This window comes from Halolamina sp. C58 (genome assembly GCF_051195095.1).
GTDB lineage: Archaea > Halobacteriota > Halobacteria > Halobacteriales > Haloferacaceae > Halolamina.
In genome coordinates, this window is record NZ_JBNTJY010000002.1 from 489,011 (window position 1) to 541,954 (window position 52,944).

The 52,944-nt window shown below is 69.6% G+C and carries 64 protein-coding genes and 1 tRNA gene (1 of these 65 running past the window's edge); 33 read left to right on the forward strand and 32 right to left on the reverse strand.

Translation table 11 applies throughout. The annotated features are described in order from the left end of the window. The first annotated feature begins 51 nt into the window (after positions 1-51). Positions 52-1,026, forward strand: a complete 975-nt coding sequence (locus ACQUSM_RS13105; RefSeq protein WP_435119250.1) for a phosphotransferase family protein — start codon at positions 52-54, stop codon at positions 1,024-1,026. Positions 1,027-1,063: 37 nt separating this feature from the next. Next, entirely contained in the window at positions 1,064-1,402 is a 339-nt protein-coding gene (locus ACQUSM_RS13110; RefSeq protein ID WP_435119252.1) for a hypothetical protein, read from the forward strand. Here the strand turns inward: ACQUSM_RS13110 and ACQUSM_RS13115 are convergent. Beyond that, positions 1,397-1,753: a thiol-disulfide oxidoreductase DCC family protein gene (locus ACQUSM_RS13115; protein WP_435119255.1), complete on the reverse strand. Its 357-nt coding sequence runs from the start codon at positions 1,751-1,753 to the stop codon at positions 1,397-1,399. The genes ACQUSM_RS13110 and ACQUSM_RS13115 overlap by 6 nt on opposite strands. 108 nt (positions 1,754-1,861) lie before the next feature. Between ACQUSM_RS13115 and ACQUSM_RS13120 the strand changes: the two genes are divergently transcribed. Continuing rightward, positions 1,862-2,020 (forward strand): DUF7559 family protein, encoded by a 159-nt coding sequence (locus ACQUSM_RS13120; RefSeq protein ID WP_379732838.1) that lies wholly within the window; start codon positions 1,862-1,864, stop codon positions 2,018-2,020. After that, positions 2,017-2,490, forward strand: coding sequence for an Hsp20/alpha crystallin family protein (locus ACQUSM_RS13125; RefSeq protein WP_435119257.1), 474 nt, complete (start codon positions 2,017-2,019; stop codon positions 2,488-2,490). Before ACQUSM_RS13120 ends, ACQUSM_RS13125 begins: the two co-directional genes overlap by 4 nt. A 1-nt stretch (position 2,491) precedes the next feature. Here the strand turns inward: ACQUSM_RS13125 and ACQUSM_RS13130 are convergent, their stop codons facing one another. The 3 genes from ACQUSM_RS13130 to ACQUSM_RS13140 all read right to left on the reverse strand — a co-directional run bounded on the left by ACQUSM_RS13130 (position 2,492) and on the right by ACQUSM_RS13140 (position 5,287). After that, entirely contained in the window at positions 2,492-3,631 is a 1,140-nt protein-coding gene (locus ACQUSM_RS13130) for an NAD(P)/FAD-dependent oxidoreductase (RefSeq protein ID WP_435119259.1), read from the reverse strand. A 123-nt stretch (positions 3,632-3,754) separates the two neighbouring features. Further along, on the reverse strand, positions 3,755-4,357 hold the full coding sequence (locus ACQUSM_RS13135) for an RPA family protein (protein WP_435119261.1): 603 nt from the start codon (positions 4,355-4,357) through the stop codon (positions 3,755-3,757). After that, complete coding sequence (locus tag ACQUSM_RS13140; RefSeq protein ID WP_435119263.1) at positions 4,358-5,287, reverse strand: replication factor A; 930 nt, start codon at positions 5,285-5,287, stop codon at positions 4,358-4,360. A gap of 202 nt (positions 5,288-5,489) precedes the next feature. Here ACQUSM_RS13140 and ACQUSM_RS13145 point away from each other — a divergent pair, with 202 nt between their 5' ends. Continuing rightward, positions 5,490-5,768 (forward strand): DUF7091 family protein, encoded by a 279-nt coding sequence (locus tag ACQUSM_RS13145; protein WP_435119265.1) that lies wholly within the window; start codon positions 5,490-5,492, stop codon positions 5,766-5,768. 1 nt (position 5,769) lies between these two features. Here the strand turns inward: ACQUSM_RS13145 and ACQUSM_RS13150 are convergent, their stop codons facing one another. Then, positions 5,770-7,104, reverse strand: a complete 1,335-nt coding sequence (locus ACQUSM_RS13150; protein WP_435119267.1) for an APC family permease — start codon at positions 7,102-7,104, stop codon at positions 5,770-5,772. Positions 7,105-7,192: 88 nt separating this feature from the next. Here ACQUSM_RS13150 and ACQUSM_RS13155 point away from each other — a divergent pair, with 88 nt between their 5' ends. Next, positions 7,193-8,218 (forward strand): mannose-1-phosphate guanylyltransferase, encoded by a 1,026-nt coding sequence (locus tag ACQUSM_RS13155; RefSeq protein ID WP_435119270.1) that lies wholly within the window; start codon positions 7,193-7,195, stop codon positions 8,216-8,218. Positions 8,219-8,221: 3 nt separating this feature from the next. On the opposite strand, the gene ACQUSM_RS13160 is transcribed toward ACQUSM_RS13155, so the two are convergent. From ACQUSM_RS13160 to ACQUSM_RS13180, 5 genes are read right to left on the reverse strand one after another with little or no spacing between them, the layout of a single operon-like run. Continuing rightward, positions 8,222-8,362, reverse strand: a complete 141-nt coding sequence (locus ACQUSM_RS13160) for a hypothetical protein (RefSeq protein ID WP_435119271.1) — start codon at positions 8,360-8,362, stop codon at positions 8,222-8,224. A gap of 31 nt (positions 8,363-8,393) precedes the next feature. Then, positions 8,394-8,897 (reverse strand): Tfx family DNA-binding protein, encoded by a 504-nt coding sequence (locus ACQUSM_RS13165; protein WP_435119273.1) that lies wholly within the window; start codon positions 8,895-8,897, stop codon positions 8,394-8,396. A gap of 48 nt (positions 8,898-8,945) precedes the next feature. After that, positions 8,946-9,188, reverse strand: a complete 243-nt coding sequence (locus tag ACQUSM_RS13170) for an amphi-Trp domain-containing protein (RefSeq protein ID WP_435119275.1) — start codon at positions 9,186-9,188, stop codon at positions 8,946-8,948. 55 nt (positions 9,189-9,243) lie between these two features. Next, a complete protein-coding gene (locus tag ACQUSM_RS13175) occupies positions 9,244-9,720 on the reverse strand; it encodes a TRAM domain-containing protein (RefSeq protein ID WP_435119277.1) in 477 nt (158 codons plus the stop codon). A gap of 43 nt (positions 9,721-9,763) precedes the next feature. After that, a complete protein-coding gene (locus ACQUSM_RS13180; protein WP_435119279.1) occupies positions 9,764-10,105 on the reverse strand; it encodes a hypothetical protein in 342 nt (113 codons plus the stop codon). 90 nt (positions 10,106-10,195) lie between these two features. Here ACQUSM_RS13180 and ACQUSM_RS13185 point away from each other — a divergent pair, with 90 nt between their 5' ends. Further along, on the forward strand, positions 10,196-11,593 hold the full coding sequence (locus tag ACQUSM_RS13185) for an MATE family efflux transporter (protein WP_435119281.1): 1,398 nt from the start codon (positions 10,196-10,198) through the stop codon (positions 11,591-11,593). Between the two features lie 51 nt (positions 11,594-11,644). On the opposite strand, the gene ACQUSM_RS13190 is transcribed toward ACQUSM_RS13185, so the two are convergent. Next, on the reverse strand, positions 11,645-11,776 hold the full coding sequence (locus tag ACQUSM_RS13190) for a hypothetical protein (protein WP_272913568.1): 132 nt from the start codon (positions 11,774-11,776) through the stop codon (positions 11,645-11,647). A gap of 133 nt (positions 11,777-11,909) precedes the next feature. Here ACQUSM_RS13190 and ACQUSM_RS13195 point away from each other — a divergent pair, with 133 nt between their 5' ends. The 7 genes from ACQUSM_RS13195 to ACQUSM_RS13225 all read left to right on the forward strand — a co-directional run bounded on the left by ACQUSM_RS13195 (position 11,910) and on the right by ACQUSM_RS13225 (position 19,072). Then, a complete protein-coding gene (locus tag ACQUSM_RS13195) occupies positions 11,910-15,428 on the forward strand; it encodes an LAGLIDADG family homing endonuclease (protein ID WP_435119284.1) in 3,519 nt (1,172 codons plus the stop codon). Between the two features lie 61 nt (positions 15,429-15,489). Then, positions 15,490-15,765: a hypothetical protein gene (locus tag ACQUSM_RS13200; RefSeq protein ID WP_435119286.1), complete on the forward strand. Its 276-nt coding sequence runs from the start codon at positions 15,490-15,492 to the stop codon at positions 15,763-15,765. 71 nt (positions 15,766-15,836) lie between these two features. Continuing rightward, positions 15,837-16,487, forward strand: a complete 651-nt coding sequence (locus tag ACQUSM_RS13205; RefSeq protein ID WP_435119287.1) for a DUF7504 family protein — start codon at positions 15,837-15,839, stop codon at positions 16,485-16,487. Positions 16,488-16,513: 26 nt separating this feature from the next. Then, positions 16,514-16,852, forward strand: coding sequence for a hypothetical protein (locus ACQUSM_RS13210; RefSeq protein ID WP_435119289.1), 339 nt, complete (start codon positions 16,514-16,516; stop codon positions 16,850-16,852). Next, entirely contained in the window at positions 16,852-17,655 is an 804-nt protein-coding gene (locus tag ACQUSM_RS13215) for a hypothetical protein (protein WP_435119290.1), read from the forward strand. The genes ACQUSM_RS13210 and ACQUSM_RS13215 overlap by 1 nt, the downstream gene beginning before the upstream one ends. Before the next feature lie 38 nt (positions 17,656-17,693). Next, the gene (locus tag ACQUSM_RS13220) at positions 17,694-18,419 is read left to right on the forward strand and encodes a hypothetical protein (protein WP_435119292.1); all 726 of its coding nucleotides are present in this window, start codon (positions 17,694-17,696) and stop codon (positions 18,417-18,419) included. Further along, a complete protein-coding gene (locus tag ACQUSM_RS13225; RefSeq protein ID WP_435119294.1) occupies positions 18,416-19,072 on the forward strand; it encodes a P-loop NTPase in 657 nt (218 codons plus the stop codon). The genes ACQUSM_RS13220 and ACQUSM_RS13225 overlap by 4 nt, the downstream gene beginning before the upstream one ends. A gap of 14 nt (positions 19,073-19,086) precedes the next feature. Here ACQUSM_RS13225 and ACQUSM_RS13230 read toward each other — a convergent pair whose 3' ends face one another. Continuing rightward, a complete protein-coding gene (locus tag ACQUSM_RS13230) occupies positions 19,087-19,941 on the reverse strand; it encodes a transcription initiation factor IIB (protein WP_435119296.1) in 855 nt (284 codons plus the stop codon). A gap of 169 nt (positions 19,942-20,110) precedes the next feature. On the opposite strand from ACQUSM_RS13230, the gene ACQUSM_RS13235 reads away from it, so the two are divergent. After that, positions 20,111-20,608, forward strand: a complete 498-nt coding sequence (locus ACQUSM_RS13235) for a hypothetical protein (RefSeq protein WP_435119298.1) — start codon at positions 20,111-20,113, stop codon at positions 20,606-20,608. Here the strand turns inward: ACQUSM_RS13235 and ACQUSM_RS13240 are convergent. Beyond that, positions 20,605-21,384 (reverse strand): ParA family protein, encoded by a 780-nt coding sequence (locus tag ACQUSM_RS13240; RefSeq protein WP_435119300.1) that lies wholly within the window; start codon positions 21,382-21,384, stop codon positions 20,605-20,607. The two genes, ACQUSM_RS13235 and ACQUSM_RS13240, sit on opposite strands and share 4 nt — an antisense overlap. 128 nt (positions 21,385-21,512) lie before the next feature. On the opposite strand from ACQUSM_RS13240, the gene ACQUSM_RS13245 reads away from it, so the two are divergent. Both ACQUSM_RS13245 and ACQUSM_RS13250 read left to right on the forward strand, forming a co-directional pair. Next, positions 21,513-22,361 (forward strand): amidohydrolase family protein, encoded by an 849-nt coding sequence (locus tag ACQUSM_RS13245; RefSeq protein WP_435119302.1) that lies wholly within the window; start codon positions 21,513-21,515, stop codon positions 22,359-22,361. 69 nt (positions 22,362-22,430) lie between these two features. Beyond that, positions 22,431-22,922, forward strand: a complete 492-nt coding sequence (locus ACQUSM_RS13250; RefSeq protein WP_435119303.1) for a PaaI family thioesterase — start codon at positions 22,431-22,433, stop codon at positions 22,920-22,922. A 12-nt stretch (positions 22,923-22,934) separates the two neighbouring features. Here the strand turns inward: ACQUSM_RS13250 and ACQUSM_RS13255 are convergent, their stop codons facing one another. From ACQUSM_RS13255 to ACQUSM_RS13285, 7 genes are all read right to left on the reverse strand, one after another. Beyond that, entirely contained in the window at positions 22,935-24,080 is a 1,146-nt protein-coding gene (locus ACQUSM_RS13255; RefSeq protein WP_435119305.1) for a phenylacetate--CoA ligase family protein, read from the reverse strand. 160 nt (positions 24,081-24,240) lie between these two features. After that, entirely contained in the window at positions 24,241-25,284 is a 1,044-nt protein-coding gene (locus tag ACQUSM_RS13260; RefSeq protein ID WP_435119307.1) for a branched-chain amino acid ABC transporter permease, read from the reverse strand. Positions 25,285-25,377: 93 nt separating this feature from the next. Further along, positions 25,378-26,331 (reverse strand): branched-chain amino acid ABC transporter permease, encoded by a 954-nt coding sequence (locus tag ACQUSM_RS13265; RefSeq protein ID WP_435119309.1) that lies wholly within the window; start codon positions 26,329-26,331, stop codon positions 25,378-25,380. Then, a complete protein-coding gene (locus tag ACQUSM_RS13270; RefSeq protein WP_435119311.1) occupies positions 26,331-28,376 on the reverse strand; it encodes an AMP-binding protein in 2,046 nt (681 codons plus the stop codon). The genes ACQUSM_RS13265 and ACQUSM_RS13270 overlap by 1 nt, the downstream gene beginning before the upstream one ends. 1 nt (position 28,377) lies before the next feature. After that, positions 28,378-29,214: an ABC transporter ATP-binding protein gene (locus ACQUSM_RS13275; protein WP_435119313.1), complete on the reverse strand. Its 837-nt coding sequence runs from the start codon at positions 29,212-29,214 to the stop codon at positions 28,378-28,380. After that, on the reverse strand, positions 29,214-30,056 hold the full coding sequence (locus ACQUSM_RS13280; protein ID WP_435119314.1) for an ABC transporter ATP-binding protein: 843 nt from the start codon (positions 30,054-30,056) through the stop codon (positions 29,214-29,216). Before ACQUSM_RS13280 ends, ACQUSM_RS13275 begins: the two co-directional genes overlap by 1 nt. Then, positions 30,056-31,306: an ABC transporter substrate-binding protein gene (locus ACQUSM_RS13285; protein WP_435119316.1), complete on the reverse strand. Its 1,251-nt coding sequence runs from the start codon at positions 31,304-31,306 to the stop codon at positions 30,056-30,058. The genes ACQUSM_RS13280 and ACQUSM_RS13285 overlap by 1 nt, the downstream gene beginning before the upstream one ends. A 140-nt stretch (positions 31,307-31,446) precedes the next feature. Between ACQUSM_RS13285 and ACQUSM_RS13290 the strand changes: the two genes are divergently transcribed. Together ACQUSM_RS13290 and ACQUSM_RS13295 are read left to right on the forward strand one after the other, a co-directional pair. Beyond that, a complete protein-coding gene (locus ACQUSM_RS13290) occupies positions 31,447-31,845 on the forward strand; it encodes a universal stress protein (protein WP_435119318.1) in 399 nt (132 codons plus the stop codon). Positions 31,846-31,910: 65 nt separating this feature from the next. Further along, the gene (locus tag ACQUSM_RS13295) at positions 31,911-33,077 is read left to right on the forward strand and encodes an acyl-CoA dehydrogenase family protein (RefSeq protein ID WP_435119320.1); all 1,167 of its coding nucleotides are present in this window, start codon (positions 31,911-31,913) and stop codon (positions 33,075-33,077) included. A gap of 9 nt (positions 33,078-33,086) precedes the next feature. Here ACQUSM_RS13295 and ACQUSM_RS13300 read toward each other — a convergent pair whose 3' ends face one another. Beyond that, positions 33,087-33,509, reverse strand: a complete 423-nt coding sequence (locus ACQUSM_RS13300; protein WP_435119322.1) for an HIT family protein — start codon at positions 33,507-33,509, stop codon at positions 33,087-33,089. Between the two features lie 170 nt (positions 33,510-33,679). Here ACQUSM_RS13300 and ACQUSM_RS13305 point away from each other — a divergent pair, with 170 nt between their 5' ends. Beyond that, entirely contained in the window at positions 33,680-34,063 is a 384-nt protein-coding gene (locus ACQUSM_RS13305) for a hypothetical protein (protein ID WP_435119323.1), read from the forward strand. Positions 34,064-34,107: 44 nt separating this feature from the next. Here the strand turns inward: ACQUSM_RS13305 and prs are convergent, their stop codons facing one another. The 3 genes from prs to ACQUSM_RS13320 are packed head-to-tail and all read right to left on the reverse strand — an operon-like array spanning position 34,108 to position 36,630. Beyond that, entirely contained in the window at positions 34,108-34,974 is an 867-nt protein-coding gene (gene prs, locus ACQUSM_RS13310) for a ribose-phosphate diphosphokinase (protein ID WP_435119324.1), read from the reverse strand. A gap of 53 nt (positions 34,975-35,027) precedes the next feature. Beyond that, on the reverse strand, positions 35,028-35,888 hold the full coding sequence (locus ACQUSM_RS13315) for an HVO_0234 family beta-propeller protein (RefSeq protein WP_435119325.1): 861 nt from the start codon (positions 35,886-35,888) through the stop codon (positions 35,028-35,030). A gap of 49 nt (positions 35,889-35,937) precedes the next feature. After that, positions 35,938-36,630 (reverse strand): type I 3-dehydroquinate dehydratase, encoded by a 693-nt coding sequence (locus ACQUSM_RS13320; protein ID WP_435119720.1) that lies wholly within the window; start codon positions 36,628-36,630, stop codon positions 35,938-35,940. Positions 36,631-36,709: 79 nt separating this feature from the next. Between ACQUSM_RS13320 and ACQUSM_RS13325 the strand changes: the two genes are divergently transcribed. Next, positions 36,710-37,459 (forward strand): cobalamin-binding protein, encoded by a 750-nt coding sequence (locus tag ACQUSM_RS13325; protein WP_435119327.1) that lies wholly within the window; start codon positions 36,710-36,712, stop codon positions 37,457-37,459. A 45-nt stretch (positions 37,460-37,504) separates the two neighbouring features. Beyond that, the gene (gene yjjX, locus ACQUSM_RS13330; RefSeq protein WP_435119329.1) at positions 37,505-38,023 is read left to right on the forward strand and encodes an inosine/xanthosine triphosphatase; all 519 of its coding nucleotides are present in this window, start codon (positions 37,505-37,507) and stop codon (positions 38,021-38,023) included. A 743-nt stretch (positions 38,024-38,766) separates the two neighbouring features. Here yjjX and ACQUSM_RS13335 read toward each other — a convergent pair. After that, complete coding sequence (locus ACQUSM_RS13335) at positions 38,767-40,641, reverse strand: flippase-like domain-containing protein (protein WP_435119330.1); 1,875 nt, start codon at positions 40,639-40,641, stop codon at positions 38,767-38,769. Positions 40,642-40,848: 207 nt separating this feature from the next. Here ACQUSM_RS13335 and ACQUSM_RS13340 point away from each other — a divergent pair, with 207 nt between their 5' ends. Further along, on the forward strand, positions 40,849-41,097 hold the full coding sequence (locus ACQUSM_RS13340; protein ID WP_435119332.1) for a DUF7123 family protein: 249 nt from the start codon (positions 40,849-40,851) through the stop codon (positions 41,095-41,097). A 1-nt stretch (position 41,098) separates the two neighbouring features. On the opposite strand, the gene ACQUSM_RS13345 is transcribed toward ACQUSM_RS13340, so the two are convergent. After that, positions 41,099-41,395 (reverse strand): DUF7577 domain-containing protein, encoded by a 297-nt coding sequence (locus ACQUSM_RS13345; protein WP_435119334.1) that lies wholly within the window; start codon positions 41,393-41,395, stop codon positions 41,099-41,101. 67 nt (positions 41,396-41,462) lie between these two features. Continuing rightward, positions 41,463-42,062 (reverse strand): winged helix-turn-helix transcriptional regulator, encoded by a 600-nt coding sequence (locus ACQUSM_RS13350; protein ID WP_435119336.1) that lies wholly within the window; start codon positions 42,060-42,062, stop codon positions 41,463-41,465. 96 nt (positions 42,063-42,158) lie between these two features. On the opposite strand from ACQUSM_RS13350, the gene ACQUSM_RS13355 reads away from it, so the two are divergent. Together ACQUSM_RS13355 and ACQUSM_RS13360 are read left to right on the forward strand one after the other, a co-directional pair. Continuing rightward, positions 42,159-42,344, forward strand: a complete 186-nt coding sequence (locus ACQUSM_RS13355; protein ID WP_435119338.1) for a DUF7312 domain-containing protein — start codon at positions 42,159-42,161, stop codon at positions 42,342-42,344. Between the two features lie 88 nt (positions 42,345-42,432). Further along, the gene (locus ACQUSM_RS13360; RefSeq protein WP_435119340.1) at positions 42,433-43,344 is read left to right on the forward strand and encodes a PhzF family phenazine biosynthesis protein; all 912 of its coding nucleotides are present in this window, start codon (positions 42,433-42,435) and stop codon (positions 43,342-43,344) included. Between the two features lie 173 nt (positions 43,345-43,517). Here the strand turns inward: ACQUSM_RS13360 and ACQUSM_RS13365 are convergent, their stop codons facing one another. Next, complete coding sequence (locus tag ACQUSM_RS13365) at positions 43,518-43,688, reverse strand: HVO_0758 family zinc finger protein (protein ID WP_435119342.1); 171 nt, start codon at positions 43,686-43,688, stop codon at positions 43,518-43,520. Between the two features lie 258 nt (positions 43,689-43,946). On the opposite strand from ACQUSM_RS13365, the gene ACQUSM_RS13370 reads away from it, so the two are divergent. The 7 genes from ACQUSM_RS13370 (at position 43,947) to ACQUSM_RS13400 (ending at position 50,808) form a co-directional block, all read left to right on the forward strand. Then, positions 43,947-45,170: a 4Fe-4S ferredoxin N-terminal domain-containing protein gene (locus tag ACQUSM_RS13370; protein ID WP_435119344.1), complete on the forward strand. Its 1,224-nt coding sequence runs from the start codon at positions 43,947-43,949 to the stop codon at positions 45,168-45,170. Between the two features lie 73 nt (positions 45,171-45,243). Continuing rightward, on the forward strand, positions 45,244-46,572 hold the full coding sequence (gene nrfD, locus ACQUSM_RS13375) for an NrfD/PsrC family molybdoenzyme membrane anchor subunit (RefSeq protein ID WP_435119346.1): 1,329 nt from the start codon (positions 45,244-45,246) through the stop codon (positions 46,570-46,572). After that, positions 46,569-46,802 (forward strand): hypothetical protein, encoded by a 234-nt coding sequence (locus ACQUSM_RS13380; protein ID WP_435119347.1) that lies wholly within the window; start codon positions 46,569-46,571, stop codon positions 46,800-46,802. Before nrfD ends, ACQUSM_RS13380 begins: the two co-directional genes overlap by 4 nt. A 48-nt stretch (positions 46,803-46,850) precedes the next feature. Then, entirely contained in the window at positions 46,851-47,957 is a 1,107-nt protein-coding gene (locus tag ACQUSM_RS13385; protein WP_435119349.1) for a P-loop NTPase, read from the forward strand. Positions 47,958-48,041: 84 nt separating this feature from the next. Then, entirely contained in the window at positions 48,042-49,250 is a 1,209-nt protein-coding gene (locus ACQUSM_RS13390; protein ID WP_435119350.1) for an MFS transporter, read from the forward strand. 46 nt (positions 49,251-49,296) lie between these two features. Beyond that, positions 49,297-50,478: a 3-dehydroquinate synthase II gene (locus ACQUSM_RS13395; RefSeq protein ID WP_435119352.1), complete on the forward strand. Its 1,182-nt coding sequence runs from the start codon at positions 49,297-49,299 to the stop codon at positions 50,476-50,478. 84 nt (positions 50,479-50,562) lie between these two features. Further along, positions 50,563-50,808 (forward strand): hypothetical protein, encoded by a 246-nt coding sequence (locus tag ACQUSM_RS13400; protein ID WP_435119354.1) that lies wholly within the window; start codon positions 50,563-50,565, stop codon positions 50,806-50,808. Positions 50,809-50,974: 166 nt separating this feature from the next. Here the strand turns inward: ACQUSM_RS13400 and ACQUSM_RS13405 are convergent. The 3 genes from ACQUSM_RS13405 to ACQUSM_RS13415 all read right to left on the reverse strand — a co-directional run bounded on the left by ACQUSM_RS13405 (position 50,975) and on the right by ACQUSM_RS13415 (position 51,672). Then, positions 50,975-51,056: transfer RNA gene (locus ACQUSM_RS13405), tRNA-Ser, on the reverse strand. A 27-nt stretch (positions 51,057-51,083) separates the two neighbouring features. Beyond that, complete coding sequence (locus ACQUSM_RS13410) at positions 51,084-51,290, reverse strand: hypothetical protein (protein ID WP_435119356.1); 207 nt, start codon at positions 51,288-51,290, stop codon at positions 51,084-51,086. 1 nt (position 51,291) lies between these two features. Then, a complete protein-coding gene (locus tag ACQUSM_RS13415) occupies positions 51,292-51,672 on the reverse strand; it encodes a Rid family detoxifying hydrolase (RefSeq protein WP_435119357.1) in 381 nt (126 codons plus the stop codon). Between the two features lie 89 nt (positions 51,673-51,761). Here ACQUSM_RS13415 and ACQUSM_RS13420 point away from each other — a divergent pair, with 89 nt between their 5' ends. Continuing rightward, positions 51,762-52,640 carry a hypothetical protein gene (locus tag ACQUSM_RS13420; protein WP_435119359.1) on the forward strand — a complete coding sequence of 293 codons (879 nt, stop codon included), beginning with the start codon at positions 51,762-51,764 and terminating at the stop codon, positions 52,638-52,640. Here ACQUSM_RS13420 and ilvA read toward each other — a convergent pair. Next, positions 52,637-52,944: the final stretch of a threonine ammonia-lyase gene (ilvA, locus tag ACQUSM_RS13425; RefSeq protein ID WP_435119360.1), read on the reverse strand. Its footprint extends 904 nt past the window's final position; 308 of the gene's 1,212 nt are visible here — the last part of the coding sequence; the start codon falls outside the window, past its right edge; the stop codon is at positions 52,637-52,639. The genes ACQUSM_RS13420 and ilvA overlap by 4 nt on opposite strands.

A 52,944-nucleotide genomic window follows, 5' to 3' on the forward strand; every position in this document is an offset into this window, starting at 1 on the left:
CGGAGCCGCAGCACTATCCGGTCGGCCGTCGCCCGTCACGCGGCGCTCACCATGCAAGACGACGTTCACGACACACTCGCGACCTACACCGACCAGTACGAGATCGTTCGCGAACTCCACCGCGTCCGCCCGCACGTCACCTACGAGGTCCGGTTCCGCGGCGAGCGCGCCGTCTGCAAACTCGCGACCCACCCCGAGGCCGAACTCGGGCGCGAGGCGGCGGCGATGCGGTACGTCGCCGAAGCGACGAGCGTCCCCGTGCCCGAACTGCTCGCAGTCGGCGACGATCACGTCGTCGCGCGCTGGCTGGACGCCGTGCCGGACGAGTCGCCGGCCCGCGACGAAGCGCGGATCCGCGCGCTCGGTCGCGGGCTCGCGACGCTGCACGCCGAGACGAGCGAGATCGGGTGGACGGGGCTCGTGCGTCCGGCGAGCGCCGTCGACGACCCGACGGAACCGCCGATCGAGACCGAGCCGTGCTGGAGCGACACGCTGCTCGCGCTGCTCGACGACCGCCGGCGGTTCCTCGACGGCGTCGGCTACGGCGAGCTCGCACGGGAGGTGGTCGACTGGGTTCGGGCCAACCGCGAGCTGTTCGACGGCGCCGGCGACGCGGTGCTGTGTCACGGGAACTACTTCGGGGAGCACGTCGCGCTCGGCAGCGACGCCGAGCGCGTGCACGTCACCGCAGTCATCGACTTCGAGCACGCGATCGCGGCGCCGGCGGAGTGGGACTACCTCCGAACCGTTCTCCCGGTGTTCGGTCCCGGCGCCGACCACGACGTGCCGGAACGCGTCTTCCGGGAGGCGTACGAGTCGGTCCGGCCCCTGCCCACGGGGTTCGACCGTCGCCGCGAGGCGCTCGTGCTCTGTCTCACCCTCTGCTACCTCCGGTCGCTCCACCTCCAGCGCGGGGACCGGGATCCGGCCCACGCCGTCGCCCGGCGTAGCCGCCGTCTCGCCGCCTCGGTGCGGGAGCGACTCGCCGCGCTCCGAGACCAAAAACATCGTCGAACCGATGCGTAACTATACCCGTCTGGACGACAGAGCACCGACAAGGCCGATGGCCGATCCGAGACACGACGACGGTGCCCGCCTCGATCTCGGCGACGAGGAGCAGTGGGTCCTCCACGCCGCCCTCCTGGACTACCTCGACCGGCGCGCGGACGAGCCGACCGGCGACGCCGGCTCCTCGCCCGCGCCGCTCGACCGCGAGACGGACACGGACGACGAAGCCGCCCTCGAACTGCTCGACGCGCTGGAGGACGACGACCCCCTGCGGCTCGACCGCGAGGGGCTGTTGCTCGTCCGGGAGCTGCTCTCGGAGTACCTCGCCGGCGCGCCGCTGCGCGATCGAGCGACCTGCCGGAGCGTGCTGGCCGACGTGCGCGACGAGCTATAGCGAGTCCCGACTGACGATCTTCCCCCACCAGTCCCGGTGGTCGGCGCCCCAGCGGTAGAGTCGCTCCCGCAGGCGGTCGTACCCCGGAACGCGCTCGAAAAGCCCGAAAACCCCCGCGAGCGCGGGGAGCATCCTGATCAGTACCCCCTGGATGGCGGCGCCGCCGGAGTACACCGCGTCGTCGGTCAGCAGGTGGGCCGAGTTCCGCCAGCCCTCGGGGAGTCGGGCCTTCTGGTCGGGCGAGAGCGACGCGAACCCGACCGCCTCCACGTCGCCGAACCGCCGGCCCACGGCCGCACACCAGGTACAGAACCCGCAGTCGTCGTCGTACACCAGCCGCGGTTTGGCCATACGCGACCTTCGGCGGGCAGCGGCTTCGGCTTTGTGGCGCGAGCGCCACGGTCCGGACGGCCGGTGCCCGCCCCGTTTAAGCCCGCGGCGCCCCAATCGTGGGGTACGATGCCCGCCACGAAGGAGGTCAAGTGCACGAGCGACGACTGCGAGCTGGACATGTTCGAGAACCACTACACGTACGACATCGCCGACGACCACTCCGTCGCGGATCTCTCCTGTCCGCTCTGCGGCGGGACCGACTGTCTGGAGGAGATAGAGCTATGACGAAACTCGGTGAGATCGGCGGCTCCGCGGTCGACGCGGTGCTGGAGCGGGTCGGACGCGGCGTGAGCCGCGTGCAGGAGCGCAAGCCGCTGCCCTACGACCTGCTGGAGAGCGAGGACGCCTACCTCGTCGTGTTCGACGCGCCGGGCGTGGAGCCGACCGACGTGCAGGTGCGCTTCGTCGACGGCGAGGTACAGGTGCGGGCGGACCGCTTCCGCGCGTTCCACGAGGGGTTCGAGACGCGGTTCCCCGGCCGCGGGCTGGCGCTGTCCGGGCGCGCGAGCCTCCCGCCGGACGCCGTCGTCGACGCCGGGGGCGCCGACGCGACGCTGACGGAGAACGGAACGCTCGAAGTCCGCATCCCCAAGGAGAGCGACGCGACGGACGTGCCGCTCGCCGAGGACGAGGAAGCGAGCGACGACGAGCAAGAAATCGAGGACGGCTCCGACTCGGACGAGAGCGACGAGTAGCCTACAGCGACATCCCTTCTTCGACGGCGAACTCGGGGACTCCGTCGAACCGCCCGGGGTCGTACGCCGGGATCGCGTCGCGCTCCCCGAGCACCTGTTCGGCCAGCGCCTCGCCCGTCGCCGGCGCACGGAGGAACCCGTGGCCGTGCCACCCCGTCGCGACGTAGAGGTCCGACTCCACTTCCCCCAGCAGCGGCTCGCTGTCCGGGGTCGCCGTCGCGAGCCCCGCCCACGCCGCGTCAGCACCGGCGTCGAACCCGGTCCGGTTCGCGACGGCGTCGAGCGCGCCGTCGACGAACCAGTCGTCGCCCGCGGGCCCCCAGCCGTCCGGATCGCACTCCTCGGGAACGGTGCCGTCGCCTGCGAGCAGCCCCGCGGGGTGCGGGCGGAAGTACACCCCCGCGTCGGCGTCGTGGACCATCGGGCCATCGTAGTCGGCACCGGAGACGAGCGCCTGCACGCGGTAGGGTTTGAGCGGGAGCTGGATCCCCGTCGGCGCGAGCACGCGCTTGGTCCAGCCGCCGGCGGCGACGACCACCGCGTCGAAGCGCTCGCCGTCGACTCTGGGCCCGTCGCCGCGGTGGGAGACGTCCGCGTCCACGCCGGTCCAGCAGTCGACCCCGGCCTCGCGCGCGCGGTCGGCCATGGCCGCGACGTACGCACCCGGGCCGGGCGTCGCGTACGCCGCGCGCTCGGTCACGGCCGCGAGCCCGACGCCCGCGAGGTCGAGTTCGGGGAAGCGGTCCGCGATCGACTCGGGATCGTGGCACGCCACGTCGACGCCGTGCTCGCGGGCGGCCGCAACTGAATCTCGCAACGCCGACTGCTTCGCCGCGGCGTCCTCGCCGACGACGGTGACCTGCGGCGTCGGCTCGACCGAGAAGCGGTGGTCGCGGTCGGCCAGCCACTCGAAGCGGTCCATCGCCCGTTCGGCGATCTCGGCGCCGATCGCGTCCGTTGGGCGGGGGGCGAGCACGCCCGCCGCGCGGTGGGAGCTCCCCTCGATCCGGTCCCGTGGGGACGTTCGGTCGTCGCCCAGCTCCGCGTCGCGTTCGTAGAGGCGCACGTCGGCGCCGTGGTCTGCGAGGTCGTGGGCGGCAGTGACGCCGACGGCGCCGCCGCCGACGACGGCTACGCGCATCGGCCCTCGCGTCGCTGGTCGGCGAGCGGTCGAACGTGTGGTTCGCGCATACTCGTCGTCTCCCGCGCGCTGCTACTTAGCGCCTCGGTCGGGCGGCGAAAAATCGGTCCGGATCGGCCGGAACTACGGCGTCGGTTCGGCCTGCTCGTCGGCCTCGCCCTCGTCCATTCCGCGGAGCGCCTCGACGGCGGCTTCGCGGTAGCGGTCGGGGTCGGCGTCGTAGCGGTCCGCGGCCATCCGGGCGTACTCGTTCCCTTCGTCCTCGAAGGCGGCGACGCGCTCGACCGTGCGTTCGGCGGTCTCGACGACCCAGCGGTCCCGGGTCGCGGCGTCGACGACGGTGATCGACTCGGGGCGGACCGAGACGTTCACCGACCCGTCGTCGGTCTCGTACGTACGAGGCTTGCCGACGACGGCGACGTAGGCGGGCGGTTCGAGGTCACGCAGCGTGGAGGCGGCTTCGGGCTGGTACTGGCCGGCGTACACGAAGAACGTGCCCGTCGGGTCGACGATGCGACCCCGCCAGTACTCGTTGTCCTCGCCGATGTCCTCCTTCTCGGTCAGGGTGCCGACGAAGAACACGCGGTTGGCCTTCTCCCCCGTGGGGAGGAGCTGGTAGGCCGGGGCGCGCTCGTCGTCGGACTCCTTGAACGTGTGGCTGGCGTCGTTGAACTCGGTGGCGAAGGCGCGGCGGGCGACTTCGCGCATGGGGGCGTTTCCGGACATTTAGATCGACCTCGCTTTGATCAGCGCGCTCTCGGGATCGACCGACCCGTCCAGACGCTCGAACTCGTCGACGAGCACGTAGCGCCCGAACACGGGGCCGGACACCTCGAAGTAGTGGCCCAGCAGGTCGCCCTGCATCTCCTCGACGACCACGGTGGTGTCGAGGGCGTCGGTGGCCATCTGTTTCGCTTCTTCGAGGTCGATCCCGGTCAGTTCCTCGGTCGTCTCCTTGTCGAAGATGACCTCGTGGACCTCCTGCCCGTCGTCGAGGACGGCCTTGATCCGGAGGTCGAACTCGCCGTCGACCTGCCCGTGCTCCGAGCAGCGACCGTTCTGGAGCACGCGCGTGCAGTCGTCCTCGGGGCAGCGCTTGATCAGCCCCGAGCCGGACTGCACGTCGACCAGCGCGCCCTCGACGGTGACGGCGTCGTCGCCGACCTCGATCTCCTCGTCGAGTTCGGTGATCGTGGTGGTCTTGTTCAGCTTGACCGAGAAGTTGCCCTCGTACTCGTCGGTGACGACGTTCGAGAGCGCGTAGCTCTTGCCCTCCTCCAGTTCGGGGAGGTCCGAGGTGTCGAACGCGACGAACTTCTTCGTCCCGCTCTCGTCGCCCAGCAGGCCCACCTGCGCGATGGACTCGTGGCCGGGCTCCCAGAGGTCGGCGACCTTCACGCGAAGGTCGATCCACTGCTCGTCCTCGTCGATCTCGCCGAGCAGCGTGAGTTCGCTGTCGGCGCTGCCGAGCTCGTCCCGCTCGAGGTCGGCCTCGTCGAGGTACTGGCTCTCGACGCTGCGACGCGCCTCGTCGAGGGGGACGCGGTACTCGTTCACGAGGGTCTCGAGGCGCTCCTCGACGTCCTCCTGTTCGATATCCAAGTGGTCCGAGAACTGTTCGGCGATCTCCGCTGCGTGACTCTCTAACTCGCTCATGGTTGCCTGCCTCCGCCTTGTGTTTCGTCGGGAGGCGTACCGGGCTTGGTGCCTAATGGTATTTAAACTTCCGCCGCCGAGGTGGAAGTAGAATCGGGCGATTAGACTGCCCGAACGCCAGTTTTCGGCGCATCCATCGGCGGGGAGTACGGCCCCGTCGGCGCGCCGACGACCCTTTGGGCACGGGCCCCGAGTTTCGGCCATGGACGATCGCCTCGAACGGTTCATCCGGACCAAACTCCGGCGCGCGGGCGAGCAGTTCGAGGAGGCCCGCGAGGCCTACCACGAGGGGAAGGCGCCGGCGGCGTTCGACCTGCCGAGCGACGACGAGGGGCGGGCGAAGATCGTCTGCCGGCGCCACGCCGACCGGCGGGCGGTGCTGATCGACGCCGAGGGGCGGCCGGCCTGTTTCGACGCCGACCACCCCGACTGCCGGGGCTGTGCGGAGGACGTGCGCGAGGGCGTGGTGGAGACGTGGTGAGCTACACGCGGTCCTCGATCTCGTCGACCCCGTCGCGGAGTCGGTCGCCCTCGAAGTAGCCCAACTCCAGCCCGAACACGACCAGTGCGACCAGCACGACCGTCCCGAACGTCCCGGGCTCGTACACCGCGAGGTGGTAGAGCAACACCGGGAACAGCGCCAGCGAGCCGAGCGCGCCGACCGCGGGGACGATGGGGTTGATCGCGTCGTGGTCGCGCTGCCGGAACGCGATCGCGCAGACGGCGCCGAACACGAGCATGAACGCCAGCGAGCCGAAGGAGGTGATCCCCTGCAGGCTCCCGTACCCAGCGAATCCGGCCGCGAGCACGCCGATGACCACCAGTTCGCGCTCCGGCACGCCGTCGGCGTCGGCGTCGCCGAGACGGTCGGGCAGCAGGTCGTTCGCGAGCATCCCCTTCCCGAAGTGGGCGCTGGAGAACAGCGTCCCGTTGATCGCGCTGCCCGTCGAAAACAGCGCTGCCAGCGAGATCAGCGTGAACCCGAGGTTCCCGAGGAACGGGCGGACCGCCTCCGCGACCGCGAGTTCGGGGTGGGCCGTGATCACCTGCGACGGCGCGAGGCTCGTCACCAGCACCGCGACCATCCCGTCGACGATCACGGTCACCAGGATCGAGAGGTACACCGCTTTCGGGAGCGTCGACTGGGGGTCCGCGATGCGGTCCTGATCGTACATCAGGAGCTGCCAGCCCTGGAAGGAGACGAACGACACCGCGAGCGCGCGGACGATCCCGAACTCCGCGTTCCGGATACGTTCGAGGCCGAACTCCAGCGAGTCCGCGCCCCAGCCGTAGTAGAGCCCCCAGCCGGCGACGCCGACGAGCACCGCGAGCTTCACGGCGACGAGCAGCGTCTCGGTGCTCCCGGTCGCGCGGGCGCCGGCGAGGTTGAGGGCGACGAACGCGAGCACCGCCAGCGCGGAGACGACGGGCCGGACCGGCACCCCGACCGCGCCCAGCGACAGCGTCTCGACGCCCGCCAGCCGGGTGAAGAAGCTGCCGAACGCGCTGGCGTACATCGCGGTCGCGCCGACGTAGCCGAACAGCAGCGTCCAGCCGACGAACCCCGCGACTTCGCCGGAGATCGCCTCCCGTATCAGGGTGACCGAGCCGCCCTGTGCGTCGGCGATCTCGTTCAGCTTCAGGAAGGAGTACGCCGCACACGACGAGAGCACGCAGGCGCCGGTGAACGCCGCCCACGCCGCCGCGCCGGTGATCCCCGCGACGACGCCCAGCACCGCGAACACGCCGCCGCCGATCATCCCCCCGAGACCGATCGACGCCGCGCCCACGAGTCCGAGTTCGCCGTCTTCGGACATGGTTTCCACTGCGGTTTCGACCCAATTATGTCTTCTCGCCGAACGATCGAACCCCGGGGTTGAACACGCTCGCCGGCCACCGACGCGTGTGAAGACAGTCGCACTCGTCCTCGCGGGCGGGATCGGCTCGCGGCTCTACCCCGCGAGCCGCGAGGACCGCCCCAAGCAGTTCCTCCCCATCGGTGGCGACCGATCACTGCTCGCCCGAACCGTCGACCGCGCCGGGTTCGCCGACGAGACCGTCGTCGCGACGCGCCCGCGCTTCGCCGACGAGATCGCCGACCACGCGCCCGACACCGAGGTGCTGGTCGAGCCCGACGGGAAGGACACGGGGCCGGCGCTGACGTACGCGACCCACCGGATCCGGGAGCAGTACGGGACCGACGACGAGTCGCTCGTGATCGTCGCGCTCCCCAGCGACCACTACGTCGGCGACGACGGCGCGTTCCGGGAGACGATGACCGCCGGCGCTCGCGTCGCCGCCGGGACGGGACGGCTCGTCACGTTCGGCGTCACGCCCGAGCGGCCCGAAACCGGCTACGGCTACGTCGAGCCCGGCGCCGCACGAACGGCCGACGGCGTCGAGTTCCACGAGGTCGAGCAGTTCCACGAGAAGCCCGACGGCGAGACCGCCCGGGAGTACGTCGAGGCGGGCTACCGCTGGAACAGCGGCATGTTCGCGTGGACGCCCGAACGCTTCCTCGACGCGGCGGCGGAGTCGGCGCTGGCGCCGCTGGTGGACGCACTCGCGGCGGGCGATCCCGACGGTGGTTTCGACGCCGTCGACCCGGTCTCCGTCGACTACGCAGTGTTCGAGCGCGCCGAGAACGTCGCGGTCGTCGACGCCGCGTTCGCGTGGGACGATCTGGGGACGTGGGACGCGCTCGACCGCGTGCTCGACCGCGACGGCGACGGGAACGTCGCGATCGGCGACCACGCGACCGTCGACGCCGCGGACAACGTCGTCGTCAGCGACGACAAGCACGTCTCGCTGGTCGGCGTCTCGGGGCTCGCGGTCGTGGCCTACGACGATCGCGTGCTGGTGGTGCCGAAGGGGGAGGCCGGACGAGTCCGCGAGCTGGTGTCGCTGCTCGACGAACGCGGGGCGTTCTAGCGGCTACACCCCCGCGAAATCCGGGACGATCGACTGGGCGATCACCACGTCCGCGAGGAAGAGGACGAACGCCGTCGTCTGGTCGAACTCGTGACTCTCGGTCGTGACAGACGCGTAGACGTACGCGGCGAGTGAGAGGACCATGGCACCGGGCAGACGGCCACAGCCCATGAAGCTACTCCTCGTGCGCTCGGCGCACGCGCACCTGCCCGTCGGCCGTGACGCCCACGAGCAGTTCCGCGCGCACCTCCCGGCCGTGGACGGCGTCGCCGGCGGCGTCGCTGACGACCTTCATCAGTTCGGGCGCGGCGTACCCCACCTTCACTCCCGCCTCGTCGCAGGCTTCGTACACCAGATCCGGGACGTCGTAGAGGTCGGTCCCCTCGTCGACGCGAACCCGGACCGGCGCCGAGAGCGCGTCGGCGAAGGAGACGGTCTCCCGGGCCTTCTCGACGTTCTCCCGGGCGCTGGCCTCGACGCTCGAGACGTTCGCCCGCGAGGTGCCGAGCCGGTCGGCGATGTCGGCCTGCCGTAGCCCGTGCTCCCGGAGCGCGAGCACCTCGGCCTGCCTGCGGGTGAGGACGTTGCTGTCGGCATCGAACCCCGCCTGTCCGAGCAGCTCTGCGGCGGTCGGCGCGTCGCTGTCGGCGTCCTCGCCCGGCGCGTCACCGTCGGTCATGAACGTTCGTGGGCGCCGACCGCTCAAAAAGCTACAGTTCGTGGCGGACTACTCCGTCCACCGGATCTCGTACTCGAGTTCGTAGCGCTGCTCGCCGGTCTCGGAGTCGGTGAGCCGTTCGAGTTCGACTTCGAACCGGGGACTCTCCGGGACGTCGACCTCCCGCGTCTCGGATCCGCCGCCGAGGACGACGGTCCCGCCCTCGAGCTGTTCGGCCGCCGTCGCGAGCACGTCGGCGATCTCCGCACGCGGGCGCGCCTCCTCGGTTTTGAACAGTCGTTCCTCGGGCATCACGGGAGAGATCTCCTCGCAGCAACAAAATAGTAGGTGCGGCTGTGCAGCCGAATCAGGCGCCGTCGCCGCCCCAGAAGTTGTCCCGGGAGCCGAGCCGTTCGCGGTCGGTGCGGTCGGGCCGGCCGTCGTCGTCCTCGGGCTCGACGCCCTCCTCGTCGGACTCGTCGCCGTCGGCGTCCGCCGCCTCCTCTTCGAGGGGCATCTTCTCGATGACTTTCTTCGCGGTGGCGTGGCTGGACTTGACCCGGTCGATGCGGACGCGTGCCCGACAGTCGGGCAGCAGGCCGTCGATCAGGACGATGAACCCGTCGTCGGTTCGGCCGACGCCGGCGCCGCTCTCGTGGATGTCCGTCACGTCGACGACGACCTCCTCCCCGGGCTTCACCGGCTGCTCTTTGAGATCGTCGATGGGCATGTCGTAATGGTTGCACCACTCGGCACCCCCCCTGTCGCCGTAGTGCTGACAGCCCATCCCTTCGATCCGCTCGGAGAAGCTGGGGCAGTCGTCGGCCAACGGACAGTCCGGCATACAGGAGCGTAGAAAGCCGACGGTCTAAACGTTCCCGGTTCGATCAGATGAACTCCCGGACCTCGGAGTACCACATGTCGTGGTGGTCGACCGCGCCGACGCGCTCGGCGATGTCGACCGCGAGCGCGTGCCAGCAGCGCTCGCCCGCGTCCTCGTCGATGTTGTACGCCGAGTCGGCGCAGGTGCAGCCGCCGTCCTCGACGACGTACTCGTCCTCGTGGCCGACGACGACGGTGAAGTCGCGGTACTCCTTCACGCGGCCCTCCGACACCGCCTCGATGGCTCTGGAGCCGCGGTCGCCGTGGGCGGCGAGGATGGCGCCGGCTACCTCGGGGGTGAGCTCACCCGCCTCGGCCAACCGTTCGCGCCAGTCCTCGTCGGGCACGTCCCGAGTTCAGACGGCACGGGCCAAAACGCCACCGACCGAGTGACCGCTTCCGTCAGCGTCAAACCCCGCCCGCGAGAGCCCCGAAGCATGGACTGGTCCCGGATCCGTGCGGTGTGGACGCGGGTCCTCTCGCTGGCGTGGCCGGTGATGGCCGAGCAGACGTTCCGGACGCTGATGCGGACCGTCGACATCGTCGTCACCGCGACGTTCAACCCCGCGAGCGTGGTCGCGATCGGGCTCGCGGACCTGTACGCCCGGCTCCCGCTGCGGATCGGCCTCGGCCTCGGCGGCGGCACGATCGCGCTCTCCTCGCAGGACAGCGGCGCGGCCGCCGACGCCAACCGCGACGAAGCGATCACGCAGGGGATCCTGCTCGGCGCGCTGCTCGGGATCCCGTTCGTGCTGTTCGGCTTCTTCCTGAGCGAGTCGGCGATCCGCGTGTTCGGCGCCGGGCAGAACGTCGAGAACCTCGACCGCGTGGTCACGCTGGGGTCGACGTACCTCGCGATCATCTTCGCGACCGCGCCCGCCCGCCACGTCGCGCTCATCGCCGCCCGCGCGCTGCAGGGTACCGGCGACACCCGGACGCCGATGTACGTCAACGTCGTCGCGAACGCGATGAACATCCTCGGGAGCCTCGCGTTCGGACTGGGGTTCGCGCCGCTGGGCATCCCGCGGCTCAGGATCGTCGGCGTCGGGCTCGCGACGGCGGGGGCGAACGTGTTCACCGCGTCGATGCTCTGTCTCGCGATCTGGACCGACTGGTCGGAAGCCGACTTCGCGCTGCCGGAGGACTGGATCATCGCCAAACAGCTCGTGGTCGTCAGCGCGCCGAAGGTCGCCGAGGGGTTCGCCTCCACGGCTGCGGAGTTCCCGTTCAACGCGATCCTGCTCGGTTTCGGGCAGCCGGTCAACGCCGGGTTCCAGATCGGCCGCCGGATGTACCAGCAGGTGACCGGCCCGCTCTCCCGGGGGTACAACGTCGCCGCCAGCGTCGTCGTCGGGCAGCGGCTGGGTGAGGGCGACGCCGACGGCGCGCGCTTCGAGGGGTGGGCGGTCGCCGCGCTCGGCCTGCTCACGGTCGGGAGCATCGGCGTCGGCCTCGTGTTCGCCGCCGACACGTTCGTCTCGCTGTTCACGCGCAACGCCGACACGGTCGGCTACGCGGTCGCGTTCGCACAGGTGTACGGGATCTCTGGGGCCGCACTCGTCGTGTTCTCGGTGCTCTCCGGCGGGCTGCAGGGCGCCAGCGAGACGCGCATCCCGTTCGTCGCCCGCACCAGCGGCGTGTTCGGCCTCCAACTCGGGCTCACCTTCCTGCTGGGGGTCGTGCTCGGCTGGGGGCCGCTCGGGGCGTACGTCGGCATCGGCGCCACGTACGTCTGGATGGCGCTCGTCGTCGCCGCCGGCTTCCACTTCACGGGATGGGCCGACCGCGCCGCCGAGATGATGGCGGAGCGCGGCTCGGACGTGTCGGCGTGGTGAGAAAGGGCAGGCTAGCGAACGGGTCGCCGGTATCGAACCGGGCGACGGCGATCAGTAGAGGTACTCGTCTTCGAGCGCTTTGTACGCGGTCGCGGCTTCGATCTCCTCGTCTTCGGTTTCGAACCACGAGAGCACGCGCTCGAAGCCGGTCTTCCGACGCAGGTCTTCGGCACTGATGGCCATGACAGTCGTCACCACACGCTGTAGGAGGATAAACGTTTCTCCGGAACCCAAACGCTGAAAAGTGGACGGCGATCTCGGGGGGGAACGGTGGAGGCGATACGTCTTAACCCATGAGGCCAATAAGCCTCGTACGATGGCTCAGACGGGGAACCAGGAACTCACCGAGCGGTTCATCCAGTTCTACCGGAACTACTACCGGGAGGAGGTGGGGAAGCTCGCACAGGAGTACCCCAACGAGCGCCGCTCGCTCTACGTCGACTACAACGACCTGTTCACGTTCGATCGAGATCTGGCGGAGGACTACCTCGCCAAGCCCGAGCAGATGCAGGAGTACGCCGAGGAGGCGCTCCGGCTGTACGACCTGCCGGCCGACGTGAGCCTCGGGCAGGCCCACGTCCGCCTGCGCGGGCTCCCGTCCGAGCAGACCGTCGACATCCGCGATCTGCGGGTGCAGGACGACCACATCGGCTCGATGATCGCCGTGCAGGGGATCGTTCGGAAAGCGACCGACGTGCGCCCGAAGGTGACGGAGGCCGCCTTCGAGTGCCAGCGCTGCGGGACGATGAGCTACATCCCCCAGAGCGACGGTGGGTTCCAGGAGCCCCACGAGTGTCAGGGCTGTGAACGCCAGGGGCCGTTCTCGGTCAACCACGACCAGTCGGAGTTCGTCGACTCCCAGAAGCTCCGCGTGCAGGAGAGCCCCGAGGGGCTGCGCGGCGGCGAGACGCCCCAGAGCATCGACGTCGACGTGGAGGACGACATCACCGGAAACGTGACCGCGGGGGACCACGTGACGGTGACGGGCGTGCTCCACATCGAGCAGGTCACGCAGGGACAGGAGAAGACCGCCCTGTTCGACCTCTACATGGACGGGGTGACGATCGAGATCGAGGACGAGGAGTTCGAGGACATGGACATCACCGACGAGGACATCGCCGAGATCGTCGAACTCTCCAACGACCCCGATATCTACGAGAAGATGGTCGGCTCCATCGCGCCGGCGATCTACGGCTACGAGGAGGAGAAGCTCGCGATGGTGCTGCAGCTGTTCTCCGGCGTGACGAAACACCTGCCCGACGGCTCGCGGATCCGCGGCGACCTGCATCTGCTGCTGATAGGGGACCCTGGTACCGGGAAGTGCCTCAAAGGAGACACGAGAGTGATACTTTCTGACGGGCGAGAGCGACCGATCCGAGAGATCGTCGAAGAGAACCTCGACGATCCGAAAGCCGTGGACGACGGCGTCTGGGACGAGGTCGATTTCGAGGTGCCGTCGATGCAGGCGGACGGGCGAATCGAACCGCAGCGCGCGACGAAAGTCTGGAAGCGCGAAGCGCCCGAGAAGCTCTACCGGATTCGGACAGCGAGCGGGCGTGAACTGGAAGTCACGCCGTCACATCCGCTGTTCGTTCCCGGCGGAGCCGGTCCGAGTGCAGTGCGAGCAGCCGAACTGGAAGCGGGGCAGTTCGTTGCGACTCCTCGAACGGTCCCGACCGACGGTGACGACGAACTCGACGTACAGTATCGACGTGCAGAGTCGTACAACGCCGTTCGTCTCGATCTGCCGGATCAGTGGACACCGTCGCTTGCTCGACTGATCGGCTACATCGTCGCAGAGGGGTACGTAGAACAGCGATCGAACGACACTGGGTTCGTCTCGATCACGAACAACGATCGCGAAGTGCTTGACGACGTGGGTGACGCACTCGACGCGCTCGGGCTCAACTACTCCGAGCGCGGACCTCACGAGGGGAAGGATGCCCGCGAGATCATCTGCTCGTCCGGCGAGTTCGTGAGCTTCCTCGACTCGCTTGCACCGAGCCTTCTCGAAGGTTCCGACGCACAGCGTGTCCCTGACGCCATCAGCGCAGCGAGCGACCAGATCAAACGAGCGTTCCTCCGCGCGTTCGTTGAGGGGGAAGGCCACGTCTCGGCGAACGAGCGCGAGATATCGGTCGCGTCGATGAGCGAACACCTCCTCCAAGACGTTCGGTCGTTACTCCTCTCGCTGGGAATCGACTCGCAACTGCAGCCACGAGCCAACGGCAGCTATCGCCTGCGGATAAGCGGTGACGACTTCGGCGAGTACGTCGATCGAGTCGGGTTCGTCACCGAGAGGAAGTCGGCATCGGTGAACGCTCACGCCGGAACGTCGGGTAACACGAACACGGACGTGATACCGGTCGGTGACGAACTCCGTTCCCTACGTGAATCACTCGGACTTTCCCAGTCGGAGTGTGGGCTTCCACGTTCGACGTACCAGCACTACGAGCGAGGAGACCGGAACCCGAGCCGCGAGAGCCTTCGAGCGGTCGTCGACGCCTTCGACGCCACGCTTCCCGAAGCGTCGGTGGAAGAGCCCGTCGCTGCCGACGGTGGATCGACGATCCGCGAACGCGTCGAGAGTCTGCGAGCACTCACCGACGGCGATCTCGGCTGGGACCGAATCGAGTCCATCGAACGCGTCGAACCCGAGGACGACTGGGTCTACGACATAGAGGTCGAGGGGACACACAACTACATCTCGAACGGTGTAGTTTCGCACAACTCCCAGATGATCTCCTACGTCGAGCAGGTCGCCCCCCGCTCCGTCTACACCTCCGGGAAAGGATCGTCCGCGGCGGGCCTTACTGCGGCGGCTGTGAGGGACGACTTCGGCGACGGCCAGCAGTGGACGCTGGAAGCCGGCGCGCTCGTGCTCGCGGACAAGGGGATCGCCGCCATCGACGAGTTGGACAAGATGGACTCGGGGGACCGCTCGGCGATGCACGAGGGGCTCGAACAGCAGAAGATCTCCGTCTCGAAGGCCGGGATCAACGCGACCCTCAAGAGCCGGTGTTCGCTGCTGGGCGCCGCGAACCCGAAGTACGGCCGGTTCGACCAGTACGAACCCATCGGCGAGCAGATCGACTTGGAGCCCGCGCTGATCTCGCGGTTCGACCTGATCTTCACCGTCACCGACCAGCCCGACCCCGAGCACGACAGCCGGCTGGCCGAGCACATTCTGAAGACCAACTACGCCGGGGAGCTTCACACCCAGCGCGAGGAGAACCCCAACTCGGAGTTCACCGAGGAGCAGGTCGAGAACGTCACCGAGGAGGTGGCGCCGGACATCGACGCCGACCTGCTGCGGAAGTACATCGCCTACGCCAAGCGGAACGTCTACCCGACGATGTCCGACGAGGCGAAGGCGGCGATCGAGGATTTCTACGTCGACCTGCGCTCGAAGGGCGCCGACGAGGACGCCCCCGTCCCCGTCACCGCCCGGAAGCTGGAGGCGCTGGTGCGGCTCGCGGAGGCCTCCGCGCGGGTCCGGCTCTCGGACACCGTCGAGGAGCAGGACGCCGAGAAGGTGATCGAGATCGTCCGGGACAGTCTGGAGGACATCGGCGTCGACCCCGAAACCGGGGAGTTCGACGCCGACGTGGTCGAGACGGGGACGAGCAAGTCCCAGCGCGACCGGATCAAGAGCGTGAAGGCGCTGATCGGCGACATCGAGGAGGAGTACGACGAGGGCGCGCCGATCGAGGAGGTGCTCGACCGCGCCGGCGAGGTCGGCATGGACGAGGACAAAGCCGAGAAGGAGATCGAGAGCCTGCGGAAGAAGGGCGAGCTGTACGAGCCCGTGCAGGGTCACCTCCGAACGACCTAAGCAACTCTTGCTCCGGGGCCTCGGGACGCTTATGGTCCCGGCCCCGTCACACCCCACCGACGTGGACCACATCTCCGCGCTGCGCAACGTCGAGGAGGCGTTGCGGGCGTTCGAGGACGGCGAGGCCGACCTGGCGACCACCCAGCGGCGCGTCCAGTCCGTGCTCCAGAGCTACGCCACCGAGTTCGAGGCCGACGAGCGCCGGCCCTACCGTGCCCACGGCGAGGCGCCCGCCGACGGCACCGTCGTCGTCGCACCGGACGCGGAAACGGCGAGAGAACGGGTGTTAGAGCTCAGGGACGCGGAGAACGCGTCGTTCGACGTCGAACCGCTCTGACTGTTCTCACTATTGAGAAGTCGAAAAGGCTATGTTACCACCGTGTGTCTCTACGGCAGAGAGGCACGCCCGTGACTGCAACGCAGACAGCCGAGACGATACGCGAACGCTTGGCGGGCGCGAACAGCACCCTGCTCCTCACCTCGTCGTTCACCGATGAACAGCACTGTACGGAGCTCCTCCACCCCGACGCCGCCGCCGGGACGAACGTCCTCTGGGTCTCCTACACCAAATCCCCGGACCAACAGCTCCGGCGCTGGCGCGAGCACACCGACGAGCGACCGGCGGAGATGGGGATCGTGAGTGTCGAGGACTCCACGCGCTCGGTCGCCGCCGAGACGGCAGGCAGCAGCGGTCCCGGGGGCCCGTCGCTCCCGGAGACGAACGCGCCCGTCGAGACGGTGACCAGTCCCAACGACCTGACCGGGCTGGGCATCCGTATCACCGAGTTCCTCACCGACTGGGACGAGGAGAACGACAACCGAACCGTCGTCTGTTTCGACTCGCTGACAGCGCTCCTGCAGTACGTCGAGCTCGAGACCGCCTACGAGTTCCTCCACATCATCACCGGGCGGATAGCCAAGACCGACGCGTTCGCTCACTTCCACATGGATCCGGAGGCCCACGACGATCAGACCGTCGAGATCGTCACCAGCCTGATGGACGCCGTCCTCGAGGTCGACGCGAGCGGCGAGGAGCGTATCCGGGCGCGCAAGTCTTAATTTTCTACGAGTACATCAGCAACCAAATGCTGCTGGTCGCGACGTACTCCCGCGAGGCACGGACGAGCCTGCGGAACGTCTGTCGGGGGCACGAGGAGGCCACGGTCCGACAGTTCGGCCGGGCGGCGCTGCTGGCGGAAACCGAGTTCGGGGCGTTTCTCGCTCTCCGCCTGCGGGAGAAACACGGCGCCGACGTCCAGATCGAGCGCACCGAGCCGCTGAACGAGTACGAGTCCGTCCCGGAACGGGTCCGGGAGGCCGCGGCGGCGTACGAGCGCCGGGAGCACCCGAGCACGCCGTACCCGAAGTTCGTGGCCGGCACCGACCACCCCGAGCCGGCGGCGATGCAGGACCGAGAGCTCTGATGCGGGCCGTCGACGCCTGCGCGCTCGATCTCCGCGGGGAGTCGTACTCGGTAGAGACCGTTCGGGGGGCGATAGCGGGCGAGGGGACGGCGCTATCGATCGACTGTCCCGCCCCGTCGCGGTGGTGGGAGCGGCTCGCCGTTCCCGCCGACGGGAGGGAGCCGCTCTGTCGGCTCGTCGCCGCCGCCCGTTCCCGAGGCTGTCGGTCGCCGACCGAGCGGGCGGTAGCGGCCGCGGAGCGCGAGCTCCGCGAGCTCACGGTCGAGACGGTCGACACCGCCGCGACGCGCCGGCGGCTCGCCGACGCCGGAACCGAGGTGACACGGCTCCAGGAGGAGGTCGCGGCCGCCCGCGGACGCCTCCAGAGCCGCCGGGAGACGGGTGCCGACACGGAGGAGGCCGCGGCGGCGCTCGACGACGCGATCCGGCGGCTCTCCGAGGCCGAAACCGAACGCGTCGCCGCCGAACAGGCCCACGAGGCCGCACAACGTCGGGCACGCGAGGCCCGCGACGCCCGTGAACGACGGCTCCGACTGCAGGACCGCGTCGCGAACCGCCGCCCGGAGGCCCGACGCGCGCTGGCCGTGTCGATCGCCGACGAGTTCGCGAACGCCGTCGACGCCGTCCCGGGCGAGGCGACGCTCTCGACGGAGCCGTTAGGCGTCGAGGGCGACGACGTGACCGCCGCGCTGGCGGCGATCCGGGTCGCCGATCTCCGCGCGCCGGTCGTCGACACGACGGATCGGTTCGACAGCGCGGCGGCGGCCGCGGACGCGCTCGACGCCGCCGTGATCCGGCTCTGACCCCGACTTTTTGAACGAGCGGGCGGCCACCCCCGCAGATGGAGCTCGACTGGACACAGGAGTCCGCCGCAGGGGTGACGCTGGTCCGCGTCCGCCTCCGGAACGAGCGTGCGACCGACCGCCGGGTCCGGCTCCGGAACCGGCTCGACGGCCCGGTCCTGCCGCCGCGGCGGCACGGGACGCCGGCGGCCGGCTGGGACCGCGACGGCGTGACGAGAGTCGTTGCCGCCGGCGAAACCGCAGCACTCGGGTACGCCTCACCGGCACCGACGGCGACACCGCCGGTGACCGTCGACGAGGTCGCCCCCGTCGAGCAGGAGTCGGGCGACAGCACGCCGGATGCGGCCGTCCGGAAACTCGGCGATCACCGGCCGCCGCGGGCAGTACTCGGCGGGGAGAGCGACGGGCGCGAAACGCGCGGGGAGCGGCCGGTCGTCGATCGAGGCCCGAGGTCGATCGACGGTCAGCGAGACGCCGTCGACGAGTGTTCGGCGCGACGCGCGTCACTCCCCGACGGAGCCGGGGCGCTCCTCGCCCCCTATCGAACGCGGATCAGGACCGCGGAGGCGCTGAACGCCGCCGGGGTCGTCGAGGCGACCTCGTTGCTCGACGCGAACGGCGGACTCGCCGGCGTCGAGTCGATGGGGACCGATCTCGACGGTGACGCCGAAAAACTCCGGGCGCTCGCCCGGGCCGCGGACGCGTTGGCCGCCCGCGCGGCCGCGACGACCCCGCCGACGGACGCGCTCCGGAGGCTGTCGTGATCCTCGCCGTCGCGAGCGGGAAAGGCGGCGTCGGCAAGTCGACGGTGGCGTACAACCTCGCTGGCGCGCTGGAGGGCGTTGTCGTCGACGGCGACCTCGGGATGGCGAACCTCCCCGCCGACTGCGGACCCACGCTGCACGACGTGCTCGCCGGTCGCGCCGACGCCCGCGAGGCCGTACAGGCGGGCCCCGTGACGGTCCTCCCCTGCGGTCGATCGCTGGCGGGGGCCCGCGCGGCCGACGTGAGGGAGCTGGGCGACGCGCTCACGGCCGTCGAACGCGAACACGGGATCGTCGTGGTCGACTGCCCCGCCGGCCTCCGCGCGGACGTGGGCGTGCCGCTGGCCGTCGCCGACGCGGCCGTCGTCGTCGCCGCGCCGGAGCCGTTCGCGCTCGCGGACGCGCTCCGGACCCGGGAGCTGGCCCGCGAGCTCGACGCGCCGCTGTCGGCGGTGGTGCTGAACAGGGTCGTCGACGACGCTCCGACGCCGACGGTGCGCTCGGCGCTCGGTTCGCCCGTTACGTCGGTGCCGGCGGATCCGCGGCTCGGTCGGTCGATCGAAGCCGAGGCACCAGTCGTCGACACCGCGCCGGGGAGCGAGGCGGCGGCCGCGTTCGCGTCGCTGGCGGAGCGAGTCGAGCGAAGCGAGTGAGGGAACGGGAGTTCTCAGCCCTGTAACGCCTGATACGTCGTCCGGACGGTGACCGCGGTCACGTCCGCCACGTCGGCCGCCTCGGCCTGCGTCACCGTCTCGCCCTCGCGGCGGGCGGCGAGGTAGAGCGCGCCCGCGGCGACGCCGCCGGGGTTGCGCCCGTTGGCGTGACCCGACTCGACCGCCGCCTCGGCGAGCTCTCTGGCCCGACGGCGGACTGCCTGCCCGAGATCGAGCTCGCTCGCGAAGCGGGCGACGAACTCCGCGGGCTCGGCGGCCGAGACGGGCAGCCCGAGTTCGCGGTTCATCGCGTCGTACGCGGCACGGTGCTCGTCGGCGGTCGCTTTCGCGGCGTCGAGCACCTCCTCCGTCGTGCGCGAGACGCCCGCGACCCGGCAGGCGGCGTACACCGCGGCGCTGGCGAACCCCTCGATCGAGCGCCCGCGAAGCAGATCGTCGTTCTGTGCGGACTCGAACAGCGAGCAGGACTGATCGCGGATGCGGTCGGGCAGTTCGAGTGCGCCCATCAGCCGCCGGATCTCGGTGAACCCGTACACCTGATTGCGTTCGCGCTTCGATCTGATCTGGGTTCGGCGGTGCTGGCGGCGCAGGCGGGACCACTTGCGGTTCTTCCCGCGGCCGTCGCGGCCGATCTCCGTCGAGAGCCCGCGGTCGTGTCGGGAGCGCGTCAGCGGCGCGCCACACCGGGCCGGGTTCCGGTCGTCGTCCTCGAAGCTGCGCCACTCGGGGCCGCGGTCGAGCCGGTCGGTCGAGACGACCAGCCCACAGCCCTGACAGACCGTCTCGTCGCCGTCGGCGGTCAGTCGCCCGTCGCACTCGGGACAGCCGGTAGCACGCGTCGTGCTCATACTCGAAGATCGGTCCCGATCGGATACATAAACCCGGGTGGTTTCCGGGGTATCGAACCCGATCCCGTCCGTCGAACGTACCGATAACCGGTACGTTCTCTCACCGCAACTGATCGAAGATAGTTCAATAGTGGAAACTGTTAAACTATATCGCGGCGAACGCTCGTATATGACGCTCGAAGAGATCGCCGCCGGCATCGAGGTGACCGCCGAGCAGGAGGCCCGCGGCGTCGCCGCCGTCGACGAGACGGGCGAGGCGCTGGTCGAGCGGCTCCGCCCGCACGCGGGCGCGCTCCCCTGCACGCCGGAGGCTGCCGCGACGGTCGTCGAGACACACGCCGCGGGGACCAGCGTGGGCGAGAGCGCGCGCGAGGCGGGGATCGCCCCCGTGACGGCCGCGAAAGCGCTGCACCGCTGTGGCGTCTCGGGCGTGACGCCGCTGTCGCCGATGGCTCGGGAGATCGTTCGGGACTGGCAGGCCGGCGAGCTCTCCCGGGCCGAAGCGCTCGAACTGACCGGCGCGAGCGAGGCGGAGTTCGCGCTGGGGAGCTACATCGAGAGCCACGACGCCGACCCCGAACTGTCGGCCGCGGTCGCGGACGTGGGCAGCCCCACGGGGGACGATCCGCTCGCCGACGCGGTCGGCGACGTGGACGAACTGTTCTAGTCGCGCAGCGATTCGACCGCAGCCACGAGCCCGCCATCCGCCAGCGGGAGCTCGATCCCACGGCCGAGAACGGCGTCGGCAGCGGTCGTGAGCGCGTCGACTCCCGCCTCGGTCTCGAGGCCGGCGGGCGGCTCGGCGTCGAACTGTGGGAGAATCGCGTCGGCGTCGGCTTCGGGGAACGCCCGCATCCCCGTGCGGTCGACGGCGACGACGGCGTCGGCGGTCGTCCCCATGTCCTGCAGGCGGCCGCGGGTCGTCTGGACGGCGTCGACGCCGCGCTCCGTCGCGGGGGCGACGACGGCCACCCGTTCGGCGGCTGTCACCGCCGCGACCGCGGGGTTGGACCCGAGCGGCGGCGTGTCGATCAGCACGCGGTCGAACGCGGTCGCCGCCTCCGTGATCCGCCGCTCCAGTTCCTGTGCGGCCTCGGCGGTTTTCGCCCGCGCGAGGCGCTCGAACGGCGCCCGCGCGGGACAGCAGACGACCCGTCCCGACTCGGGCAGCGCCTCGGTGTCGAGCGCAGCACGGTCGGCGCCGGGGTCGTACTCGATCGTCCCCGCCGAGAGCGGCCTGTCGCTCCCGTCGGTGACCAGCGCCGTCGCGTCCGGGTCGATCCGGCCCGGGAGATGGCGGGCGAGCCCCTGCGTGTCGTAGGCGGCGTCGAGCACCGCCACGTCGTCGCCGGCGGCGGCCAGCGCGGCGGCGAGTTCGAGACAGCTCCGGGTCGTGCCTGCGCCGCCGGTCGCGCCGACGAGCGCCGCAGTCGTTGCCGACATACGGTTCTTTCCGAACGTCTTTGTAGAAAAATCTTCGGCAGCGGTCGGCCGCCGGCTGCCGTCGGTATTTTTACTATCCGCGTCAGCGACCCACATACAGAGATGGGACGACCGAGGGCGGGTGAGCGATGACGATCGAGTTCCCGGTCGACAGCGTCGTCGACGCGCACGTCCACCTGATGCCCGACCGGCTGATGCGGGCGATCCGTGACGCGCTCGGCGACGCCGCCGGCTGGACGTTCGACCACCCGACGGATCTGGCGGCGATGACCGAGATCCTCCGGGCGGCCGGCGTCGAGGAGTTCTTCGCGCTGCCGTACGCCCACCGGCCGGGGATGGCCGACGAGCTGAACGAGTGGGTCTGTGAGACGGCCGCGACCGCCGACCACGTCGTGCCGTTCGCCACCGTCCACGCCGGCGACGACGACGTCGGCGGTATCGTCGAACGGGCCGTCGACGCGGGCGCACGCGGGCTGAAATTCCAGCTGCCGGTGCAGGGGTTCGCCGCCGACGACCCGCGGCTGGAGCCGGCGTACGAGGTGGCCGCCGACCACGACCTGCCGCTGCTGGTCCACGCCGGGACCGCGCCGATGTTCCGTGACGATCCGAACGTCGGCGTCGACCGGTTCCGGTCGTTCCTCGACTCCTACCCGAATCTCCGGGTGTGTGCAGCCCACATGGGCGCGTACGACGTGGACGCCTTCTGTGAACTCGCCCGGGCCAACGAGAACGTGTTCCTCGACACGACGTTCACCATGTCCGCCGTCGCGGAGGAGTACATGGTGTTCGACCCCGACTCGGTCGCCGACGAGACGCTGATCGAGCTCTCGGAGTCGATCATGTACGGCTCGGACTTCCCGAACATCCCCTACCCGTACGAGCACGAGCGCGCCCACCTGCTGGGACGCGAACTGCCGGACGAAACCCAGCAAGACATCTTCTCGCGGACGGCGCGGCGGTTCTTGGGCGATGGCTGACTCCGACGGATCCCGCGCCGGTCGCCCCCATCCGACGTTTTTTGTCGGGGTGTGGTGAACACTGGCACAATGGGAGAACGAGGCCGGCGGCCGGTCCCGGACGGCGGTTCGAACGGTGACGGGTCGCCGAGCGGCGACAGCACAGCCGGTGTTTCCGAGGACAGCGACCGGACGGCACTCGTCCGAGAGCTGTACGACGCGATCCCGTTCCACCGCGAACTGGAGCTGGAGGTGCTCGCGGTCACCCCCCGAAAGGCGGAGACGCGGATCCCGTTCGACGGGTCGCTGGTGGGCAACCCCGACCTCCAAGTGCTCCACGGCGGCGTCATCAGCTCCATCGTCGATCTCACCGGCGCCGCCGTGTTCATCGGCCACCGCGGCGACTACACCCCGACGGTCGACCTGCGCGTGAACTATCTGGAAGCCGCCGGGAAACATCCGCTGTACGCGACGGCGACCATCGAGCGCCGCGGCGAGAACATCGGCGTCGCGAGCGTGGAGGTCGAGTCCGGCGACGCGGTCTGTGCGACCGGCACCGGGGTGTACAAGCTGCGCGAGTGAACGACGCCGCCGTCAGTAGCGGTTGTCGACGACGCCGGTCTCGTCGAGCTCGGTGACCAGCGTCAGTTCGTCCGGCGTGACGAGCAGCCGGTCGCCGAGCGCGGCCCGCAGCTCGTCGACGGGCGCCTCGCCCTCACAGACGATCGTCAGTCGGTCGGTCGTCTCCGGCTGGTCGACCTCGATCCGGTACTCGCCGGAGAGCCCCGAAAAGCCCGCCAGCACCGTCTCGATGCTCTCGGGGTACACCTTCACGCCCTTGACTTTCAGCCGCTCGTCGGTCCGGCCGATGACGCCGTCGGGCAGGACGAGCTCGCCGTCGCGCTCCTCCAGCTCCGCGAGGTCGCCCGTCCGGTAGCGGATCAGTGGGATCCCCTCCTTCCGGACGTGAGTGACGACGACCTCGCCGCGCTCGCCCGTCCCGAGCACCTCCCCCGTGTCGGGGTCGACGATCTCCACGACGGCGTACTCCGGGACGACGTGGAGCCCGTCCTCCGCCTCGGTCTCGGCGGCGACGGGCATGATGTGTCGCGTGCCGAAGTAGTCCGTCGCCGTACTGGCGCCGAGGGCCTCTTTGACCGCCTCGCGGCGGCCCGGGATGGAGGTGAACGGCTCGCCGGCGCCGACGAACGTGTCCACTTCGCCGCCCGCCTCCCCGACCTTCAGCGCGAAGCTCGGGTTGCCGATCAGCGCGTCCACGTCGAACTGGTGGGTGATGTCGGCGGCCTGCTCGGAGTCGCCGGGGCCGAGCGGGAACACCTCCGCGCCGAGCGCCTCTAGCGCCCGGTGGACGACGTAGCCCGTCCCGAACAGCTGGTAGCCGAACGTGTTGATCACCCGGTCGCCCGGTTCGATGCCGGCCCGTTCGAACACCTCGGCGTTGACCGCGGCCTGATGCTCCAGATCCCCTTGGGTGTCGAACACCGGCTGGAGATCCTCGCCCATCGGGGAGAACGTCACCATCGCGGCGCCGTCGTACAGCGAGCCGGTCGGCGGGTCGGCCTCGAAGTCGGCGACCAGTTCCTCGCCCGTCGTGAACGGGAGCTCCCTGAACGCGTCCCAGGAGTCGACCGCGTCGGGGTCGATGTCGGCGTAGAACTCGTGGTCGGTCGCCCGCGCCAGTTGCTCGCGGACGGCCGCGAGCGTGTCGGAGTCGTACATCGAGTGGAGTAGGGGTCTACGGTCACATAAATTTCCGTCCGGTTACATTCGGGCCCGGAACGGTCCCGCGAGGCGGGCGGCTACTGGTTCGGCGGACCAGCGGTGCAGAACGACCGGGACCGGAATCAGTAACGGGGGAAAAGTGGACCGTTCCTCCCGGTCAGTAGGCGAACGGCCACTTGCGGAAGTACTCCTTGATCTTGCCGAGCGCAGCCAACACCCCCTTGGGCTCGACCGCGAGCACGACGATGATGATGACGCCGAAGAACACCGGGACCGTCGCCGTGGCGTTCATCCCGGTCAGGTCGCTGACGATGCCGAGCAGCTCGCGGAGGTTATCCCGGATGAGCGTAACGACGCCCACGCCGAGCAGCGCGCCCCAGACGCGGCCGAGGCCGCCGAACAGCAGCATCACGTAGTGTTCGAGCGTGAGCGAGAGCGTGAAGTAGCCGGGGCTGATGAAGCCGATCTGGAAGCCGTAGAGGCCGCCGGCGACGCCGATCATGAACCCGCCGATGCCGAACGCGAGCAGCTTGTTCTTGAACACGTTGACCCCCAGCACCGCCGCCGAGAGGTCGTTCTCGTGGACCGCACGGAACGTCTTCCCGATCCCGGTCCGGGAGAGGTTCAGCGACAGCAGCGCGAACAGCAGCACCGCGACGAGCGCCAGGTAGTACTTGTCGAAGGTGCTCCCGACCTTCGCGACCGGGCCGAGCAGCCCGACGTCCGAGGGGAACTGCTGCTGGGAGCCGCCGTGGATGAACGCGGCCTGCCCGTTGTTGAAGAACCACTCCGAGATGAACTGGAGCGCGAGCGTCGAGATGGCGATGTAGAACCCCTTGACGCGGAACGAGGGGAGGCCGAACCCGACGGCGACCATCGCCGACATGAAGCCGCCGATGGCCAGCGCCGGCAACAGCCCGGCGCCCGCTTCGAGCAGCCGGCTCGTCGAGTAGGCGCCGATCGCCATGAACGCCCCCTGCGCGAGGACGATCTCGCCGGCGTACCCCAGGATGACGTTCAGCCCGAGCACCGCGACCCCGAAGATGTACGCCTGTGTCAGGAGGGTCAACGTCCCCCCTTCGAACAGGAACGGGGCGAGGAACGGGAGAGGGAGCCCGAGCGCCAGCGCGATCTTCTGGGTGCGCCAGCGGACCAGCCCCATCCGGGAGGTGTAGTCGGTGAAGTACTCACCGCAGGGCATCGCGCCACCTCCGTCCCGCAGGCTCGGTGTCGGCCCGGCGTCGGGCCGTCGATACGTCGTCGGTGCGCCGTAAGAGATCGTGTCCTGCCATTCTCAGAGCCTCTCGATGCGTTCGGTGCCGTACAGGCCGTACGGTTTCACCATGATCACCACGAGGAGGAAGATCAACGGGAGGATCTCCCCGAAGCCGGCGCCGAAGTTCGCCTGCACGTCCAGCAGGGGGACGACGACGGCGGTCCCGCCCTCGAGGTAGTACGAACCCAGCTCCTGCAGGAGTCCGACGACGATGGACCCGATGAAGGCGCCGGGGATGCTGTCCAGTCCGCCGAAGACGACCGCGGCGAAGATGATGATGCCCGTCGTCTCGATGGAGAAGGCGGCGCCCCCGCTGGACATCGCCAGCAGGATGCCGCCGATCGCGGTGACGGCGATGGAGAGCGTCCACGCCAGCGCGATCGTCCGCTCGATCGAGACGCCGAGCACCATCGCCGCCTGCTCGTCGCTCGCCGACGCCCGGAGGATAGAGCCGGTGACCGTGCTCCGGAAGAAGAGCATCAGCACGCCGACGACGATCAGGGCGATGACGACCGCGACGGCGTAGGCGCCCTGAATCGACGCGCCGAGCGGGAGCCCGACGGACCAGTCGAACGCCAGCTCCGCGGGGTAGGCTTTGAAGTTCCGGCCGAAGAGGAACGCGATGAACCCCTCGAAGATGCCGCCCAGCGCCAGCGTGACGATGATGACCGACAGCACCGGCTCGCCGATGAACTGTCGGAACACGATCCGTTCGAGCGCGAGGCCGAGCCCCACGCCCACGAGGATCGTGAGCACGACGGCGGCCCACGCCGGGAGCGCCGTCGGGAGGATCGCGGCCGTCCCGAAGATGACGACGCTGTAGGCGCCGACCATCGCGATCTGGCCCTGCGCGAAGTTGAGCACGCCGGTCACCTTGTAGATGAGCGAAAAGCCCATCGCGACCAGCGCGTACAGCGCGCCGAGGCCGATGCCGGAGACGGCGATGTCGAAGAAGGTGGTCAGATCCACCATTACTCCATCACCACCCCGATGTCGGCGTCCTCGTCGATCGGTTCGTCCACGTCGACGACGCGCATCACGCCGCGCTCGTCGGACTCACGTCCGTCCTGGTAGGTGATCGTTATCTCCATCTCCACGCTGTCACTGCCGTCGTAGAGACCCTCCACGACGTCGTCGTACCGGTCCATCACGACTTCCCGGCGGAGCTTCCCGGTTCGAGTGAGCTCGCCGTCGTCGGCGTCGAACTCCTTGAACAGGACGATGAACCGCTGGATCGGGTTGTCGAGCTCCTCGTTGGTCTCGGCGACCACGTTCCGCATCAGCTCCAGCACCTCCGGTTTCTGGGTGAGGTCGCGGTAGCCGGCGTACTGGATGTCACGCTGGTCGGCCCACTCGGCGACGTTGTTGAACCGGATGTTCAGCACCGCCGTCAGCTCCTCGCGGCCGTCGCCGACGACCATCGCCTCCTTCAGGTAGGGGTTGAACTTCAGCTTCGTCTCGACGCTGATGGGGGCGATCGCGGTGCCGTCCTGCAGCTCCATCACGTCGTCCATCCGGTCGAAGATCTTCACGTGCCCGTCGTCGGTGAGCGCGCCGAAGTCGTCGGTGTGGAGCCAGCCGTCCTCGATGGCGGACTCGGTCTTCTCGGGCATCCCGTAGTAGCCGGAGGTGACCACCGGCCCGCGGACGACCAGCTCGCCCTCGGGGGTGATCCCCACCTCGATGTTCGGGAACACCTCGCCGACCGTCTCGACCTGCACGTCGTCGTCGCGATGCATCGTCACGAACCCACAGACCTCGGACTGCCCCCAGATCTGCTTCAGCGGGACGCCCATCGCGTGGTAGTACTCGAAGTGATCCTCGCCGAGCGGGCCGCCGCCGGTGTACACGTTCTTCGCGCGCTTCAGCCCGATCTTGTCGAGGATGGGGCGGTACGCCACCCAGTAGGAGAGCCAGTGGGCGGCCCGCAGCGTCGCTGGCGGCTCCTCGTCGTTCTTGTCGCCGATGACGTACTCCGCGTACCGCTCGCCGATGCGCATCGCCTTGTCGTACACCCACTTCTTGAACCGGGTCGTGTTCTCGATCTTCGCCTTCACGTCGGCGACCCACGCCTCGTAGCGGTTGGGCGAGGAGAAGATGATCTCGGGGCCGATCTCCCGGAGGTCCTCGTCTTCGGTTTCGGGCTGTTCGGGGAAGTTCGCGGTCCAGCCGCCGACAAAGGCCGCCGCGAGCAGGATCATCTGCTCGCCGACCCACGCCATCGGCAGGTAGGAGAAGTAGTCCGACTCCTCGGGCAGCGGGTCGATGTCGATGGCGGCGTTCGCGAGGTTCACGAAGTTGAAGTGGGAGAGCCGGACGCGCTTGGGCATCCCCGTGGTGCCGGAGGTCGGGGCCAGCATCGCCGTCGTCTCCGGGTCGACGGTCGTGATCTGCTGGTGGAGGTAGTCGTCGGCGACGTCGCCCGACGCCAGCCGCTCCTCGCCGCGGGCCTCGACGTCCTCGTAGGCGACGATGTCGGGGTCGTCCGGACCGACCTTCTCGCCGTTCTCGTACCGGAACATCCCCTTGTCGTCGCGGTAGATGATGGTCTCGAGCGACGGCACGCTGTCGGCGACCAACAGCAGCTTGTCGACCATCTCCTGATCCTCCGCGTAGACGATGCTCGGCTCCAGCAGCTGGAGCTGCTTCTCGATGTCCTCGGGGAGCATGTCCTCGTAGTTCGGCGCGGCCATGCCGCCCAGCGACTGGGCGGCGATCCACGCCCAGAGCTGGTGGGGGCGGTTGTAACCGATCGTGAACAGCACGTCCTCGTCGCCGAACCCGTACTCCTCGAGCCCGAGCGCGAACTGCTCGACGCGCTCGTAGTACTCCTCCCAGGTGAACTCCTGCCAGACGCCGTAGCGCTTCCAGCGCAGGGCGGTGTCCTCGGGATGCTCCTCGGCGTGGTCGACGAGGATCTCCGGGAGCGCCCGGTCGGAGACGATCTCGACGGTCTCGTCGTCGGGCGCCGTGAGCACGCGGTCGATCGTGAGCCCCCCGGTGTCGTCCTCGGCCACGTCAGTCCACCCCCGTGTACACGCGGGCGACTTCGGGGTCGTCGGTGACCGCCGCCGGCGGCCCTCGCGCGATGACGCCGCCTTTCTGCATCACGATCATCCGGTCGGAGACGGCGGTGACGACCTCCAGGTCGTGTTCGATCATCACCAGCGTCATCCCCTCCTCCTCGTGGAGATCGGTCAGGAAGCGGATCATGTCGTACTTCTCGTCGAACGTGAGGCCGCTCATCGCCTCGTCCAGCAGCAGCACGTCGGGTTCGAGCGCGAGCGAGCGCGCGAGGTCGACCCGGCGCTGGACGCCGAGCGGGAGCGCCGACACGGTCGCGTGGCGGTGCTCCCAGAGCTCGAGGTAGTCGAGTATCTCCTCGACCCGGCGCATGTTCCGCGCCTCGACCTGCCGGCCCTTGCCGTAGAACAGCAGCGACGACAGCAGGTTCGGCCGCTCGTGGACCGCACGCACGGTCATCACGTTCTCGAGGACGTTCTCCTCCTCGAACAGCTCGAGCCCCTGAAACGTCCGGGCCAGCCCCTTTCGCGCCCGGTAGTGGGCCGGGCGGCCGGTGACGTCCTCGCCGTTGAGGTACACCGCCGCGCCGGGGTCCGGCGAGTAGAAGCCGTTGAGGATGTTCAACAGCGTCGTCTTCCCGGCGCCGTTCGGGCCGACGATCGAGACCCACTCGCCGCTGTCGATCCCGATCGTCACGTCGTCGACGGCGGTGATGGAGCCGAACGTCTTCGTCACGTCGCGACAGCCGATGACGGCATCCTCCGGCGGGACGTTGGCGCCCTCACGGAGCGACGCCGCACGCTGGTCGGCGGCCGCGTCCTCGGCGCTCATCAGGTCCACCTCTTCCGGATCTTGTAGTGCCGGATATCCGTGTACCGGGAGTCCTCGCTCGACGTCCCGAGGTAGAACTCCTTGATCTCCTCGCGCTGGACCAGCTCGTCGGCCGGGTCGTGGAGTTCGATCTGGCCGTTCTCCATGACGTAGCCGTAGTCGGCGATGTCGAGGGTCCGCTTGGCGTTCTGGTCGGCGACGATCATGGTGATGTCCTCCTTCTCGTTGATCTCGACGAGCGTCTCGAAGATGTCCTGAACGAGCTTCGGCGCCAGCCCCAGCGAGGGCTCGTCGAGCAGGAGCAGCTCCGGCCGGTGGATGAGCGCCCGGGCGATCACCAGCATCTGCTGTTGGCCGCCGCTGGCGTACCCCGCCTTCAGGTCCATGATCTCCTTCAGCTGCGGGAAGTAGTCGAACGCGATGTCGTAGTCGTCCTCGTCGAACCGGAAGCGGCGGCCGCCACGGTAGAGGCCACACCGGAGGTTCTCCTCGACGGTGAGATCCTCGAACACCCGGCGCCCCTCGAGGATGTGGGTGATGCCGCGGTTCACCATCTCGTTGGCGCCGAAGTTGGTCACGTCCTCGCCCCGGTAGAACACCTTCCCACGGCTGACTTCGCCGCGTTCGGTCCGCCCGATACCGCTGATCATCTTCAGGATCGTCGACTTCCCGGCGCCGTTGGGGCCGAGCAGCGCGACGATGTCCCCCTCGTCGACGGACATCGAGACGCCCTGCACCGCCAGGAAGTGGTCGTCGTAGACGATCTCGACGTTGTCGAGCTCGACGACGGCCCGTTCGGCGTCGGACTCGGGGGTCCCGGCCGCTTGCGATTCGGCCGTCATCACAGTCCGATCCACTCGTCACGCCGGGGGAGCTCGACGGTCGTGTCGAAGCTGAGCGAGCCGTCGGTCACCTCGAACAGCCGCCCGGTCATGGTGGGCCGGCGGTCACCCTCCTCGTAGGTGAACGGTTCGGCGAGCCCCTCCATGTCGTCGTCCTCGATGCCGAACATCCCGTTCCGGGCGTTCACGCCGCTGGTCGGATCGTCGTCGTTCTCGATGGCGTTCTGGAGCCCCTTCAGCGCGAGCAGGGCGTGGATCACACCGCGAACGTAGTTGAGCTGGGCCACCTCGGGGTTGTCCATGCTCCGGTCCTCGCGCTCGAAGTTGGCCTCGATGATGTCGGCGCCGAGGCCGTCGCTGTCGAGCGCCCCCTGGAACGTCTTGAACGCGTTGACGTAGCGGACGCCCTCGAACAGCTCGGGCGACTCGGAGACGACGCGCTCGTCGACGGTGTAGGTGAGCCCACACACCGTCACGTCCGGGTACACGTCCTCCTTGTCCTGCAGCAGCACCCGCATCGGCGCGGAGGTGTTCTGGTGGATCAGGTAGTCGACGTTGCCGTCCTTGGCTTGCCGGAGCTGGGTGGTCGCGGAGTTGGCCGTCAGCGGGAGGTTGATGTCCGAGCCGACCTCCAAGCCGAGCTCCTCGGCGTACTGTTTGCCGCCCTCGACCGGCGCCTGCCCGAACGGGTTGTTCGAGAAGATGAACGCGATCTTGGCCTCGGGGTCGTTGTCGGCGATCCACTTCAGGTGCGCACGCGCCTGACTCGTGTAGTCGAGGTTGCCGAAGAAGTTGTACGGCGCCTCGTCGGTCAGCAGGTTCGCGGAGTACGACGCCGAGATGTAGACGATCTCGTCCTCGGCGACGGTGCCCGAGAGCGCCTCGGTGTCGGCGGTCCCCCAACCGATGATCATCGGCGGCTCGTCGCCGGAGGTGTACTCCTGATAGAGCTGCTGGGCCTCCGGTACCTCGTAGGCGTAGTCCTCGTTGGGGTGGTCGATCTCCCGCGAGAGGAGGTCGTTCTCGTTGATGTACGCGATCGTGTCCCGGGAGCCGATCGCGGTCGGCCGCCCGACGTCGGACGTGCCGCCGCTCTCGTCGTAGATCCCCGGGACTGTGACGGCGTTGGAGTTTCCGCCGCCGCCAGCACAGCCCGCGAGTCCGAGCGCGACGCCGCCGGCCGCCGCACCTTTCAGGAGCCGTCGCCGTCGCACCATCGTCTCGAACGTGTCCTCATCGTTACGTGGCATTGTATAACACGCAACTATGGAGGTATACATCATATTTAATGGTTGGGTTGAGTTCACCGCCGGATCCCGCCGACACGAACGTGTCCGGCGGGTTCGCTCCGGGGAAACAGTAAAACACTCCCCCGCCTATTTCGTGGGATATGTACACGTTCCTCGTCGGGATCGACGCCGACGAATCCCGGGCGCTCGCACAGGCCGAAACGCTCGCCGAGCTCCCGCTGGCGGCGGACGCGGTGCGTGCGGTTCTCGTCCACTCCTTCGAGGAGAAGACGAAGGGGAGCACCGTCGAACAGGTCAAGGCCGTCCGTGTCGCGCGGGACCGACTGGAGGAGGCCGGCATCGAGGTCGAGCTCGAGGGGTACGGCGGCGACGCCGTCAGGGCGATCCTCAACGTCGCGAACGAACACGACGCCGACCAGATCGTCCTCGCCGGGCGGAAGCGGACGCCGACGGGGAAAGTGCTCTTCGGCAGCGTCACCCAGAGCGTCATTCTCGACACGGAGCGGCCCGTGCTCGTCTGTAGCGCCGACGAGGAGTGAAACGGGGGCGGCTGCCGGCCGCAAGACCAGTACTAATGTATCGGGGGCGCGTGTGAAACACAACCATGGATTTCGACAGTAGCTCCGAGCAGGCGATGATCCGTTCCACCGCGAGCGAGATCGCGTCGCAGTTCGGGCCGGCGCACTGGCGCGAGAAGGAGGAGAACGGCGAGTTCTCCGAGGCGTTCTGGGACGAGCTCGGCGAGGCGGGGTTCCACGGGCTGTTGATCCCACAGGAGTACGAGGGCGCCGGAATGGGGATGCAGGAGATGGGGGTCGCGATGGAGACGCTGTGTGCGGAGGGGTGTGGGATGGCCGGCACCTGGTACCTCGTGCTCACGGCCGGGATGGCGGCGGTCGGCATCCGTGAGCACGGCACCGAGGAACAGAAGGAGCGCTACCTGCCCGACATCGCGGCCGGCGACCGCAACTTCTCGATCGGCATCACCGAGCCCGAGGCCGGGACGAACACGCTGAACGTCGCGACCCGCGCCGAGAAGGACGGCGACGAGTACGTGCTCAACGGGCAGAAAGCGTGGATCACGTTCTCGGACCGGGCCGACAACATGATCCTCGTCACGCGGACCACCCCCCGCGAGGCGGTCGATCGCGGCACCGACGGGATCAGCCTCTTCGTCGTCGACATGGACGATCCGGGGATCGACGTGGAGCCGATCGACAAACACGGCATCAACTACTCGAAGTCCTGTGAGGTGTTCATCGAGGACGTCCGGGTTCCCGAGGCGAACCTGCTCGGCGAGGAAGACCGGGGCTGGTGGCCGTTGGTCGACATGCTCAACCCCGAGCGGATCGGGTTCGCCGCCGCCGGCACCGGCATCGGGAAGCTCGCGGCCGAGACGGCGATCGAGTACGCCAACGACCGCGAGGTGTTCGGGCAGCCGATCGGCGGCCACCAGGCGGTCTCCTTCCCGATCACGAAAGCGTACGCCCGGATGGAGGCCGCCGCACTCATGCGCGACAAGGCGGCGTGGCTCTACGATCAGGGCGAGGACTGCGGCTACGAGTCGAACGTCGCCAAGGCCACCGCCGTCGAGGCCGGCATCGAGGCCGTCAAACAGTCGATGCAGGCGTTCGGCGGCTGGGGGTACGCCACCGAGTACGACGTCGAGCGCTGGTGGCGCGAGATCAACCTCACGCGGCTGGCGCCCGTGAGCCAGCAGATGGCGTACAACCACATCGGGCAGGAGCTCGGCTTCCCGAAGTCCTACTGAGCGACCGCGTCAGTCGCCGCGGATCGTCGCGGCGATCTCGTCGAGCTCCTCGTCGGTGGGCGACTCGCTCCGCGGGGAGATCGAGTGGAACGAGCCGCCGCCGTCGCCGTCGAACCGCGGGACGAGGTGGACGTGCGTGTGGGGGATCTCCTGCCCGGCGGCCTCGCCGTCGTTGATGCCGATCGAGACCGCGTCGGCGTCGACGGCGTCCTCGACGGCCGCGGAGAGCTCGTGCACCACGTCGAACAGGTCCCCCGCCTCGTCGCTCGGGACGTCGTCCAGTCGCCCGTAGTGCTGCTTGGGCACGACGAGCGTGTGGCCGGGCGCGAGCGGGTTCGCGTCGAGGAAGGCGACGGCGTGGTCGGTCTCCGTCACGATCCGGCCGGGGATGTCGCCGGCGACGATGCTACAGAAGATGCAGTCTTCGGCCATGCGCGGGCGTTGGACGGCTCGGGGCATGAAACCTCGGGCCAGCCCCGACCGCCGGCGCTCCGCGGTACGGGAAGCTCCCGGAATCCGCCCTATCCGGAGTGGAGAGGCCGGTTCGTCAGTCCGGGGAAAACCTTATTCCTCGCCGATCTATTGGTGGATTGAGAATACGAATGGGCCAGTGTCGCTTCACGTTCGACCGAGCGTCGGGGGAGGAAGCGCCGGAGTCGCTCGACGGCTGGTCGTGTCCACACGAGAGCCACCCGGACGCGGAGCGGTGCGTGTTCCACCTCTCGCCGGCCGAACGCGAGGAACTCGGCGTCGGGGACGAGGCGGTGCTCGACGCGTTTCTGGATCGGGCGCTCGGGTCGGGCGAGGAGCCCAAACAGTTCGTCGGCGCCCAGTTCGGGGAGATGGACCTGCGCCGGCAGATCGTCGCCGCCGACGATCGGCACCCGATCGACCTTCGTTCTGTAACACCGACTTCGTCGGCTCGCCGGCGAGCGAGCTCACGCGCTGGCTCGCGAGTCTGGAGGCGTACTTCGGCGCGCTGCTGATCGCGCTCGTCGTGTTCGTCCTCGGCCGGCGCGTGGCCCGGTAGTCAGACGAACTCGGCGAGCACCGGCGCGACGGAGACCGCCGACACGTCGCGCTCGACCGTGTCCGTCCCCCAGATCCCGGCCAGCCCGGCCCGTTCGAGCTTCGTCCGTGCGTTGCCGACCAGCAGCGGGTGGACACAGACGACGAACGCTCGCCCCACCTCCCGGTCGTGAAGTGCGTCGATCGCCTCGCTCATCGTCGACCCCGTGGCGACGATGTCGTCGACGAGCACCACGTCCCGGCCCGCCACGTCCGTGTTCCCCGGCGATATCTCCACGTCGCCGGTGTCGTAGTCCCGCTCCTTCTCGAAGTAGTCCGCGGTGCCGGCGCCGTAGGCGTCGCGGGCCCGCTCGGCGATCGCGATCGCCCCCTCGTCGGGCGCGACGAACACCGGGTCCGCGAGATCGTCGGGCAGCGGTTCGGCCAGCCGCGGCGCGGCCGCGACGGTCTCGCAGGGCACGTCGAAGAAGTCGGCCACGTCCGGTTCGTGGGGCGAGACGAGGAGCACGCGGTCGGTGCCGGCCGAGATCGCGCCGGCCACCGCGCGGGCCGAGACGGGCTGGCCCGGCGTGAACGCCTCGTCTTGCCGGCCGTACCCCATGTAGGGCAGCACCGTCGTCACCTCGGCCGCGCCGGCCTCGCGGGCAGCGTCCTGCAGCTGGAGCAGTTCGAGGTGGGCGTCGCTCGTGAGCGTCGACGCGACGACGACCGCGTGCGTGCCCGCCAGCGCGTCCGCGTCGGCCTCCGTCAGCGCCGCACAGAGCTCGCCGTCCGGGAACTGGTCGTAGGTCACGCGCGCGAGGTCGTGGTCGGTCGCCGCCGCCAGCCGCGCGGCGAGCGACTGGGAGTGCGAGCCCGGGAGTATCATGCGCGAGCCTCGCGCCCGCGCCGGTAAACACGTTTCCGTTAGCTCCGAGCGTGCTACTCGATCGACTGCGGCCCGGCCGCGATCGTTCGCACGCCCCTCACACCGATCGCACGCGACCGCCACCCGTCACCGGCGTTCGCGAGCAGCGAGCCCGATCCCGTGGCGGCGACGACGGCCTCGGCGGTGTAGGTGAAGTCCGTGATCCGGCCGTCGGTCGGCACGTCGAGTTCGGTCCACTCGCTGCCGTCGGTCGCGCGCCCGAGGACGGTCTCGTCCACTGCGACGGCGTGGGCCTGCTCCCCGTCGGTCGCGACTGCCTCGTGTGCCCCCTCGCGGGCCAGCATCCAGCCGTTGCCGAGTTCGTACAGCCCCTCGCCCGTCGCCGCCAGCGGCGCGCCGCGGGCCGCCACGTCCCGCGCGTCGTCGAGGCCGGCGTGGTCGACGCCCGAGGCGGTGAGGCGGTGCACGCCGTCGGCGGCAGCGAGGAGCCGGCCGTCGAGCCCACGGGGGTCGTCGACGCGGCCGAGATCGGTCCAGTCGGCGTCCGCGATCGACGCCGCGAACTCGCCGGCGGGAAGCGGGAACCGCGCGATCCGGCCCGACTCGTCGACCGCGGCGACCGACCGCTCGGGGCCGTCGACGAACGAGACGCCCGTCGCGGGTCCGAACCCCGTCTCGTGGAACCGTTCCGGGTCGGCGTCGGGCGCGAGCAGCAGCGACTCGTCGGTCGCGAGCGCGAGCGTCCCGTCCGGGCCGGTCGCGAGGTCCCGCGCCGTACAGCGGTGAGCCAGCGAGAACTCGCCGACGGCGTCGTCGGAGAGCTGGGCGACCACCAACCCCTGTTCCGCGGCGACGAACACCGGGGTCGGCGTGGCGGCGTCGTCGTACACCCGTTTCTCTCTGATGGTGGGCATAGCCACGAGTTCGGCTCCCGGCCGGCAAAAACGGTCCCCTCTTTATCGGCTACTGGGAGCGAAGCCGATCGACCAGCTCGGCGAGCGTCACGAGGTCGTACTGCCCGGGTGCGGTGGCATCCGCGGCGTGAACGGGCGCGTAGCCGATCTTCGAGCCGTAGAGGGGCGCGACGGCGCGGGTGTGCCGGCCCGCCTCGCCCATCGCCATCGTCGCGACGGCGTAGCCCGCGGCGTCGGCGGCGTGCGTCGCCGACAGCAGCGCCAGCGCGTCCTCGCGGTCCTTGGCCGTCACCGCGAGCTTCCCCACGTCGCCGGCCGACGCGCCCGCCGAGAGCAGCGATCCCATCGCCCGCTCCGAGGGAGTCCGCTCGAAGTCGTGGACCGAGACGACCACGCTGACACCCAGGGACTCCGCTTCGTCGGCGACCGCCGCGGCGCGCTCTGACCGCCGGAGCGCGGCGAGTTCGAGATCGACCGCCGCGACGGCGTCGTTTCCCAACGCGGCTTCGAGCGCGTCGAGTCGGGCAGCCTCCGCCGCCGCGTCGCTGCCGTCGGCCTCACCGCCCTCCCACGTGGGACGGTTCGTCACCAGCAGCGGGAGCTCGCCGTCGTAGCCCGCGAGCTGCTCCAGAGGGGCGGCCGCGAGGTCCATCCGGAACTCCACGAGGTCGGCGACGCCGCGGGCCGCGCGCTCGTCGGCGAGGTCGGCCGTGGCGGCGACGAGGGTGAACGAGTCGAACACGGTCGGGGAGTGGGGCCGGGGGATCATACGGGTTCGGGCTCCCGCGGAGTATTTCCCGGTCCGGCCCCCACCACCGCCAATGCGACTCGTCTCGCTGGCCCCGAGCGCGACCGCCACGCTCGTCGCGATGGGCGCCGCCGACGAACTGGTCGGCGTCACGCACCACTGCGACCTCTCGGACGCGGCCGCGGCGCCGGACCGCGTCGGCGGCTGGCTCAACACGGAGTTCGACGCCGTGGCGGCGCTCGACCCGGATCTCGTGCTCACGAGCGACCCGCTCCAGCGCGACACCCGCGACGAGCTCCGGGAGCGCGGGCTCGCGGTCCACCACGCCGAACCGGAGACGCTCGACGACGCCGTCGACGGGTTCGCGGCGCTGGGCCGCGCCGTGGGGCACGCCGCGGCGGGCGAACGGCTCGCGACCGACGCGCGCGAGCGCCTCCGACGCGTCCGCGAGGCGGTCGCCGACGAGCCGCGGCCGACCGTCTACTGCGAGGAGTGGGCCGACCCGCCGATGGCCGCGGGGAACTGGGTTCCCGAGGCTGTCGACGCCGCCGGCGGCGCGTACCCGTTCGCCGACCCGGGCGAGCGCTCCGGGGAGGTGACTCGGGAGGCGGTGGCTGCCGCCGATCCCGACTACGTGATCCTCCACCCCTGCGGGAAGGGCGACCGCGCGGACCCCGAGGCGTTCCGGGCGCGGGACTGGGGCCTCGACGCGGAGATCCACGTCGTCGACGACTCGCTGCTGAATCAGCCGAGCCCGAACCTGCTTGCCGGGATCGAGCGGCTGGCGGGGATCCTGCACGGGTACGACGAGCCGGCCGACTGAGCCGGAGCCGCAACCGACAGGAGCCCCGGGCCCCGAGCGGGTCCCATGCGACTCGCCGTCGGCAGCGGGAACCCGGTGAAGCGTCGTGCGGTCGAACAGGCCATCGCGGAGACGATCGACGACCCGACGGTCGAGGCGGTGGCCGTCGACTCCGGGGTGAGCGAGCAGCCCCGCGGCCGCGAGGAGACCGTCGCGGGCGCGCGAAACCGCGCCCGGAACGCGCTCGCGGCCGGCGAGTACGACCTCGGCGTCGGGCTGGAGGGCGGCGTCGGAGAGGTGGCCGGGGCGGAGGGGCTGTTCCTGATCATGTGGGTCGCGGTGACCGACGGCGAGCAGGTGGGGCTCGGCAGCGGGCCGTCGTTCCGCCTGCCGGCGTCGATCGGCGATCGCGTGGCGGCCGGTGAAGAGTTGGGGCCGGTGATGGACGACGTGCTCGGCGAAGACGACGTGGCAGAGAAGCAGGGCGCCGCGGGGGCGTTGTCGGCGGGGGTGGTGGATCGCGACGACGCGCTGGCTGCGGGCGTGGCGGCGGCGATGGGGCCGTTCGTTACTGGTCGGTACTGAGTCGGGGTTGGGTGCGTCTGAGTCGGCTTTTTTGTGAGTTCTTTCGACGAGAGTAGCAACACCGTGAAAGCCCCTGCCCGCTCGACGGCTGCGACTCGCTGCGCGCTTCGGTCGCTTCGCTCCCTCCAGTGCTTGCGTCGTCTCGCTCGTCGAGCGGGCAGCCCCTTTCAGTCCCGCCGGTAGCCGCGGCCACACCCTCCCCAACCGACGCTGCCGCGCTGGCGGCTCACCACGAGGGTTCGCCGGCGCGGCAGCGTCCCTCGCGTGAAATTGGGCAGCCGACAGAGCGGCTGCCCGCACGCGCCACCGCGGATCGGCGCGAAGCGGGCGCGGCCCTGTGCCGCGTCATCAGAAATCTCCGATTTCTGATTGGCAGACGAGAGCTTCGCTCTCGTCGACGCCTCAGCGCGAGGGACGAGTGAGCGACTGAAAGGAGCGAACGAGTCGGTTGGGGAGGCGTGTGGGCTGTGCGGTCTGGGTGGGACTGAAAGGGGCTGTCCGCTCCGGGAAGGCGGGCGACGCAAGCACCGTGGTTCGAGAGACGCCTCTGGCGTCTCTCGTCATCACGAGAGAGCGAAGCTCTCTCGAACGACAGCGAAGCGAGGAGCGCAGCGAGCCCCCCGACCGGAGGGGACAGGGGCTTTCACGGTGTTGCGGACCACTCTCGAGAAACGAACGAACCGATCAAAGACACCGACGACAGCCCGAGCGACGACCTCTCCGTCTAAACCCCAGTATCCGAATCAAGCAGACTCCACCGACTCGACCTCCTCCATCTCCTCGGCTTCCTCCACCGCGGTCGTCAGCGAGACGTTCAGCGCGAGCATCGAGATCCCGCCGCCGATCATCGTCACCACGTTCTTCAGGAAGTGGTCGACGATCGCTGCGCCGAGCGCGACCGACGCCGTCACCGGCGTCAGCCCCGCGACGAGGAGGGTGAACGCCGCCTCGTACAGCCCCACGCCGCCGGGGCTCAGCGGCAGCACCTTCGCGAGGTTGCCGACCGACACCGCGAAGAAACAGATCGTCACGAGCGTCGCGGTCTCCAGCCCCGTCTCGAACGCCGCGAGCACGAACACCGCCGTGATCACGTCGAGCGTCCAGATCACCAGACTCGTCGCGCCGACGCGGGTGAACGCCTTCGGGTCGCCGCCGACCTGCTGCACGTCGCCGACGAACCGCTCCAGAGCGCCCGCGACGTAGTCCGCGTAGGAGTCCGAGGAGACCCGCTCGACGAGGCTGCGAATGCGGTTGCGGTCGGAGCGCGCCGAGAGTACGATCCCCGCGACCGCGGCGATCGCGACGACGGCGATGCCGACCGCGACGATCACCGCGTACTGCCCGCTACGGGAGGCACCCGTCACCGACTGGGCGACCCGTGCGAGATCGCCCGTGGCCGCGTAGCCCAGCAGCACCAGCCCCGCGAGCACGGTGATCGTGAGCAGGTCGAACACGCGTTCGGCCGCCAGCGACGCGAACCCCGAGGGGTACGGGATCCCCCGACGTGCTTTCACGACGTACGCGCGCACGCCGTCGCCGAGGCGGGCCGGGAACACGAGGTTCCCAGTCTGGGAGATGAACACCGCGCCGGTGAGGAAACTCAGTTTCTCCGTATACCCCAGCTCCGCGAGGATGTCGCGGTAGCGCATCCCCCGGAGGGGCCACGAGAGCGCGTACACCGCCGCCGCGACCGCGATCAACGCGGGGTCGGCGTCGGAGATACGGTTCAGCACCGTCCCGTAGTCGATGTACAGCGTCGAGAGCAGGAACGCGAGCAGCACCAGCAGCGCGCTGGCGCCCAGCGTCACCCACTTGTTCACCCGCGGCTGGACCGAGAGCTGCCACCACGTCCGGAGGATCTGACTCCCCATCCCGAACACGTCCCGCACGAGGTCGACTTTCGAGTCGCCCTTGGGCTCCCAGTCGACCGGGAACTCTGTCACCTCGAACCCCGCCCGTTGAGCGCGCACGAGCAGCTCCGTGTCCCAGAACCAGTGGCGGTCCTCCACGGCGTCGTGGACCGCCTCGAACGCCTCGCGGGAGATGGCCTTGAAGCCGCACTGGTGGTCCCGCAGGCCGGTTCGGAGGAACAGCCGGACCGCGGCGTTGTACCCCCGTGAGGGGACGCCGCGCTTCGCGGGGCGGTCGGCGACGTTGTCGGGCATCCAGCGCGAGCCCGTGGCCACGTCGGCGTCGCCGTGGCGGACGGTGTTCACCAGCTCCTCGAGGTGTTTCATGTCCGTCGCGAGGTCGGTGTCGAAGTACACCAGCGTCCCGCCGTGGGCGGCGTCGAACGCCCGCTCCAGCGCGCCGCCGCGGCCGAGTCGCTCGTCGCTGTGGAAGTGTCTGACTGCGGGGATCTCGTCGGCCAGCCGGTCGGCGATCTCGGGAGTCTCGTCGTCGCAGCCGTCCTCGGCGACGATCACCTCGAACGTGCCGGGGTCGAGGAACCCTTCGAGCGTGTCGACGGTGGTGCGGACCGTCCGCTCGATCGTGTCCGCCTCGTTGTACGCCGGGAGCACGACGCTGACCGCGATCCCGGCCGGATCGGGCCGCGTCGGGCCGTCGGCCCCCGCCGCCCGCTCGGCGGCGTCGCTCCCGTCGGCGGGGTCGTTCATGGCCGACGGTCGACGGGGGACGGGTAAGTAGCTTCTGAAGGGGTCCGAAACGGAGGCAGCGCGCCCGACCGGACGTTAGCCGAGCGTACCTGACGGTCCCGCGAGGGCAGTCCAAGCACCCGTGGCCGTGTCGAAAACCCCCCGACTGCGGCCGAATTAAGCCGCCGTACCAAACCCCTGAAGGGGGAACGGGCCGACCGTCGGCGTATGAGCCAAGCAGGCGTGGCGGCGAGCGCGGAGCTCTCGGAGAAGCAGACCCGCATCCTGAACCACCTGCGCGAGGCGGCCGGCGAGCGGACGTACTTCAAGTCGCGGCTGGTCGCCGAGGAGCTGGACATGACCGCCAAGGAGGTCGGCGCCAACATGCGGGCGCTGCTCGCGGCCGACCACGGCCTCGAGATCGAGAAGTGGGGCTACTCGTCGGGCACGACGTGGAAGGTCACGCCGGCCGAGTAGCTCAGAGCCGCCGCGCACAGCCACGACAGTAGCGGTAGGCGGGATCGTTCTCCGTCCCGCAGTGGCTGCAGCGTGTGGTCCCGTCCTCGGCGGCGGCCTCCCGGGCGGCGGCGGGGCCGCTCTCGGAGAGCCGCCGCCGGTACGCCGCGCCGTTTTCGTCCTCGCCGCCCCAGATCTCGGAGCCGGCCTGATCCGGCGCCTCGTCGATCTCGATCCGGGACATCATGAACCACAGCAGCGGCAGCTGTATCGCGATGGGGATCACCAACAACAGCCAGAGTACGGCTGTGTCGGGCATACGCGAACGATACGGGAGCCGCGGACTTATCGATTGGGAACTGTCCGCACGGAGAGACGTTCGCCCGTCACGGATCGTGGCTGATCAGGTCGGCGGCGTCGGCCGCCAGCGCGTCCGCGGCGGCGTCGAAGGAGTCGGCGTAGCGCACGAGCAGCGAGAGCAGCGTCTCGGGCTCCTTGAGCGCGTAGCCGTCCGCGCGCGAGAGCAGTCCCGCAGAATCGAGCGCGGCGGCGTGGCTGCTGACGGTCGCCCGGGAGACGCCGAGCTGCTCGGCGAGTTCAGCCCCCGTCGCGTCGGGATCTCGAAGCAGCGCGATCACCATCCCGCGCGGGGTGGAGCGCCGGAGGTAGCCCAGCGCCGTCTGCTCGAACGCCGAGAACCGGTCGGCGGGGTAGAAGCGACGGTAGTCGCCGTCGCGCCGGGAGACGATCGTCCCCTCCGAGAGCAGGCGCTCGACGTGGTGTTGGGTTTCGCCGGTGCCCAACTGGAGATCGTCGCGGAGCTTCGAGAAGTGCGCGCCGGGCGTCGAGGCGACGTAGCCGACGATCGCGTCCCGGGTGTCGCTGTCGCCGGCGTCGCCGCTGAACGCCGCAAACGGCGCGGCCGCGCCGGCGGCGGCGAACCGCTTGAGCGTCGCGCGCTTCTCCTCGTCGACGCCGCGTGTCACGAGTTCTCTTGGGGTGTTGGTGAACAAAGAGGTTTCGACCCCGGGAGCGCCGACCACCCACAACGGCTTTCCGCGCCGGCGACCTCCGTTCGATCGATGAGCGACGCCCGCGGGACGGACGGGGACGACGAGTGGGCGATCAGCCTCGACGACCTCGAAGAGGGCGAAGCGTCGGGGTACGAGCCCGCACCGATCGAGCCGGGCAACCCCACGGTCGAGGGAGTGGGGTTCGTCCTCCTCGGCGCCGTGCTGACGCTCGTGATTCTGTTCGGCGGGTTCTGAGCTCGCAGCGTTTTCGACGACCACGCCCCCGCGTGTTCGACGGCCCACAGCCCGCCACGTCTAAACCGGCCCAGGCCGACCCTCGGCCATGGAGAGCTACCGGACGCTTCTCGTCGACGCGTTCACGACGGAGCCGCTGGCGGGCAACGCCGCCGGGGTCGTGCCCGAGGCCGCCGGGCTGAGCGACGAGCAGATGCAGGCGATCGCGCGTGAGCTGTCGGTCTCCGAGACCGCCTTCCTGCTTCCCTCCTCGGAGGCCGACCGGAAGGTGCGCTACTTCACACCCACGCAGGAGGTCGATCTCTGTGGCCACGCGACGATCGCGGCCCACGGCGCGCTGTTCGACGACGGCGCGATCGACGCCGGGAGCTACACGCTGGAGACCGAGGTGGGCGTGCTGGAGATTCAGGTGACCGACACGGGTGCGGTGTGGATGACCCAGAACGCCCCCCAGATCTTCGAGATCGACCTCGACTACGGCGCGGCCGCCGACGCGCTGGGGATCGACGAGGCGGCGTTCAAGGACGTGGGCGCGGACCTCCCGCCCGCGTACGCCTCGACCGGGCTCCCGTTCCTGATCCTCCCGGTGAACTTCCTCGAACACCTCTCCGCGATGGAGCCCGACTTCGAGGCCGTCGAGGCGCTGGCGGCGAAACACGACACCGAGGGGATCTACACGTTCACGTTCGACGCGATCGGTCGGAGTCAGGACTCGACGCTACACGGCCGGGCGTTCGTCCCCGGCCTCGGCGTCGACGAGGACCCCGTGACCGGGACCGCCTCCGGCGCCTGTGGCGCCTACCTCGATCACTTCGCGGCGTTCGACGACGAGTTCCCCGAGCGGATGACGTTCGAGCAGGGCCACTTCCTCGACCGCGCGGGCTACGTCGGCGTGCGCGTCGACGGGCAGACGGTGCAGGTCGGCGGCGACGCGGTCGTGTCGCTCGACGGGTCGCTGACGGTGCCGGAGTACGACGAGGACGAGATCATCGAAGCGTAGCCAGTCACGGCGCGCGGCCTGCTCGGGCCTCCGTGCCCGAGCTACGGAGCGCCATGCCGTGACTGTGCGTAACCGATCACGGCTGGCGACCGACCGAGGCCCCCTGCCTCGGTCACGGAGCGCCTCGCCGTGACCGTGTCGAGTCAAACACGGCGCGCGACCGGCGACGCGAACTAAGGCAGCTCCTTCCACTCTCTCCCGCAGTCCGGGCATTTCCGGACGTTGTACACCTCGTCCGGCGGGTTCTCGGTGGCGAGCGTCTTCTCACACTCCGCGCAGTTGAGCCGCTGGTAGGTGTCCTTGTAGAGTTCGTCGTTGCGCAGCCCTTTCCGCGTGCTCTTCATACCCCCCGGTTCGGGTGCCAACGCAAAAAGGCCCCGCACGGAGCCGCACTCGATCGGGCGGTGGTCGATCGACCCGGACCGAGGCCTCCCGCGCTCCCGACGAGGAACCGCGTTGGACGAACATATTCGATTCTTCCCATCGCGTGAAAATCCGAGGGGTGTTTTTCGGGTTTTCACGACGGATTTCGAACGAAGCGCTCGCTGTAGCGAGCGGCAAACAGGCGACGTCGCGTCGGCCCGGATCGGAGGCTGATACGAATGCACGAGCCAGACGACGAGACCTCGATATCGATCGACGACGACGAACTGGACCGTATGGAGCGCGCCCTCGACGACACCGAGTACGACACCGAACTCGGCGTCGAGATGGCCAGAGACGCCCGGCGGGTCGCCGCGGGCGAGCTCTCGGAGGCGGAGTTCTACCGCCGCCACCACGAGGACGTCCTCGCGGAGTTCGGCGAGGACGACCGGGAGATCTCCGGCCTGCTCGACGGCGAGTTCGAGGGCGACGACATCGACGAGACGCTCTCCTCGCTGGCCGACCGCGAGGACCTCTCCCGCCGGGAGATCATGAAGAAAGGCGGCGCGGCGGCCGCCGCGCTGTCGATGTTCGCGGCCGCGAGCCAGCAGCCCGCGAACGCGCAGGAACAGGCGGGCGACGACGGGCCGCGCTGGGGGATGACGATCAACCTCAACAACTGCGACGGCTGTCTCGCCTGCGTCGTCGCGTGCAACGAGGAGCACGGCACCTCCCGGGGCGCGAACTGGATGTACGTGTTCACCTACGAGGACGAGAACCAGGGCGACGAGAACTTCCTCGTCCGGCCGTGCCAGCACTGCACGGACTCGCCGTGTACGAAGGTGTGCCCGGTCGGCGCGCGCCACACCCGCGAGGAGGACGGCCTCGTCCTCACGGACTACGACATCTGCATCGGCTGCCGGTACTGCGAGGTGTCGTGTCCGTACGGCGTCAACTACTTCCAGTGGGGCGAACCCGACGTTCCGGACTCCGAGATCCCCGACGAACACCAGATCGACGACCGCGGCAAGTGGGTCGGCGCACGCCCCCCGAAGGGCGTGATGGGCAAGTGTACGTTCTGTGTCGACCGGCAGGACGGCCAGATGGGCGAGGAGAAGGTCGGCACGACCGCCTGCGAGGAGGCGTGTGCGATGAACGCCATCCACTTCGGCGACCTGAACGACCCGGAGAGCGACCCGAACCAACATCTCCGCGAGTACCGCGACCAACAGGAGAACGACATGACCTACCCCAACCGGAAGGAGCACACCGTCTCGACGTTCAAGCTCATGGAGGAACGGGGGACGAGCCCGAACGTCCAGTACATCGGGAACGAGCCGTCGCCCCACGCCGAACAGGTCGAGGGGCCGGTCACGTACGAGGAGATGGGCATCGTCGACAACCGCAAGGAGGAAGTGCTCGACAACGGCGCGATGGCGAACGAGGAGGGGGAGCAGGCATGACGGTCGCTGACTCCCCCCCGAGCGATCGCGCGTCGGTCCCGCCAGTTGGCCGCCCCAACGGAGGTGAGCGGCCGTGAGCGTCGACGTCACCGGCGTCGATCGGGAGACGCTCGTGCGGCCCATCCAGACGCGCTCGAAGTACACGATCGCGGTGCTGCTGGCGTCGCTGGCCGGCATCGGCGTCTGGCTGTACTTCTACCTCCAGCAGCTCCAGCACGGCCTCGTCGTCACCCACCTCGGCGACTGGGGCTCCGGGGGCGGCGTCCCGTGGGGGCTGTACATCGGCGCGTTCATCTGGTGGGTCGGCATCGCCCACGGCGGCATCATTCTCTCCGCCGCGGTGCGGCTGCTGGGGATGGACACGTACCAGCCCGTCGCGCGGATGGCGGAGCTGTTGACGATCGCGGCGCTGTCCTGTGCCGGCCTCTACATCCTCATCCACGTCGGCCGCCCCGACAGGCTGGTGACGAGCGTCCTGCCCGCGTGGCCGACCCGGGTTCAGTGGTCGCCGCTGGTCTGGGACGTGACCGTCATCACCGCGTACTTCGTGCTCACCGCGACGTACCTGCTGTTGACGATCCGATACGACGTGGTCCGGCTGCGCGACCGGCTGCCGGACCGCTTCGAGCCGCTGTACGAGGCGCTCACGATCGGCTACACCGAGAAGGAGGACGCCGTCGTCGAGCGCATGGTCTGGTGGCTCGCGTTCGCCATCATCATCATGGCGCCGCTGCTGCTCCACGGCGGCGTCATCCCGTGGCTGTTCGCGCTCCTGCCGTCGATGGCGGGCTGGGCGGGCGGCGTGCAGGGGCCGTCGTTCCTCTCGATCGCGCTGACCTCGGCGGTCAGCGGGATCATCATCGTCGCCGCGGCGTTCCGGTACGCCTACGACTGGGCGGAGCTCATCCCGATGCAGGTGTTCTACGGGCTCTCGAAGTGGCTTGGCTTCTTCGGGCTCCTCTTCCTCTGGCTCCAGCTCCAGCAGGTGATCACCGGGATCTTCGCCGCGCCGACGACGCTCCAGCACGCGACCGAGGTGAAGCTCGCGACGCCGATCTACTGGGTCGCCATCGGGCTCGTGATCCTCGCGGAGCTGTACGTGTTCGCGGCCGCGCTGAAGGCGGAGCTGTTCACGATCCCGCGGATCGTCGCAGTGTCCGTGCTGGTGCTCGTCGGCACGCTGATCGAGAAGACACTGTTCGTGGTCGAGGGGCTCCAGCACGCCCACTTCCAGCTGTACGACGCCGTCCCGGGCGTGTACGTCCCCTCGGTCGTCGAGCTGTCGTCCGTCCTCGGCGCGGTCAGCATCGTCGTGCTGTTCTTCCTCGGGGTCTCGAAGGTGATCCCGGTGGTCGAACTGCACGCGATCGAGAGCGACCACGAGGAGGTGAGTGAGTCGTGATCCCGCTCTCGTCGGCGCCGTACACGCTGCCCTTCGTCGGGCCGGGCACGTACCTCATCTTCGGGATCGTGCTCCTGCCCGTCTACGTGATGGTGGCTGCGTGGTTCCTCGGCGACCCGAGCGACCGGCAGACAGCCGGCCTCGGACTCGCCTACCTCGCCGGGCTCACCACCGCGCTGTGGGGCGGCCTGTTCGTCGTCACGATGCTGATCAAGGTCGCATTCTTCTGAACGCGGCCCCGGAACCGCTCGCCAACCGCACACGACTTCACTCAAATCATGACCATCACCGCAACCGAACTCAGGGACCGACTCGGCGAGATCACCGACCCGCAGAACGGCGACGACATCGTCTCCATGGGGCTGGTCGACGAGGTCGCGATCACCGAGGACGCCGCGCGCGTCCAGCTGGCGTTCAACGCGCCGTACGCCCCGACCGAGATCGAACTCGGGAACGAGATCCGCGACGTGGTCGAGGACGCGGGGCTGGAGCCGGACCTGCGCGCGAGCGTCGACGACAGCCACGGCTTCGACGACGAGGTCCTGCCGAACGTGAAGAACGTGATCGCCGTCGCCTCGGGCAAGGGCGGCGTCGGCAAGACCACCGTCGCCGCGAACCTCGCGGCGGGGCTCAACGACCGCGGCGCCCGCGTCGGCATCCTCGACGCCGACGTGCACGGCCCGAACGTGCCCCGGGTCCTCCCCACGGAGAACGAGCCCGGCGTCACGCCCGAGGGCGATATCGTCCCGCCCGCCAGCGACGGCGTCCGCGTGATGAGCACCGACCACATGATGCCCGAGGACGACGACCAGCCCGCGGTGATGCGCGGGCCGATGGTGAACAACGTGATGATGAAGTTCGTGAACGAGGTCCAGTGGGGCCGGCTGGACTACCTCGTCGTCGACCTGCCGCCGGGGACGGGCGACGCGTCGCTGAACCTCCTGCAGACGCTGCCCGTCGCGGGCGTGGTCGTCGTCACGACGCCACAGGAGATGGCGGTCGCGGACGCTCGGAAGGGGCTGCGCCTCTTCGAGGAGCACGGCGCCCCCGTCCTCGGCGTCGTCGAGAACATGTCCGCGTTCCAGTGTCCGAACTGCGACGACACCCACGACCCGTTCGGCGCCGGCGGCGCCGACGAGATCAGCGAGGAGTACGACGTGCCGGTGCTCGCGGAGCTCCCCGTCCACCCCGACTTCGACAGCGAGGAGAGCGACGGGCCGACCGTCCGCGACGAGGACAGCGACGTGCGCGACGACCTCTTCGAGTTCGTCGACGCGACCGCCGACCGGATCGGCGAACTGAACCGCCGTGCGGTCGCCGACCACGTCGCCGAGCGCGGCGACGACGTGCCCACGGCGGCCGACACACCGAACGCCGACGCCTGAGCCGCGGCACCGGCCACTTTTTCGGGATCTGTCCGAACGCGAGCGATCCGGAACGCTTGACCCCACCCGTCAGTAAGCGACGCTGTGTCCCGCTCTCGGCTCTTCGGTGCACTCTGTGGCCAAGTGTTCCTCGTCAACCTCGTCCGGGTGGTGATGGCGCCGCTCGTGAGCGTGTTCATCGTCACCTTCGGCGTCGGCGAGGGGACCGCCGGCCTCGTCGCGACCGCGGTGTGGTACGGCAGCGCGGCCCCGCGGATTCCGACCGGCTACCTCCTCACGAAAGTCTCCCGCCTGACGGTCGTGCTCGCCGCGGGGCTCGTGCTCGCGGTCGGCGCGACCGCGGCCGCCATCGCGAACAGCATCCCGCTGCTGATCGTCGGCGGCGGCATGGCCGGGCTCGCCTCGGGGCTGTACTTCGTCACCGGGAACACGCTGGTCAGCGAGCTGTTCCCCGAGCGCGTCGGCCGGATGCTCGGCCTCCACGGCACCGCGAGCCAGCTCGCCGCCGCCGCCGCCGCGCCGATCGTCACGCTGGCGATCGGCTCCGTCGTCGACTGGACGCCCGTGCTGACCCTGCTGGGGCTGCCCGCCGACGAGCCGTGGCGGCTGGTGTTCGTCGCGATCGCGCTCGGCGGGCTGACGATCACCGCCGTGACGTTCGTGCTCTCCCGCGGGGAAGACCTGCCCGAGGCCGGCGCGAAGGACCGCGACCTCGTCGGCGCCGCCCGCGCGGAGTGGCGGACGATCCTGTTCGGGATCGCCGTCATGGGCGTGCTCGGCTTCGCGTGGCAGGGGATGTTCAACTTCTACCAGCTGTTCATGGAGTCCCGCGGCGTCGCGCCCGGCGTGGCGCGGAACTCGCTGACGCTGGTGTTCGCGGCCGGCGTCCCCGCGTTCGCGATCAGCGGCTCGCTGGCGGATCGACTCCCGCAGCCGGGGTACCTGCTCGGCGTCGCCGCCACGTTCGTCGTGCTCGTGTTCGTGCTGACGCTGGCGTCGTCGACCGCGGCGCTGCTCGCGGTGTCGGTCGCGCTTGGGTACACCGTCCACAGCCTGTTCCCGGCGGTGGACACGTACATGCTCGGCTCGTTCCCCGACCAGAACCGCGGGAGCGCCTACGCCGTCTTCAGCGGGCTGATGATGCTCGTGCAGGCGCCGGGCTCGTGGGTGATGGGGTCGCTCGCGGAGTCCGGCGTCGCCTACGTGACTGCGTTCCGCGTGCTGGCGGGCATCGTCGGCGTGACGGTGCTCTCGCTGCTGGTGCTCGGCCGGTTCGGTCGGCTGCCGGACTGACCCGCTATCCGCCACGTTCAAGCCGCCTCACGGAGAGTGTCCGGACATGACGCGTTCCGTGTGGCTGAAAGCCGACGACGCGGTCGGGGACTGGGAAGCGCGAAAGCGACGGATCACCGCCGGCCTCGAAGCCGGGGTGGACTGGGTACTGGTCGACGAGGCCGACGTGGGGCGAGTCCGCGAGCTCGGCAGCGTCAACGTCGCCGCGTTCAAGGACGCCGGCGATCACGAGGCGGAGATCGTCGACGCCAGCCGCGAGACCGAACCGGACATCTACGTCGTCGGGAAGGAGGGCGAAGGTGACGGGACGGTCGACCTGCCCTCCGACTTCTCCGGCTCGGCGGATCTGACGACGCTCCGGCGCTCGGACGACCGCGCGCAGGCGTCCTACGTCCGCGTGTTCGACGAGGACTACGAGGAGTTCGCCGAGGAGGCCGCCCGCGACGCCGAGTACACCATCGTCGCGACGGAGGACTGGGACATCATCCCGCTGGAGAACCTGATCGCCCGGGTGGGCGAGGAGACGAACCTCGTCGCCGGCGTCGACTCCGCCGATGAGGCCGCGACCGCGTTCGAGACGCTCGAGATCGGCGTCGACGACGTGCTGCTCGACACCGACGACCCCGACGTGATCCGCGAGACCGTCGAGGTGCGGGACCGCAGCGAGCGCGAGCGACTCGACCTGCGCTACGCCGAGGTCCAGCAGGTCGAGGAGACCGGCGCCGCCGACCGCGTCTGCATCGACACGGGCTCGCTGCTGGAGGACGACGAGGGGATGCTCGTCGGCTCGCTCTCCCGCGGCCTCTTCTTCGTCCACGGCGAGACCGCGGACTCGCCGTACGTCGCCTCCCGGCCGTTTCGGGTGAACGCCGGCGCGGTCCACGCGTACGTCCGGACGCCGGAGGGCGAGACGAAGTACCTCGCCGAACTCCAGTCCGGCGACCGCGTGCAGGTCGCCGACACCGCCGGCCACACCCGCGAGGCGATCGTCGGCCGCGTGAAGATCGAGAAGCGCCCGATGTTCCGCGTGCAGGCCGAAGTCGAGACCGACGACGGCCCGGACGTGGTCGAGACGCTGCTGCAGAACGCCGAGACGGTGAAAGTCGCGACGAAGGAGGGGCGGAAGGCGGTGACCGATCTGGACGCAGGCGACGAGGTGCTGCTGTACTACGAGGAAGGCGGGCGCCACTTCGGCGAGAAGATCGAAGAGAGCATCATCGAGAAGTAGACGCTCCCGGCGTTTTCCGCGAGGGAGCGTGCCTCACGCGAGGCGCCGTAAGCGATATTCCGTCGGGACGAGACCATCCCGACGATGCCCTCCACCGACGACCGGACGACGGATGTCCGTCGAGTCGGCGCCGCGACCGCCGGTATCGCCGCCGGCCTCATGCTCGTGGCTACCGGTCTGCGGGACTTCCTCCTCTACCTCGACAGCTACGACTTGACATCGGTCGGGACGACGGGCGGCCTCCCCGGCGTCGTCGCGATCGTCGCCGTCGGCTCGCTGTTGCTGGTGCTCGGGCTCCGGGAGACGATCGCGATGGCGACGGCAGCGTAGGTGCTCCTCGTTCGTCGTCGACGCGAAAACGCCAGGACTGGGATTTGAACCGGAATCGGACGGTCGACCTCGCGCTGCTCGGTCGCTGCGACCGATAGGGGTTCAAATCCGACAGCGGTTCGTCGACGCTGGCGCTCGCTCCGCTCGCGGTTGGCGTCGACAGAAACGCCAGGACTGGGATTTGAACCCAGAATCCCGGAAGGGAACACGCTTTCCAGGCGTGCGCCTTACCGTTCGGCCATCCTGGCTCGGCCGAACGTACCGCCCTGTCGGGGTTAAGTCCTTCCTTTCGCTCGGAGCCGGAACTCCGTCAGGTACGCCGTTCCGGCCGTCAACGCGCCGACGCCGACCGCGACGGCGCCGACGGCCGGGATCGACACCGGCAACGGCCCGACGAGCAGTTGGTACCCCTGCACCGCCGCGAGGAAGGCCAGCAGGCCCACCGCGCCCCACAGCAGCGCCGACTTCGTTCGCGGGGTCACCTCACTCGACGCTGACGACGGCCTCGATCTCGACGCCGACACCCTTCGGGAGCGCGCCGGCCTGCACGGCGCTGCGGGCCGGCGGCTCGTCGTCGAAGAAGCTCGCGTACGTCTCGTTCATCTCGTCGAAGTCGTCGATGTCCGCCAGAAAGACGGTCGTCTTGAGCACGTCGCCCATCGACGCGCCGGCCTCCTCGACGATCGCCTCGAGGTTCGAGAGCGACTGCTCGGCCTGCGTCGCGATGTCCTCGTCGTCCAGCAGCTCGCCGTCGGGCGTCATCGGGATCTGCCCCGCGGTGAACAGGATCTCGCCGTTTGTCGTCGCCTGACTGTACGCGCCGACCGCCTCGGGGGCGTCGTCGGTGTGGATCGTCTCCTTCATGGCCGGAACTGGCGCCGGACCGCCCTTAAGTCCAACTGACCGCGCCCCGCGGCCGACGCTTCAAGTACGATGGCGCGCCAACGACGGCCGTGAACCGAACGGTCCGCAACGCGCTCCGAGCCCTCGCAGTCGCGGCGGTAGCCCTCCTCGCGCTCGCGCTCCGGTGCGCCCGGAAGCGCGCTCGCGCGGTCCCGCTCTCGCCGATCAGTGCCGGCTGGTACGTCGGGCCGGAGTTCGTCGAGCGCGAGGGGCTGGCGACGGGCGAGGAGCCCGCCGGGGAAGTCGCCGACGTGGCCCACTTCGCGGGCGAGACGTTCGATCCCGAACGGCTCCATCCGGAGGTCCGGCGCTTCTACGAACGCACCGCCGAGTACGAGATGCGCTACCGGGCGAACTGGCACCGCCCGTTCCGGAGCGGCGCCGCCGTCGCGAGCCGGCTCACGAGCCGGATCGAACAGCTCAATCTGCCGGGGCCGGGCGACGAGTCGTGGCACCGGCTGGAGAGTCGGTTTCTCGACATCGCGGAGCCGGGCTCGGTCGGGATCGACGACGACCCCGCCGAGCCGGCCCGCGAGGACGTGCGGGCGTGGGTCCGCACTGACCCCGAGACCGACGAGGCGGTGTTCGTCGCTCTCTACGCGACCCACCACCGCGACGGCGACGGCTTCGTGAACATCTCCGTCCCGGTACCGGGCGGCGGCGTGGACACGGTGATGCGCCCGGAGAATCTGCCCGCCGAGGGCGTCGACGGCGGGACCGGCATCCGGCTCACGACCGCCCCGTCGGGCGATCCGGGGCTGTTCCTCCGGACCCCCCTCGGAGCGTTCGCGGTGCCGGGCGGCCAGCGCTTCGACGTGTGGCCCGTGGAGGGCGAGGCCGAGGGCGAACCGCGGCTCCGCGCGACCCACGAGATGTGGCTGCTCGGCCGGCCGTTCCTCACCGTCGAGTACGAGATCGAGCGCGCCTAGACCAGCGTCTCGGTCTCGTAGCCGCGGGCCTCCAGGGCGGCGAGCAGTTCGTCGACGTGGTCGTGGCCGTGGGTCTCCAGATCCAGCACCACCTCCGCGGCGTTCATCGCCACGTCGCGGGAGGTGCGGTCGTGCTGGATGCCGTAGATGTTCGCGTTGTGCTCGGCGATGATCTCCACCAAGCGTTCCAGCGAGCCGGGGTTGTCCTTGAGTTCGGTCCGGATCTTGACGTACCGCCCCATCTGGACGAGCCCCCGCACGACCACGGTCGTGAGGTCGTTGAGGTCGATGTTGCCGCCACAGA

Coding starts and splice junctions, on each gene's coding strand:
- ACQUSM_RS13105 (WP_435119250.1), top strand. CDS start 52: ATGCAAGACGACGTTCACGACACACTCGCGACCTACACCGACCAGTAC.
- ACQUSM_RS13110 (WP_435119252.1), top strand. CDS start 1,064: ATGGCCGATCCGAGACACGACGACGGTGCCCGCCTCGATCTCGGCGAC.
- ACQUSM_RS13115 (WP_435119255.1), bottom strand. CDS start 1,753: ATGGCCAAACCGCGGCTGGTGTACGACGACGACTGCGGGTTCTGTACC.
- ACQUSM_RS13120 (WP_379732838.1), top strand. CDS start 1,862: ATGCCCGCCACGAAGGAGGTCAAGTGCACGAGCGACGACTGCGAGCTG.
- ACQUSM_RS13125 (WP_435119257.1), top strand. CDS start 2,017: ATGACGAAACTCGGTGAGATCGGCGGCTCCGCGGTCGACGCGGTGCTG.
- ACQUSM_RS13130 (WP_435119259.1), bottom strand. CDS start 3,631: ATGCGCGTAGCCGTCGTCGGCGGCGGCGCCGTCGGCGTCACTGCCGCC.
- ACQUSM_RS13135 (WP_435119261.1), bottom strand. CDS start 4,357: ATGTCCGGAAACGCCCCCATGCGCGAAGTCGCCCGCCGCGCCTTCGCC.
- ACQUSM_RS13140 (WP_435119263.1), bottom strand. CDS start 5,287: ATGAGCGAGTTAGAGAGTCACGCAGCGGAGATCGCCGAACAGTTCTCG.
- ACQUSM_RS13145 (WP_435119265.1), top strand. CDS start 5,490: ATGGACGATCGCCTCGAACGGTTCATCCGGACCAAACTCCGGCGCGCG.
- ACQUSM_RS13150 (WP_435119267.1), bottom strand. CDS start 7,104: ATGTCCGAAGACGGCGAACTCGGACTCGTGGGCGCGGCGTCGATCGGT.
- ACQUSM_RS13160 (WP_435119271.1), bottom strand. CDS start 8,362: ATGGTCCTCTCACTCGCCGCGTACGTCTACGCGTCTGTCACGACCGAG.
- ACQUSM_RS13165 (WP_435119273.1), bottom strand. CDS start 8,897: ATGACCGACGGTGACGCGCCGGGCGAGGACGCCGACAGCGACGCGCCG.
- ACQUSM_RS13170 (WP_435119275.1), bottom strand. CDS start 9,188: ATGCCCGAGGAACGACTGTTCAAAACCGAGGAGGCGCGCCCGCGTGCG.
- ACQUSM_RS13175 (WP_435119277.1), bottom strand. CDS start 9,720: ATGCCGGACTGTCCGTTGGCCGACGACTGCCCCAGCTTCTCCGAGCGG.
- ACQUSM_RS13185 (WP_435119281.1), top strand. CDS start 10,196: ATGGACTGGTCCCGGATCCGTGCGGTGTGGACGCGGGTCCTCTCGCTG.
- ACQUSM_RS13190 (WP_272913568.1), bottom strand. CDS start 11,776: ATGGCCATCAGTGCCGAAGACCTGCGTCGGAAGACCGGCTTCGAGCGC.
- ACQUSM_RS13195 (WP_435119284.1), top strand. CDS start 11,910: ATGGCTCAGACGGGGAACCAGGAACTCACCGAGCGGTTCATCCAGTTC.
- ACQUSM_RS13210 (WP_435119289.1), top strand. CDS start 16,514: ATGCTGCTGGTCGCGACGTACTCCCGCGAGGCACGGACGAGCCTGCGG.
- ACQUSM_RS13215 (WP_435119290.1), top strand. CDS start 16,852: ATGCGGGCCGTCGACGCCTGCGCGCTCGATCTCCGCGGGGAGTCGTAC.
- ACQUSM_RS13220 (WP_435119292.1), top strand. CDS start 17,694: ATGGAGCTCGACTGGACACAGGAGTCCGCCGCAGGGGTGACGCTGGTC.
- ACQUSM_RS13230 (WP_435119296.1), bottom strand. CDS start 19,941: ATGAGCACGACGCGTGCTACCGGCTGTCCCGAGTGCGACGGGCGACTG.
- ACQUSM_RS13235 (WP_435119298.1), top strand. CDS start 20,111: ATGACGCTCGAAGAGATCGCCGCCGGCATCGAGGTGACCGCCGAGCAG.
- ACQUSM_RS13240 (WP_435119300.1), bottom strand. CDS start 21,384: ATGTCGGCAACGACTGCGGCGCTCGTCGGCGCGACCGGCGGCGCAGGC.
- ACQUSM_RS13245 (WP_435119302.1), top strand. CDS start 21,513: ATGACGATCGAGTTCCCGGTCGACAGCGTCGTCGACGCGCACGTCCAC.
- ACQUSM_RS13250 (WP_435119303.1), top strand. CDS start 22,431: ATGGGAGAACGAGGCCGGCGGCCGGTCCCGGACGGCGGTTCGAACGGT.
- ACQUSM_RS13255 (WP_435119305.1), bottom strand. CDS start 24,080: ATGTACGACTCCGACACGCTCGCGGCCGTCCGCGAGCAACTGGCGCGG.
- ACQUSM_RS13260 (WP_435119307.1), bottom strand. CDS start 25,284: ATGCCCTGCGGTGAGTACTTCACCGACTACACCTCCCGGATGGGGCTG.
- ACQUSM_RS13265 (WP_435119309.1), bottom strand. CDS start 26,331: ATGGTGGATCTGACCACCTTCTTCGACATCGCCGTCTCCGGCATCGGC.
- ACQUSM_RS13275 (WP_435119313.1), bottom strand. CDS start 29,214: ATGAGCGCCGAGGACGCGGCCGCCGACCAGCGTGCGGCGTCGCTCCGT.
- ACQUSM_RS13280 (WP_435119314.1), bottom strand. CDS start 30,056: ATGACGGCCGAATCGCAAGCGGCCGGGACCCCCGAGTCCGACGCCGAA.
- ACQUSM_RS13285 (WP_435119316.1), bottom strand. CDS start 31,306: ATGCCACGTAACGATGAGGACACGTTCGAGACGATGGTGCGACGGCGA.
- ACQUSM_RS13290 (WP_435119318.1), top strand. CDS start 31,447: ATGTACACGTTCCTCGTCGGGATCGACGCCGACGAATCCCGGGCGCTC.
- ACQUSM_RS13295 (WP_435119320.1), top strand. CDS start 31,911: ATGGATTTCGACAGTAGCTCCGAGCAGGCGATGATCCGTTCCACCGCG.
- ACQUSM_RS13300 (WP_435119322.1), bottom strand. CDS start 33,509: ATGGCCGAAGACTGCATCTTCTGTAGCATCGTCGCCGGCGACATCCCC.
- ACQUSM_RS13305 (WP_435119323.1), top strand. CDS start 33,680: ATGGGCCAGTGTCGCTTCACGTTCGACCGAGCGTCGGGGGAGGAAGCG.
- prs (WP_435119324.1), bottom strand. CDS start 34,974: ATGATACTCCCGGGCTCGCACTCCCAGTCGCTCGCCGCGCGGCTGGCG.
- ACQUSM_RS13315 (WP_435119325.1), bottom strand. CDS start 35,888: ATGCCCACCATCAGAGAGAAACGGGTGTACGACGACGCCGCCACGCCG.
- ACQUSM_RS13325 (WP_435119327.1), top strand. CDS start 36,710: ATGCGACTCGTCTCGCTGGCCCCGAGCGCGACCGCCACGCTCGTCGCG.
- yjjX (WP_435119329.1), top strand. CDS start 37,505: ATGCGACTCGCCGTCGGCAGCGGGAACCCGGTGAAGCGTCGTGCGGTC.
- ACQUSM_RS13335 (WP_435119330.1), bottom strand. CDS start 40,641: ATGAACGACCCCGCCGACGGGAGCGACGCCGCCGAGCGGGCGGCGGGG.
- ACQUSM_RS13340 (WP_435119332.1), top strand. CDS start 40,849: ATGAGCCAAGCAGGCGTGGCGGCGAGCGCGGAGCTCTCGGAGAAGCAG.
- ACQUSM_RS13345 (WP_435119334.1), bottom strand. CDS start 41,395: ATGCCCGACACAGCCGTACTCTGGCTGTTGTTGGTGATCCCCATCGCG.
- ACQUSM_RS13355 (WP_435119338.1), top strand. CDS start 42,159: ATGAGCGACGCCCGCGGGACGGACGGGGACGACGAGTGGGCGATCAGC.
- ACQUSM_RS13360 (WP_435119340.1), top strand. CDS start 42,433: ATGGAGAGCTACCGGACGCTTCTCGTCGACGCGTTCACGACGGAGCCG.
- ACQUSM_RS13365 (WP_435119342.1), bottom strand. CDS start 43,688: ATGAAGAGCACGCGGAAAGGGCTGCGCAACGACGAACTCTACAAGGAC.
- ACQUSM_RS13370 (WP_435119344.1), top strand. CDS start 43,947: ATGCACGAGCCAGACGACGAGACCTCGATATCGATCGACGACGACGAA.
- ACQUSM_RS13385 (WP_435119349.1), top strand. CDS start 46,851: ATGACCATCACCGCAACCGAACTCAGGGACCGACTCGGCGAGATCACC.
- ACQUSM_RS13395 (WP_435119352.1), top strand. CDS start 49,297: ATGACGCGTTCCGTGTGGCTGAAAGCCGACGACGCGGTCGGGGACTGG.
- ACQUSM_RS13400 (WP_435119354.1), top strand. CDS start 50,563: ATGCCCTCCACCGACGACCGGACGACGGATGTCCGTCGAGTCGGCGCC.
- ACQUSM_RS13415 (WP_435119357.1), bottom strand. CDS start 51,672: ATGAAGGAGACGATCCACACCGACGACGCCCCCGAGGCGGTCGGCGCG.